50 protein-coding genes and 1 CRISPR repeat array (1 of these 51 cut by a window edge) are annotated in these 56,326 nt (G+C 70.2%); of the genes, 32 read left to right on the forward strand and 18 right to left on the reverse strand.

The window, feature by feature from the left end:
- The 3 genes from EJ913_RS14910 to EJ913_RS14920 all read left to right on the forward strand — a co-directional run.
- The coding region (locus tag EJ913_RS14910) for an electron transfer flavoprotein subunit beta/FixA family protein (protein ID WP_425321114.1) at window positions 1-374 on the forward strand (374 nt) is incomplete at its 5' end.
- A 2-nt stretch (window positions 375-376) separates the two neighbouring features.
- Window positions 377-1,324 (forward strand): electron transfer flavoprotein subunit alpha/FixB family protein, encoded by a 948-nt coding sequence (locus tag EJ913_RS14915; protein ID WP_126999206.1) that lies wholly within the window; start codon window positions 377-379, stop codon window positions 1,322-1,324.
- A gap of 51 nt (window positions 1,325-1,375) precedes the next feature.
- Window positions 1,376-2,254 (forward strand): 3-hydroxybutyryl-CoA dehydrogenase, encoded by an 879-nt coding sequence (locus EJ913_RS14920; protein ID WP_126999207.1) that lies wholly within the window; start codon window positions 1,376-1,378, stop codon window positions 2,252-2,254.
- Between the two features lie 94 nt (window positions 2,255-2,348).
- On the opposite strand, the gene EJ913_RS14925 is transcribed toward EJ913_RS14920, so the two are convergent.
- From EJ913_RS14925 to EJ913_RS14940, 4 genes are all read right to left on the reverse strand, one after another.
- Window positions 2,349-2,606 (reverse strand): hypothetical protein, encoded by a 258-nt coding sequence (locus tag EJ913_RS14925; protein WP_126999208.1) that lies wholly within the window; start codon window positions 2,604-2,606, stop codon window positions 2,349-2,351.
- Window positions 2,607-2,631: 25 nt separating this feature from the next.
- Window positions 2,632-2,967: a hypothetical protein gene (locus tag EJ913_RS14930; RefSeq protein WP_126999209.1), complete on the reverse strand. Its 336-nt coding sequence runs from the start codon at window positions 2,965-2,967 to the stop codon at window positions 2,632-2,634.
- A gap of 28 nt (window positions 2,968-2,995) precedes the next feature.
- Window positions 2,996-3,529: a hypothetical protein gene (locus EJ913_RS32510; protein WP_238522365.1), complete on the reverse strand. Its 534-nt coding sequence runs from the start codon at window positions 3,527-3,529 to the stop codon at window positions 2,996-2,998.
- 342 nt (window positions 3,530-3,871) lie between these two features.
- Window positions 3,872-4,681, reverse strand: a complete 810-nt coding sequence (locus EJ913_RS14940) for a transglutaminase-like domain-containing protein (protein WP_126999211.1) — start codon at window positions 4,679-4,681, stop codon at window positions 3,872-3,874.
- A gap of 343 nt (window positions 4,682-5,024) precedes the next feature.
- Here EJ913_RS14940 and EJ913_RS14945 point away from each other — a divergent pair, with 343 nt between their 5' ends.
- The 4 genes from EJ913_RS14945 (at window position 5,025) to EJ913_RS14960 (ending at window position 9,653) form a co-directional block, all read left to right on the forward strand.
- Window positions 5,025-6,251 (forward strand): nickel-dependent hydrogenase large subunit, encoded by a 1,227-nt coding sequence (locus EJ913_RS14945; RefSeq protein WP_126999213.1) that lies wholly within the window; start codon window positions 5,025-5,027, stop codon window positions 6,249-6,251.
- Window positions 6,251-7,072, forward strand: coding sequence for a hydrogenase nickel incorporation protein HypB (gene hypB, locus EJ913_RS14950; RefSeq protein WP_126999215.1), 822 nt, complete (start codon window positions 6,251-6,253; stop codon window positions 7,070-7,072). The genes EJ913_RS14945 and hypB overlap by 1 nt, the downstream gene beginning before the upstream one ends.
- 166 nt (window positions 7,073-7,238) lie before the next feature.
- Entirely contained in the window at window positions 7,239-7,961 is a 723-nt protein-coding gene (locus tag EJ913_RS14955; protein ID WP_126999217.1) for a sugar transferase, read from the forward strand.
- Between the two features lie 261 nt (window positions 7,962-8,222).
- Complete coding sequence (locus EJ913_RS14960; protein ID WP_126999219.1) at window positions 8,223-9,653, forward strand: S41 family peptidase; 1,431 nt, start codon at window positions 8,223-8,225, stop codon at window positions 9,651-9,653.
- Between the two features lie 36 nt (window positions 9,654-9,689).
- Here the strand turns inward: EJ913_RS14960 and EJ913_RS14965 are convergent, their stop codons facing one another.
- The 5 genes from EJ913_RS14965 to EJ913_RS14985 all read right to left on the reverse strand — a co-directional run bounded on the left by EJ913_RS14965 (window position 9,690) and on the right by EJ913_RS14985 (window position 13,541).
- Window positions 9,690-10,883 carry an acyltransferase family protein gene (locus tag EJ913_RS14965; protein ID WP_126999221.1) on the reverse strand — a complete coding sequence of 398 codons (1,194 nt, stop codon included), beginning with the start codon at window positions 10,881-10,883 and terminating at the stop codon, window positions 9,690-9,692.
- Between the two features lie 112 nt (window positions 10,884-10,995).
- A complete protein-coding gene (locus EJ913_RS14970) occupies window positions 10,996-11,787 on the reverse strand; it encodes a PhzF family phenazine biosynthesis protein (RefSeq protein ID WP_126999223.1) in 792 nt (263 codons plus the stop codon).
- A 72-nt stretch (window positions 11,788-11,859) separates the two neighbouring features.
- The gene (locus EJ913_RS14975) at window positions 11,860-12,828 is read right to left on the reverse strand and encodes a threo-3-hydroxy-L-aspartate ammonia-lyase (RefSeq protein ID WP_126999225.1); all 969 of its coding nucleotides are present in this window, start codon (window positions 12,826-12,828) and stop codon (window positions 11,860-11,862) included.
- A 37-nt stretch (window positions 12,829-12,865) separates the two neighbouring features.
- Complete coding sequence (locus EJ913_RS14980) at window positions 12,866-13,291, reverse strand: GNAT family N-acetyltransferase (protein WP_126999227.1); 426 nt, start codon at window positions 13,289-13,291, stop codon at window positions 12,866-12,868.
- Between the two features lie 4 nt (window positions 13,292-13,295).
- Window positions 13,296-13,541, reverse strand: a complete 246-nt coding sequence (locus tag EJ913_RS14985; protein ID WP_244939363.1) for a DUF1127 domain-containing protein — start codon at window positions 13,539-13,541, stop codon at window positions 13,296-13,298.
- A 410-nt stretch (window positions 13,542-13,951) separates the two neighbouring features.
- Between EJ913_RS14985 and corA the strand changes: the two genes are divergently transcribed.
- On the forward strand, window positions 13,952-14,944 hold the full coding sequence (gene corA, locus EJ913_RS14990; protein ID WP_126999229.1) for a magnesium/cobalt transporter CorA: 993 nt from the start codon (window positions 13,952-13,954) through the stop codon (window positions 14,942-14,944).
- A gap of 14 nt (window positions 14,945-14,958) precedes the next feature.
- Window positions 14,959-15,357: a hypothetical protein gene (locus tag EJ913_RS14995; protein WP_126999231.1), complete on the forward strand. Its 399-nt coding sequence runs from the start codon at window positions 14,959-14,961 to the stop codon at window positions 15,355-15,357.
- A gap of 129 nt (window positions 15,358-15,486) precedes the next feature.
- Here the strand turns inward: EJ913_RS14995 and EJ913_RS15000 are convergent, their stop codons facing one another.
- Both EJ913_RS15000 and EJ913_RS15005 read right to left on the reverse strand, forming a co-directional pair.
- Window positions 15,487-17,163 carry a methyl-accepting chemotaxis protein gene (locus EJ913_RS15000; RefSeq protein WP_126999233.1) on the reverse strand — a complete coding sequence of 559 codons (1,677 nt, stop codon included), beginning with the start codon at window positions 17,161-17,163 and terminating at the stop codon, window positions 15,487-15,489.
- Window positions 17,164-17,302: 139 nt separating this feature from the next.
- On the reverse strand, window positions 17,303-20,392 hold the full coding sequence (locus EJ913_RS15005; RefSeq protein WP_126999235.1) for a hybrid sensor histidine kinase/response regulator: 3,090 nt from the start codon (window positions 20,390-20,392) through the stop codon (window positions 17,303-17,305).
- A gap of 293 nt (window positions 20,393-20,685) precedes the next feature.
- Between EJ913_RS15005 and hypF the strand changes: the two genes are divergently transcribed.
- The 17 genes from hypF to EJ913_RS15095 all read left to right on the forward strand — a co-directional run bounded on the left by hypF (window position 20,686) and on the right by EJ913_RS15095 (window position 42,098).
- Window positions 20,686-22,944, forward strand: a complete 2,259-nt coding sequence (gene hypF, locus EJ913_RS15010; protein WP_244939364.1) for a carbamoyltransferase HypF — start codon at window positions 20,686-20,688, stop codon at window positions 22,942-22,944.
- A 108-nt stretch (window positions 22,945-23,052) separates the two neighbouring features.
- Window positions 23,053-23,508 carry a DoxX family protein gene (locus EJ913_RS15015; RefSeq protein WP_126999237.1) on the forward strand — a complete coding sequence of 152 codons (456 nt, stop codon included), beginning with the start codon at window positions 23,053-23,055 and terminating at the stop codon, window positions 23,506-23,508.
- A gap of 89 nt (window positions 23,509-23,597) precedes the next feature.
- Window positions 23,598-24,866 carry a hypothetical protein gene (locus EJ913_RS15020; RefSeq protein ID WP_126999239.1) on the forward strand — a complete coding sequence of 423 codons (1,269 nt, stop codon included), beginning with the start codon at window positions 23,598-23,600 and terminating at the stop codon, window positions 24,864-24,866.
- Window positions 24,867-25,022: 156 nt separating this feature from the next.
- Window positions 25,023-25,730, forward strand: a complete 708-nt coding sequence (locus EJ913_RS15025; RefSeq protein WP_126999241.1) for a GntR family transcriptional regulator — start codon at window positions 25,023-25,025, stop codon at window positions 25,728-25,730.
- A gap of 297 nt (window positions 25,731-26,027) precedes the next feature.
- Complete coding sequence (gene manD / locus EJ913_RS15030; RefSeq protein ID WP_126999243.1) at window positions 26,028-27,233, forward strand: D-mannonate dehydratase ManD; 1,206 nt, start codon at window positions 26,028-26,030, stop codon at window positions 27,231-27,233.
- 7 nt (window positions 27,234-27,240) lie between these two features.
- Window positions 27,241-28,707, forward strand: a complete 1,467-nt coding sequence (locus EJ913_RS15035; RefSeq protein WP_126999245.1) for a mannitol dehydrogenase family protein — start codon at window positions 27,241-27,243, stop codon at window positions 28,705-28,707.
- Window positions 28,708-28,744: 37 nt separating this feature from the next.
- Window positions 28,745-29,764 carry a Zn-dependent oxidoreductase gene (locus tag EJ913_RS15040; protein ID WP_126999247.1) on the forward strand — a complete coding sequence of 340 codons (1,020 nt, stop codon included), beginning with the start codon at window positions 28,745-28,747 and terminating at the stop codon, window positions 29,762-29,764.
- A gap of 44 nt (window positions 29,765-29,808) precedes the next feature.
- Window positions 29,809-30,831, forward strand: coding sequence for a TRAP transporter substrate-binding protein (locus EJ913_RS15045; RefSeq protein WP_126999249.1), 1,023 nt, complete (start codon window positions 29,809-29,811; stop codon window positions 30,829-30,831).
- A gap of 207 nt (window positions 30,832-31,038) precedes the next feature.
- Entirely contained in the window at window positions 31,039-32,907 is a 1,869-nt protein-coding gene (locus EJ913_RS15055) for a TRAP transporter large permease (protein WP_211098959.1), read from the forward strand.
- 150 nt (window positions 32,908-33,057) lie between these two features.
- Entirely contained in the window at window positions 33,058-33,801 is a 744-nt protein-coding gene (locus tag EJ913_RS15060; RefSeq protein WP_126999251.1) for a thioesterase II family protein, read from the forward strand.
- Between the two features lie 340 nt (window positions 33,802-34,141).
- The gene (locus tag EJ913_RS15065; protein WP_185909790.1) at window positions 34,142-35,215 is read left to right on the forward strand and encodes a hydrogenase small subunit; all 1,074 of its coding nucleotides are present in this window, start codon (window positions 34,142-34,144) and stop codon (window positions 35,213-35,215) included.
- Window positions 35,216-35,217: 2 nt separating this feature from the next.
- The gene (locus EJ913_RS15070) at window positions 35,218-37,029 is read left to right on the forward strand and encodes a nickel-dependent hydrogenase large subunit (protein WP_126999253.1); all 1,812 of its coding nucleotides are present in this window, start codon (window positions 35,218-35,220) and stop codon (window positions 37,027-37,029) included.
- Between the two features lie 22 nt (window positions 37,030-37,051).
- The gene (gene cybH, locus EJ913_RS15075) at window positions 37,052-37,882 is read left to right on the forward strand and encodes a Ni/Fe-hydrogenase, b-type cytochrome subunit (protein WP_126999255.1); all 831 of its coding nucleotides are present in this window, start codon (window positions 37,052-37,054) and stop codon (window positions 37,880-37,882) included.
- A gap of 424 nt (window positions 37,883-38,306) precedes the next feature.
- The gene (locus tag EJ913_RS15080; RefSeq protein WP_126999257.1) at window positions 38,307-39,269 is read left to right on the forward strand and encodes a sulfonate ABC transporter substrate-binding protein; all 963 of its coding nucleotides are present in this window, start codon (window positions 38,307-38,309) and stop codon (window positions 39,267-39,269) included.
- Window positions 39,270-39,298: 29 nt separating this feature from the next.
- A complete protein-coding gene (gene ssuD, locus EJ913_RS15085; protein WP_126999259.1) occupies window positions 39,299-40,480 on the forward strand; it encodes an FMNH2-dependent alkanesulfonate monooxygenase in 1,182 nt (393 codons plus the stop codon).
- A 26-nt stretch (window positions 40,481-40,506) separates the two neighbouring features.
- Window positions 40,507-41,292: an aliphatic sulfonate ABC transporter permease SsuC gene (ssuC, locus tag EJ913_RS15090; protein ID WP_211098960.1), complete on the forward strand. Its 786-nt coding sequence runs from the start codon at window positions 40,507-40,509 to the stop codon at window positions 41,290-41,292.
- The gene (locus EJ913_RS15095) at window positions 41,289-42,098 is read left to right on the forward strand and encodes an ATP-binding cassette domain-containing protein (protein ID WP_126999263.1); all 810 of its coding nucleotides are present in this window, start codon (window positions 41,289-41,291) and stop codon (window positions 42,096-42,098) included. Before ssuC ends, EJ913_RS15095 begins: the two co-directional genes overlap by 4 nt.
- A gap of 217 nt (window positions 42,099-42,315) precedes the next feature.
- A CRISPR array of direct repeats spans window positions 42,316-42,681; the repeat unit is 32 nt; unit sequence GTCGCTCCCCATGCGGGGGCGTGGATTGAAAC.
- 435 nt (window positions 42,682-43,116) lie between these two features.
- Here EJ913_RS15095 and EJ913_RS15100 read toward each other — a convergent pair.
- The 3 genes from EJ913_RS15100 to EJ913_RS15110 are packed head-to-tail and all read right to left on the reverse strand — an operon-like array spanning window position 43,117 to window position 46,520.
- The gene (locus tag EJ913_RS15100) at window positions 43,117-44,193 is read right to left on the reverse strand and encodes an amino acid ABC transporter permease (RefSeq protein WP_126999265.1); all 1,077 of its coding nucleotides are present in this window, start codon (window positions 44,191-44,193) and stop codon (window positions 43,117-43,119) included.
- A complete protein-coding gene (locus EJ913_RS15105) occupies window positions 44,190-45,410 on the reverse strand; it encodes an amino acid ABC transporter permease (RefSeq protein ID WP_126999267.1) in 1,221 nt (406 codons plus the stop codon). The genes EJ913_RS15100 and EJ913_RS15105 overlap by 4 nt, the downstream gene beginning before the upstream one ends.
- Before the next feature lie 21 nt (window positions 45,411-45,431).
- A complete protein-coding gene (locus EJ913_RS15110; protein WP_244939365.1) occupies window positions 45,432-46,520 on the reverse strand; it encodes an amino acid ABC transporter substrate-binding protein in 1,089 nt (362 codons plus the stop codon).
- A 373-nt stretch (window positions 46,521-46,893) separates the two neighbouring features.
- Here EJ913_RS15110 and EJ913_RS15115 point away from each other — a divergent pair, with 373 nt between their 5' ends.
- The 5 genes from EJ913_RS15115 (at window position 46,894) to EJ913_RS15135 (ending at window position 51,438) form a co-directional block, all read left to right on the forward strand.
- Entirely contained in the window at window positions 46,894-47,091 is a 198-nt protein-coding gene (locus EJ913_RS15115) for a hypothetical protein (RefSeq protein WP_126999269.1), read from the forward strand.
- Window positions 47,092-47,196: 105 nt separating this feature from the next.
- On the forward strand, window positions 47,197-48,249 hold the full coding sequence (locus EJ913_RS15120) for an isopenicillin N synthase family dioxygenase (RefSeq protein WP_126999271.1): 1,053 nt from the start codon (window positions 47,197-47,199) through the stop codon (window positions 48,247-48,249).
- A gap of 37 nt (window positions 48,250-48,286) precedes the next feature.
- Entirely contained in the window at window positions 48,287-49,582 is a 1,296-nt protein-coding gene (locus EJ913_RS15125; protein WP_126999273.1) for an O-acetylhomoserine aminocarboxypropyltransferase/cysteine synthase family protein, read from the forward strand.
- A gap of 83 nt (window positions 49,583-49,665) precedes the next feature.
- On the forward strand, window positions 49,666-50,514 hold the full coding sequence (gene tauD / locus EJ913_RS15130; protein WP_126999275.1) for a taurine dioxygenase: 849 nt from the start codon (window positions 49,666-49,668) through the stop codon (window positions 50,512-50,514).
- 171 nt (window positions 50,515-50,685) lie between these two features.
- Complete coding sequence (locus EJ913_RS15135) at window positions 50,686-51,438, forward strand: SDR family oxidoreductase (protein WP_126999277.1); 753 nt, start codon at window positions 50,686-50,688, stop codon at window positions 51,436-51,438.
- 7 nt (window positions 51,439-51,445) lie between these two features.
- On the opposite strand, the gene EJ913_RS15140 is transcribed toward EJ913_RS15135, so the two are convergent.
- The 3 genes from EJ913_RS15140 to EJ913_RS15150 all read right to left on the reverse strand — a co-directional run bounded on the left by EJ913_RS15140 (window position 51,446) and on the right by EJ913_RS15150 (window position 53,188).
- Window positions 51,446-51,694 carry a hypothetical protein gene (locus EJ913_RS15140; protein WP_126999279.1) on the reverse strand — a complete coding sequence of 83 codons (249 nt, stop codon included), beginning with the start codon at window positions 51,692-51,694 and terminating at the stop codon, window positions 51,446-51,448.
- Window positions 51,695-51,786: 92 nt separating this feature from the next.
- On the reverse strand, window positions 51,787-52,446 hold the full coding sequence (locus tag EJ913_RS15145; RefSeq protein ID WP_126999281.1) for a LuxR C-terminal-related transcriptional regulator: 660 nt from the start codon (window positions 52,444-52,446) through the stop codon (window positions 51,787-51,789).
- Between the two features lie 364 nt (window positions 52,447-52,810).
- On the reverse strand, window positions 52,811-53,188 hold the full coding sequence (locus EJ913_RS15150) for a response regulator (protein ID WP_126999283.1): 378 nt from the start codon (window positions 53,186-53,188) through the stop codon (window positions 52,811-52,813).
- 214 nt (window positions 53,189-53,402) lie between these two features.
- On the opposite strand from EJ913_RS15150, the gene EJ913_RS15155 reads away from it, so the two are divergent.
- Window positions 53,403-55,157, forward strand: a complete 1,755-nt coding sequence (locus EJ913_RS15155; protein WP_244939366.1) for a sensor histidine kinase — start codon at window positions 53,403-53,405, stop codon at window positions 55,155-55,157.
- A gap of 170 nt (window positions 55,158-55,327) precedes the next feature.
- On the opposite strand, the gene EJ913_RS15160 is transcribed toward EJ913_RS15155, so the two are convergent.
- Window positions 55,328-56,326, reverse strand: the 3' portion of a protein-coding gene (locus tag EJ913_RS15160) for an FAD-binding oxidoreductase (RefSeq protein WP_211098961.1). Its footprint extends 423 nt past the window's final position; 999 of the gene's 1,422 nt are visible here — the last part of the coding sequence; the start codon falls outside the window, past its right edge; its stop codon occupies window positions 55,328-55,330.

The following is a 56,326-nucleotide window of genomic DNA, read 5'->3' on the forward strand; positions in this document are numbered from 1 at the left end:
AGACCGGCCAGATGCTGGCCGCCCTGCTGGGCTGGGGCCAGGGCACCTTCGCCTCCAAGATCGTTGCCGGTGAGGGCAGCGTTGCCGTGACCCGCGAGATCGACGGCGGGCTGGAGACGGTGGACCTCAAGCTGCCGGCCATCGTCACGGCCGATCTGCGACTGAACGAGCCGCGCTACGCGTCGCTGCCGAACATCATGAAGGCGAAGAAGAAGCCGCTGGAGACCGTCACCCCGGACAGCCTGGGCGTGGACGTGGCGCCGCGTCTGACGACGCTGAAGGTGGTCGAGCCGGCCAAGCGCAAGGCGGGCGTGAAGGTGGCCGATGTGGCCGCCTTGGTGGACAAGCTGAAGACCGAAGCGCGGGTGATCTGATCATGGCCAACATTCTCGTCATCGCCGACCACGACAACGCGGCGCTTCGTCCCGCCACGCTGAACGCGATCACCGCCGCCGCCCAGATTGGTGGCGATGTCCACGTGCTGGTCGCCGGCAAGGGCGCGCAGGCCGTGGCCGACGCCGCCGCCAAGGTGGCGGGCGTCGCGAAGGTCCTGCTGGCCGACGACGCGGCCTACGAGCACCAGCTTCCCGAGGACGTCGCCCCGCTGGTCGTCGCCACCGCCAAGGGTGGTTACGGCCATGTGCTGGCCGGCGCGACCTCGGTCGGCAAGAATCTGCTGCCGCGCGTGGCGGCCCTGCTCGACGTGGCGGCGATCTCCGACATCACGGGCGTCGTGTCGGCCGACACCTTCGAGCGGCCGATCTACGCCGGCAACGCCATCGCCACCGTGCAGTCCAAGGATCCGGTCAAGGTCCTGACCGTCCGCACCACCGCCTTCGACACCGCCGCCGCCGAAGGCGGCTCGGCCAGCGTCGAGTCGGTCGCGGCGGCCGGCGCGGCCGGCCTGTCGAGCTTCGTCTCGGCCGAGCTGACCAAGTCGGAGCGTCCCGAGCTCACATCCGCCCGCGTGGTGGTGTCGGGCGGGCGCGGCATGCAGTCGGGCGAGAACTTCCCGCTGCTGGAGGCGCTGGCCGACAAGCTGGGCGCCGCCGTCGGCGCCAGCCGCGCCGCCGTGGACGCGGGGTTCGTTCCCAACGATTACCAAGTCGGGCAAACCGGCAAGATCGTGGCGCCCGAGCTGTACATCGCCGTCGGCATTTCCGGTGCCATCCAGCACCTCGCCGGCATGAAGGACAGCAAGGTCATCGTCGCGATCAACAAGGATGAGGAAGCGCCCATTTTCCAGGTCGCCGATTACGGTCTGGTCGCCGACCTGTTCAAGGCGGTGCCGGAACTGACGGCCGCGCTGGACAAGGCCCGCTAAGACGGCTGGCCCGTCCGGTCCCCGTTCCCCCCATCCCCGCGGAAAAGCCCAATGTCCACGATCAAGAAGATTGGTATCATCGGTGCCGGCCAGATGGGCAGCGGCATCGCCCAGGTCTGCGCGCAGGCGGGCTATGACGTCGTCGTCTCCGACATCAGCGAGGAGGTCATCGCCAAGTCGCTCGCGGGGATCGGCCGGAACTTCGACCGCCAGATCCAGAAGGGCAAGCTGACCGAGGCCGACAAGGCGACGGCGCTGGCCCGCATCGTCACCGGCACCGACCTGACGGTCTTCACCGACTCCGATCTTGTGATCGAGGCCGCGACGGAGAACGAGGCGCTCAAGCGCGACATTCTGAAGAAGCTGGTCCCGAACCTGAAGCCCGAGGCGCTGATCGCGACGAACACCTCGTCGATCTCGATCACCCGTCTGGCGGCGGCGACCGACCGTCCGGCCAAGTTCATCGGCATGCACTTCATGAACCCGGTGCCGGTGATGCAGCTGGTCGAGCTGATCCGTGGCATCGCGACCGACGAGCCGACCTTCACCGCCGTTCAGGAGCTGACCCAGGCCATCGGCAAGACGGCGGCGGTGGCCGAGGATTTCCCGGCCTTCATCGTCAACCGCATCCTGCTGCCGATGATCAACGAGGCGGTCTACACCCTGTACGAGGGCGTCGGCGGCGTCGAGGCCATCGACACGGCGCTGAAGCTGGGCGCCAACCACCCGATGGGACCGCTGGAGCTGGCGGATTTCATCGGTCTGGACACCTGTCTGGCGGTCATGCAGGTCCTCTACGAGGGCTTGGCCGACAGCAAGTACCGTCCTTGCCCGCTGCTGGTGAAGTATGTCGAGGCTGGCTGGATCGGCAAGAAGTTCGGCCGCGGCTTCTATGACTACTCGCAGACGCCGCCGATCCCGACCCGGTGACGGCCGGTTTCCGATCGGCAGACATTCAAACGCCCGCTCCGGTCCTCCGAAGCGGGCGTTTTCTTTTGCAGGCTCGGGAGCCGTGCGATCGGCTTTACAAGGCGTCGCGCCGCTCGGCCGCGTCCAGCTCGTCGGGATCGACCTCCACCGCCTGCATCACGACCGGGCCGCCGGGCGCGCCCGGCATCAGGATCACTGTGGAGGTCCGGCGGTAGGCGGGAAAGGAGAGGCTCTCGATCAGTTCCTCCTCCATCTCCACCACGTAGCGGCCCGGCGGCTGCGCGCCGTCGAGACCGTTCAGGGTGAAGGGGCGGGTGAAGGTGACCGTCCTTCGAGTGTTGCGCGTGAGCATCGGGACCCTCCTGGACGGCGCTCCGTCACGGAGCGCTCTCGATTGCGGCGAGCTGGAGAAGGGCGGCCTTCAGCCAGGGCGCCCGGACGATGCGGTTGCGCGTCGACCACGGCACCTTGGTGGCGTTCTCGGCCTCGTAGAGGCTCTGGGCCAGCGCCTCGACCGCCATGCGGCCGCCGAGCTGGCTCTCGCGGGCGACCCGCTCGCGCCCGGTTTCCGTTCCCTTGACGCGGTACTGGTTCTCGCCGCTGTCCGGTGGCAGGAAGCGTTCCACCCGGTGGTCGCCGCGCGGCGCGCCGTGTTTCACCTCCGGTTCGCAGAAATGGACGATCTGGCCGATGTGGAATTTCTGGCTGTTCATGGTTGGCCTCCGGCCATCCGGTATGCGTTCATGCCGATTCCGATGCGGCTTCAGCCGCCGCCACGACCGCCGCCTTGCGGCGCCCGCGCCCGGCCGCCTTGGTCGCCGCCGTCGCGGCGGCCTTGCGGGCTTGGCGCACGGCCAATTCCTCCTGGATCGCGGGCAGCGCCGCCTGGGCGGCGGTCTTCTGCTTGGCGTTGCCGTTCAGGGCGAGGCGTTCGGCGTTGGCGCCCAAAGTGCCGAGATCGGCGTCGGCCATGTCGGGCAGTCGTTTCAGCAAATCCATCGTCAGCTCGCTTTCAAGTCGGAGGGGCCGGATATCGCCGGCAGGGGGGACGGCCATCGGGGAGGGCGCCGGCACCGGAGCGGGGCGGTTCGCGGCCTGGGCCTGCGACTGCCAGCCGTCCTGCCAGCCCTTGGCGGACTCGCTGCCCGCCGGATGCGGGTTGGTCGAGGGCACCGCCCCGGACCGCGCGGCCAGCTTGCCGGTCAGGAACGCGACCTGCGTCCAGCGGTCGCCTCCCCGTTTCGTGGCGGGCGGCAGTGTCTTCGCATGAGTCATCGCCGCTTGAACCGCCATTTCAGAAAATATCGATATTAATATGGTCTTCCGATGGTGAATTTCAAAACACTATCGCGCCTGTACCCCTTAAATAAATCCAGGAACACGTTCGATATCGGGAAAAATCCCTCGATCCTCCGTCCTCTCGAAAATTACGATGGCAGGCGAAAACTGCGGGCCGTGCTTTGGCGGCGACAAGACAGGGCCGTCGATTTTTTACGGTGCCCTCTCGGCGACCTTTTGAAATTCGTGCTGCGTTTTAGCCAAGGCGCGGGCGCGCTCCCCGTCCCCGGAACGCGAGCGGGCGTTCCGGGGCTGGCCGGCGGGCCGGCAAACAGGGCATCAGGCGGGGATTTCGTCCGTCCAGACCCGGAAGCTGGTCAGCGTGTTCGGCCCGAAGGTGTGGGTCAGCGGCACGTCGGCGGCGTCGCGGCCCTGCGCGATCAGCACGCGGCCGATCCGCCGGACGTTGTTGCGCGGGTCGAAGACATGCCAGCGCCCGCCGAGGTAGACCTCCATCCAGGCCGCGAAATCGCCGGGATCGTAGGGCGGCGGCAGGCCGATGTCGCTGATGTAGCCGGTGCAGTAGCGCGCCGGGATGTTCATGCAGCGGCAGAAGGCGACGGCGAGGTGGGCGTAGTCGCGGCAGACCCCGCGCTTCTCGGCGTAGGCCTCGGCGGCGGTGCGGGTCGGGCGGGAATGCTCGTAGCCGAAGGTGATGTGCTTGTGGACGAAGTCGCAGATCGCCTGCACGCGCGCCCAGCCCGTGGGGGTGTCGGCGAACAGCCGCCACGCCTCGGCCGACAGCACGTCGGTCTCGCAATAGCGGCTGCCGAGCAGGAATTGCAGCGTGTCCGCCGGCAGATCCTGGACCGCGTGCTGCACGGCGGTCAGGTCGACCGGGTCGGGCTGGCCATCGTCCCAGATGACGCTGTCGGTGGTGAGCTTCAGGCTGCCCGCCGGGGCGACCAGACGGTTGCACCAGTTGCCGAAGCTGTCGCGGTAGCCCTGGACCGGCACCGGCGGGGTGGTGATCATGTGGTCGGGGCGTTCGAGATGGGCGACGCGCGTGTAATGCGTGTTCAGCATCACGATCATCGGGGTGGGGCCGGTGAAATTGTAGGTCAGCTCGTATCCGAGGCGGATGCGCATGCGGAGGTCTCCGGCAAGGGGATGCCCGGCGGGCGGAAGGGGCGGCGGAACGGCCGCGGCGCCATCGGACCCCGTCCGGCCTCCAGGGGCCGGGATCCGTGCGACAGGGGCGACGGTCGCGCCCGGAAGCCCGAGCATGACACGTTTCCTACGGAAACCGACACACTCTAAATCGAATTTCCAAGCCGGAGCGGGGCTTTAGCGCCCGGCCTCGCGGGTTCGGTCCCAATGGCCCGGCCCCAATGGCTTGGTCTTGTCCGGCCTTGGCGTTGACCGTCCCGGCGATGCGCGGCACTGTGCCGGCGGTCTCCACCGCGAACCCGTGCCAGCCCCTCATGCTTCCATGACTCCAGCCACAGCCTCCGCCATCGAGGGCGTCGTGTCGGTCCGCCTGCTGGTTGCCGACGGCGCCGTCCGGCGGGCCGAGGTCGCGGTCCGCCGCCCCGCCGCCGCCGTGGCCCGCGCGCTGGCCGGTCGCACGCCGGAGGAGGCGGTCCGGCTGGTCCCCCTGCTGTTCAGCCTGTGCGGCACCGCCCAGGGGCTGGCCGCCGCGATGGCCTGCGAGGCGGCGCTGGGTCTCGACGCGTCGGCCCACGCGCCGGCCCGCGCGCTGATGCTCGACGCCGAGGCGGCCGACAGCCACGGGTGGCAGGCCGCCATGGCATGGCCGGCGCTGCTCGGCGAGCGGCCCGCCCCGCAAGGCCTGCGCGCGCTGCGCGCCGCCGTGACGGCCCTGAACGAGGCGCTGTATCCGGGACGGGACGGGCTGCGGCCGGGCGGCGGGGCGTTGCGGCCCGACCCGGCCGGCCTTGCCGATCCGGTGGCGCGCATCGCCGCTTGGATCGAGGCCGAAATCTTCGCCGGCCCATGCCCGGCCGACCACGACGCGCTCGCCGCCTGGGCCGCGCTGGGCGCCACCGCCGCCGCCCGGCTGACCGCGCGGCTGCTGGATCCCCGCCTTGCTGGACAGGGCGCCGTCGGTGTCGAGGCCCTGGCCGAGCGGCGCCCATCCTGGTTTGCCGAGCGGCTCGCCGCCGATCCCGGATTTTCCGCCCGCCCGCATCATGACGGCGCCCCCGCACACACCGGATCGCTGGCCCGCCGCGCCGATCACCCGCTGGTCGTCTCGGTCGCGGAGCGGCACGGCTTCGGGCTGGCGGCGCTGCTCGCCGCCCGGCTGGCCGACATGGCGGCGCTGCCCCGGCACATGGCCGAAGCGACCGGACGGGTCCGCCCCGCCGTGCCCGCCGTGGCCTTCCTGGTCTCCGCCGCCCCCGGCGTCGGCTGCGGGGTGGTGGAGACGGCGCGCGGGCGGCTGGCCCATTGGCTGCGGCTCGGTCCCGACGGGCGGATCGCCGACTTCCGCGCCGTGGCGCCGACCGAATGGAACTGCGCCGCCGACGGGCCGCTGGCGCGCGGGCTGGCCGCGCTGCCGGCCGGGCCGGATCTGGCGGAGCGGGCGCGGCTGCTGGTCGCCCTGCGCGACCCCTGCGTCGCCTGCACCGTCACGCTGGAGGAAGCCGGCGGCGCCGGCCCGATTCCGATTCGAGAGAAGGAGAGCCCCGCCTGATGCCCGCGGACCACGATCAGCACCCCGATCACGAGCACATCGGCCCCGACGGCAAGGTCTACCGCCGCCCCGTCGCCGTGCCCGTCCACCGGCACGCGTCGCACCCTGACGACGAGGGTGAGCACGACCATGTCGGCCCCGACGGGCGCGTCTTCCGCCACAGCCACCATGGCAACGGCCCGCGCGTCGATGCGGCGGCCTCGGCCAATCGGCGGCGCTTCGCGGAGGCTGGCGTGTTCGTGATGACGCTGTTGTCCAACCCCGGCGCCGGCAAGACCACCTTGCTGGCTCGCACCCTGACCGAGTTGAAGAACCGCGTCCCGATGGCGGCGGTCGTGGACGATCCCCGGACCGGCCTCGACGCCGCCCGCCTCCGCGCCACCGGTGCGGCGGTCGTCCAGGCCGAAGCCGCCACCCAGTCCTCCACGGGGCGCCTCGACGCGATGGCCGTGGGGGCGGCGGCCGACCGGCTGGGTCTCGCGGAGGACAGCGTGCTGTTCATCGAGGCCGCTCCCATCCCCGCCCACGCCGCCGGGGCCGATCTGGGGGAAACCCACCGGATCCTGCTGCTGCCGGTGACGGAGGGGGAGGACCGGCCCCTGAAACACCCGGATCTGATCGCCGCCGCCGACCTGCTGGTCGTCACCAAGACCGACCTGCTGCCGCATCTGTCGATGGATGTGGAGAGGCTGATCGATCACGCGCAACGGTTGAAACCCTCTCTGGCGGTCATCGCGTTGTCCGCCACCTCCGGTCAAGGGCTGCGGGCGTGGTACGACTGGATCGAGGACGGTTTGGCCGAGGCGCGCGCCGGTCGGTGATTGGGGGCGAAGGACCATTGGCCGGATGGGCGGCCGTTTCGCCCGAGCTACCCCATCGTTGCCGCGCCGCCGGTCCCGTCGGAAGGACCCCTTCCGCGCGCTGGCTGTTGCCTCTCTCGGATGATCCTATGCCCAGACCTAGGACGATCTGCGAAGAGAGGTTCCGATGGCGATGCTGACCACCGTCCGTTTGGGCGCCCCCCGTTTGGATCCCGGCGCGCTTGCCGGGACCGCATCGGCCGCGCAGGCGATGGCGCGCTTGCCCAACAGACAGCCTCTGTACGCCCACCGCGTGAAGCGCGGCTTCGACGTTGTCGGCGCGGCCGGCCTGATCCTGCTGTTCGGACCGCTGATGCTGGTCGTCGCCTGGCTGGTCGCCAAGGATGGCGGGCCGGCGGTCTTCGGCCACCGCCGCGTCGGCGCCGACGGGCGGTCCTTCACCTGTCTGAAGTTCCGCTCGATGGTGATCGACGCCAACGACGCGCTGGATCGGCTGTTGGCCGAGGACGAGGAGGCGCGGGCCGAATGGGCGGCCACGCGCAAGCTGCGCAACGATCCCCGCATCACCGGGGTCGGGCGCTTCCTGCGCCGGTCGAGCCTGGACGAGCTGCCCCAGCTGTTCAACGTGCTGCGCGGCGAGATGAGTCTGGTCGGCCCGCGTCCCATCGTGGACGACGAGGTCGCCTTCTACCACGCCTGTTTCCCCTTCTACGCGCAGTGCCGGCCGGGGCTGACGGGGTTGTGGCAGGTCAGCGGGCGCAGCGACGTGGATTACGTGCGCCGGGTCCAGCTGGACACCGCCTACGTCGTCGGCTGGAACTTCTGGAGCGACATCACGATCATGCTGCGCACCGTGCGGGTCATGGTGAAGGGCAGCGGCGCCTATTGAAGCCTGGAGTCGGAGGGCGGAAAGCCCTCCTCGACGAAGGAGAGCATCCGTTCACGCCGTTCCGCCCCCCTTCGGGCGCGGGACAAGCCGCTTGGCGCCCCCCATTTCCGGTTCCGGCCTTCCCCTCAATGCCGGAACCGGGGTGGACTTTGAGACGACAACGACGGCATGCTAGGGTCGTTCCACTTGCGAAACCCCCTGGTAACGTATGCGATGCGCGTGATTACGCCGGCCGGTCCGGCCAGTCGAGAGGGGCCTAGGATGGCGAAACTGCTGGCGGCCTTGCTGCTGATGATGGTGGCGATCGGACCGGCCTGCGCGGTCGCTCCGACCAGCCGGGCCGACACCGTGGCGGCGCTCGACCGCTACCGCGCCGAATTCGCCAAGACGCGCGGCTACGGCAGCCTGTCCAGCGCCGACCGCAACTACGTGCTGTTCTCCGACGCGATGCGCCGGGTGCTGACCGAGCATGTCAAGCCCTACGACCCGCAGGTGCTGGTCGACAAGGCGGTGACGGGCCTCCAGAAGAAGAAGGCCGAGACCCCGCGCGCCAGCGACCGCGCCCTGACCGAGGCGGCGCTGGACGGCATGCTGGGCGGTCTCGACCCCTATTCCAGCTTCCTCGATTCCGAGCGCTACCGCTACCTGCGCGAACAGACCTCGGGCGAGTTCGGCGGCCTGGGAATCGAGGTCACCATGGACGAGGAGAGCGGGCTGATCCGCGTCGTCTCGCCCATCGACGGCTCCCCCGCCGCGCGCGCGGGCCTGCGCACCGGCGACCTGATCGCGCGCATCGACGACGTGGCGGTGAAGGGGCTGAACCTCCAGGACGCGGTGGCGCGCATGCGCGGGCCGGTCGGCACCTCGGTCGCGCTCAGCGTGCGCCGCCCGCCGGCCACCGAGCCCGGCAGCAAGGTGTCGCTGACCCGCGCCATCGTGAAGATCCACCCGGTGCGCTACCGGCTGGAGGGCGACGTCGCCTACATCCGCATCGCCACCTTCAACCAGCAGACCACCTCGGCGCTCGACGCGGCGGTGGAGGACATGCGGCGCCAGTCCAACGGCCGGCTGTCCGGCGCGGTGGTCGATCTGCGCAACAACCCCGGCGGGCTGCTGGAGCAGGCGGTCAGCGTCGCCGACCGCTTCCTGGAGGCGGTGGACATCGTCACCGTGCGCGGCCGCGACCCGGACGAGACGCGGGCCTACCACGGCACCTCGGGCGACCTGCTGGCCGGGCTGCCGGTGGTGGTGCTGATCAACAGCGGCTCGGCCTCGGCGTCGGAGATCGTGGCGGGGGCCCTGCAGGACCACGGGCGGGCGCTGCTGTTCGGCACGCGCTCCTACGGCAAGGGGTCGGTGCAGACCATCTCGTCGCTCAGCGCCGACACCGGCATCCGCCTGACCACGGCGCGCTACTTCCGCCCGTCCGGGGGCTTGGTCGACTGCTTCGGCGTGTCGCCCAACCTGGAGGTCAAGCCGGCCAACGGCAACACCGACGAGACCCACCCCGACCCGGCCACCTGCGACGCCAACGCCTCGCCCCCGCCGCCGCCGCGCGCGTGGAAGATGGAGGAGATGTGCCCGGACGTGTCGAACAGCGTGCCGAAGCCGGACGCCGACCGTCCGCTGGACTGCGCCGTCGCGGCGATCCGCACCCGGCTGACCGGCGCGCTGGCGGGCGCCCGCGACTGACGAGGCCCTCCTGACGGCGCCGCCGGCCTGTCTTGCTCAGGCGCCGGCGCTGTCCAGGGCCGGACGCGGCGGGGCGGTTTTCAAACGCGCCGCGTGCCGGCGGCCGAGCGCCATGGCCGGACGCTCCACCGTGAGGTGGACGGCGCTGGCGAGCAGCACGACCAGGGCGCCGACTCCGGCCAACGCGGCGGCGAAGAGCGTCCCGTCCTCCCGCACGGCGCCCGGCAGCGCGGCGTTGCCGGTGAGGGCGAGCCAGATCACCAGCCCGTGCAGCAGGTAGACGCCGTAGCTGATCTCCCCCAGCCACAGCACCGGCCGCCACGCCAGAACCCCGCCGAAGCTCTGGCCGGAGGCGATGGCGAGGAAGACCACGCTCAGCCCCAGCAGCGGGAGAGGCGCGTAGGCCGTGTCGAAGCCGGCGACGGTCCCGGCCAGCGCCGCCAGCGCGACGGCGCCACCTGCGGCGGACCGCCCGAAGGCCGCGAGTTCCGGCCGGCGGACCCAATGGGCCGCCGCGAAGCCGCCGAGGAAGCAGGCGAGGATGACCGGGCTGAACCCCCGGAAATAGGCGTAGACGGCGACCGTCGCCCCCAGCGAGCCGAGGGCGGCCGCCCGCCGCCCCGAACGGCGCAGCAGGAAGGCCAAACCGGGCAGGGCGGCGTAGAACAGCAGCTCGTATTTCAGCGACCACGTCGCGTAGGCGACGATCTGCCCGGCGTTCTCCATCCCGTTGACGGCCGGCGTTTTGAACGTCGCCCAGCCGATCAGCGAGCGGACCATCGACAAGGCATCCACCTTGGGGGCGAAGCCGGTCGAGGCCAAGGCGATCAGGACGGCGCCGGTCCAGGCCAGCAGATAGACCGGGTAGAGGCGGTAGGCGCGGGAGAGGGCGAAGGCGGCCCAGTCCATCCTTGATCGGCTGTCGAGGACGCGGGTCCAGAACAGGAAGGCCGTGACCATGAAGAACAGGGCGACGCTCGACTGCCCGAGATGGACGGCCAGCCGCGACTCCGGCGCCACCCATTGGCCGGTGTAGAGCCAGCCCCAGGTGATGACGCCGTGGTGGATGAACACGCCGTAGGCCAGCGGGCCGCGCAGCCCGTCGATGGCGCGGAAGCGCCCCGCTCCGGACTCCGGCAGGGCGCCCGCCGGGAGAAGGCGCAGCAGAAGCGTGGCGACGCCGAGGGCGACGCCGTAAAGCGCCAGGGCAAGAAGCGGGGTGTTGCTCATGGAGGGCCGATCCGGGCGGTGTCCGCCGAGGATTAGCAGACAATCCCGCCCGGCGCGGCGGCAAAATCCGTGACGCCGCTTCCCTGACGGACACGGCGCCACGGACGCTGCGTCAGACGACGATGCTGCCTTCCAGATACAGCACCGCCTTGCCGCCGATCTTCACCCGGTCGCCGGCCAGCGCGCAGGCCAGTTCCCCGCCGCGCGCGGAGACCTGCCGGGCAGTCAGCGTGGTCTTGCCCAGCCGCTCCGCCCAATAGGGGATCAGCGTGCAGTGCGCGGAGCCGGTGACCGGGTCCTCCGGGATGCCCTGGGCCGGGGCGAAGAAGCGCGAGACGAAATCCACCCCGCCTTTGCCCGGCGCCGTCGCGCACACCGCGAAACGATCGAGCTTGGCCAGCGCGCCCATGTCGGGGGAGAGGGCGCGGACCTGCTCCTCGTTGTCGTAGACGACCAGATAGTCCCGGCCGGCGAGGATCGCCGACGGGGCCGGGCCGCCCAGCGCCGCGGCGAGGCGCGGGTCGGGGGAGGCGACGGGCTCGGCCGGGCGGCTGGGGAAGTCGAGGGTGAAGAGGTCGCCCTCGCGCGTCACGGTCAGCGTGCCGGCCTGCCGGGTGACGAAGTCCAGGCGGTCGCGGCCGGGCTCCAGCAGGGTGGAGAGGACGAAGGCGGTCGCCAGGGTGGCGTGGCCGCAGAGATCGACCTCGACCGCCGGGGTGAACCAGCGCAGCTCGAAGGCGTCCTCGCCGCGCAGGACATAGGCGGTTTCCGCCAGATTGTTCTCCGCCGCGATGGCCTGGAGCTGCGCGTCGGGCAGCCAGGACTCCAGCGGCACGACCGCCGCCGGGTTGCCGGCGAACACGCGGTCGGTGAAGGCGTCGACCTGATAGATGGGCAGGCGCATGGAAGGCTCCCTGGGATGGGGCGGGTGGTGGAAAGGAGTGGTTGGTTTTGGAGAGCCGTCCGGGTGGACGCTTCAGGCGGCCCGCACCAGCGTGGCGAAGCGGTCGAGATCCACGTTGCCGCCGGTGACGACGATGCCGACGCGCTTGTCCCGCACGTCGATCCGGCCGGACAGAACGGCGGCCAGGGCCAGCCCGCCGGTCGGCTCCACCACCAGCTTCAGCCGGGTGGCGAGGAAGCGCATGGCCTCGACCAGATCGGCGTCGCTCACCGTCTCGATCCCGTCGACCAGACGGCGCAGGACCGGGAAGGTCAGCTGGCCGACGCTGCGGCTCTGGGCGCCGTCGGCGATGGTCTTGGGCGGCTCAATCTTCACGATGGAGCCGCTGCGCAGGCTCTGCTGGGCGTCGTTGCCGGCCTCGGGCTCGATGCCGACGACGCGGCAGCCGGGGCTGAGCGTCCTGGCCGCGACGGCGCAGCCCGACAGCAGCCCGCCGCCGCCGGTCGGGACCAGCAGCAGGTCGAGGGTGCCGGCCTCCTCGATCAGTTCCTTGGCGACGGTGCCCTGGCCGGCCATCACGTGGGGATGGTCGAAGGGCGGGATGAAGGTGCCGCCGCGTTCGGCCATCAGCCGGGCGACGGCGGCGTCGGGCGGTTCGGCGTAGCGGTCGTAGAGCACCACCTCGCCGCCATAGCCGCGCGTGGCCTCCAGCTTGGCGGCGGGGGCGTCCATCGGCATGACGATGGTGGATTTGACGCCCAGCAGCCGGGCCGCCAGCGCGATGGCCTGGGCGTGGTTGCCCGACGAATAGGTGACCACCCCGGCGGCGCGCTGCACGTCGTCAAACTGCGAGATGGCGTTGTAGGCGCCGCGGATCTTGAAGGCGCCGGTGCGCTGGAAGTTCTCGCACTTGAAGAACAGGCGGCCGCCGGTCAGGGCGTCGGCGGTGGCCGAGGTCAGGACCGGGGTGCGGTGGGCGACGCCGGCGATCCGCTCCGCCGCCCCCGCCACGTCCGCGAAGGAGATCGCAAGGTCCGTCATGGCGTGAAATCTCCTATGGGCTCGGGCTTTCGCCCGGTCAGGGCAGGTCGGTGAACAGGAAGGCCTGCTCGTGCCGCTTCATGCCGGCCTGCTCGTAGAAGGTGACGGCCTTGGGCGCGGAGAGGAGCAGGCACATGGTGCCCTCCCCCACCGCGTCGCGGGTCCGCCGCATCAGCTCCTTGCCGATGCCGCGCCCCTGGAGGGCGCGGTCCACCGCCAGATCGGACAGGTAGCAGCAATAGACGAAGTCGGTGACCGAGCGGGCGACGCCGACCAGGGCGCCGTCCAGCCGGGCGGTGACGATCAGCCCGGCGTTGCGCAGCATCGCCTCGACGCGGGGGACGTCCGCCACGGGCCGGCGCTCGGCCAGCCCGGAGCGGTGCAGGACGTCGATGAAGGCGTCGGCGCTCAGATCCGGTTCGACGGCGTACTGGACCGGCTGGGAAAGGGGTTGCACGGCCATCGTCTCATCCCCGCCAGAACGGCTTGGCGACTTCCTGCTCGACCTCGCTGCGGCTGACGCCGATGTCCTTCAGCAGATGGTCGTCGAGGCCCATCAGGGCGCGCCGCTGTTTGCGCCGCTCCAGCGCCGCGAACAGCACCTCCACGATGGTCCAGAGGAAACCGGCGCCGGCGACGCGGGTGACGGCACGGGCCTCGCCGTTGGCGGCGGTGTACGGGCCGGGGCTGCGGGTGGCGTCGGTGTGGCGCATCGGATCCTCCATCATCTGGCGCATAAGGCCTCGAACAATCGAGACAATCAGGATTATGGAGATCGTGGCGACGGGGTCAAATCGAATATTGTCACCACTACATTTCCGATGTCGGATGTAACTTTTCGGTCACAGCACGAGGAGCCGCTCTGGAATTGACGTGATAGGCTGAAATTTATCAAAGTGTTAGTAAGGTTCTTCTCCATCTCTGACTGGACGGTGCGCAACATCGTGACAAGGAAAAAGAGACAATGCGGATAAAACAGAGACAATCGAGACGATGCATGGCCGCCATGCGCACGCGAGACCTGCGGCGGCGTCCCCTGCCCATCGTCCAGGGCCCCATCGACGCTGGCGGGGATCCCCGTTAGAGTGCCCGTCCCAACCCCGGCGTCGCGTGTTTTTCCTCCATGAGTGTTGCTCTCCCGTCCTCCTCCTGCGTGGTCGCCAGCGCGGTCTACCGCGACGGCTGCCGCATCGCCGACGTGCCGGTGTCCGAAGCCGGCGCCTGGACCGCGCGTCCGGGGCATTTCGTCTGGATCGGCCTGCACGAGCCGGACGAGGCCCTGCTGATGGAGGTCAAGCGCCAGTTCAGCCTGCACGAGCTGGCGGTGGAGGACGCGCTGCACGCCCACCAGCGCCCCAAGGTCGAGGTCTACGGCGAGAGCCTGTTCATGGTGCTGCGCACGGCGCGGCTGGAACAGGACGAGCTGGTGCTGGGCGAGACCCACATCTTCGCCGGTACCGGCTACGTCGTCACGGTGCGGCACGGCGCCTCGACCACCTATTCGCCGGTGCGGGCACGCTGCGAGAGCGCCCCGCAGCTGCTCAAGCACGGCGAGGATTTCGTGGTCTACGCGGTGATGGACTACGTGGTCGACTGCTATTTCCCGGTGCTCGACCAGATGGGCGGGGTGGTGGAGGAGCTGGAGACGTCGATGATGGCCCGCCCGCCCGGCACGGCGGAGATCGAGCGCATCCACCAGCTGCGCCGTGACCTGGAGCGCCTGCGCCGCGTCGCCGCCCCGCTGCTGGAGGTCTGCTCGCGGCTGGAGCGCTTCGACCTGCCGATGATCGACGCCGACATCCGGCCTTATTACCGCGACGTGCAGGACCACGTGATCCGCGTCAACGAGCAGATCGGCTCCTTGCGCGAACTGCTGTCCTTCGCCTTTGAAACCAGTATGATCCTGGCCGCCGCGCGGCAGAACGACGTGACGCGCAAGCTGGCCGCCTGGGCCGCCATCCTCGCCGTGCCGACGGCCATCGCCGGCCTCTACGGCATGAACTTCGAGCACATGCCCGAGCTTCACTGGCGCTACGGCTACCCGGCGGTGCTGGCGGTCATCACGGTGGTCTGCGTCGGGCTGTACGTCCGTTTCAAGCGGACGGGCTGGCTTTAAGGGGGATTGGTGAGATGAGCGACCCGAAGGACGCGCTGCGCGCGCTGCTGGACAGCTACCTGCGCTGCCCGGCGGAGCCCGCGCGGGCCGAGCTGGAGCAGGCCTTGCGCGGCTACCAGACCGACTGGATCCGCGCCCACGCCGGGGCCGACGCGCCGCCCCTGCCGGTGCCCGCCGCCGCGTCCGCCCGTCCGCCGGCCCGTCCGAAATTCCCCATCGCCTCGGCCGATCTGGAGGTGCTCAAGCGTCTGGCCGAGGGCTGGGCCGGCAGCACGGCCGAGGTGTCGCGCTGGGCGTGGTTCGAGAACCGGGAACTGGTCACGCTGGAGCCGAACCCGGCCGGCAGCGGGCCGGAACTGCTGCGGCTGACGCCGTCGGGCTGGCTGGCGGCGGGGCGCACGCCGCCGGGGTGAGGGGCTGCGGCGGCTTGCCCCCTCCCTAACCCTCCCCCGCCTTTGGCGGGAGAGGGAACTCCGCCGAACGCCGGCAAGCGTCCTGCCCCCTCTCCCGCGAAGCGGGGGAGGGATGGGGAGGGGCAAGTCTCAGCCCTTGCGCACCACCGACAGGAAGCTCGACACCTCGCTGGACAAGGTGCGCGATTCGCCGAGCAGGTTGCCGGCGGCGGCCAGCAGCTCCTCGGCGCTGGTCCCGGTGTCGCGGGCCTGACGCGACACGTCCTCGATGCTGGAGGTCACGGCGTGGGTGCCGGTGGAGGCCTCCTGCACGTTGCGGGCGATCTCGCGGGTGGCGGCGCCCTGCTGGCCGACCGCTTCCGACACCGTGGCGGTGATGTCGCTGATGCGGCGGATCGTCTCGACGATGGCGGAGATCGCGCCCACCGCCGCCTGGGTCTCGCCCTGGATGCCGGCGACCTGGGTCTGGATGTCCTCCGTCGCCTTGGCGGTCTGGTTGGCGAGGTTCTTCACCTCGCTCGCCACCACGGCGAAGCCCTTGCCGGCCTCCCCGGCGCGCGCCGCCTCGATGGTCGCGTTCAGCGCCAGCAGGTTGGTCTGCGCCGCGATGGAGTTGATCAGCTCCACCACCTCGCCGATGCGGTTGGCGGCGTTGGCCAAGCCCCGGACGGTGTCGTTGGTCGATTGCGCCTCGGTCACCGCGCGGGTGGCGACGTGGGTCGCCTCGCCGACGTGGCGGCCGATCTCGCCGATGGAGGCCGACAATTCCTCGGCGGCGGCGGCGACGGTCTCGACGTTGCTCGATGCCTGCACGGCGGCGCTCGACACGCTGCTGGCGGCCTCCTGGGTGCTTTCGGCGCTGTTGGTCAGCCGTTCGGCGTTGCCGCGCATGCGCTGGGCCGAGTCGTTGACCGCGCGGACCACCACGTCGATCTTGCCGGCGAAGCTGCGGGTCGCCGCGTCGATCTCCGCGTGGCGGCGGGCCTGCTGCTCCTCGACCTCGCGCTGGTGGCGGGCGAGCTGGTCGGCGTTGGCCAGACCGTCGCGGAAACCGGCGACGGCGCGCGCCATCTCGCCGATCTCGTCGGCGCGGTCGGTCTCCTCGACCGTGGTCGCGTAGTCCTTGTGGCCCAGCGCGTCGATGGCGGTGACGAGGTGCTGGAGCGCGCCCATCTGGCGCTTCACATAGACGAAGATGCCCAGGCACAGCAGCACGCCGACCAGCAGCGACGCGCCGCCGATCCGCCAGCCCAGCTCGCCGACCAGCGCGTAGAACTCGCCCGAGGGCATGCCGACCGCGAAGGCACCGATCGTCTTGCCCGACGGATCCTTCAGGGGCACGTAGCTGACGAGGTAGTTGACGCCCAGCACCGGGTATTCGCCGAGCAGGCTTTCGCCGCGCCCGATCACCCGCTGATGGATGTCCTCGGGCATCTTGGAGCCGGTGGCGCGGCTGCCGTCCTTGTTCACCAGGGTCGTGGCGATGCGGTTGTTGTCGCGGAACATGGTGACGGTGATGCCCAGCGCCGTCTTGATGCGGTCCACATGTTCGAAGGTGCCTTCGAGCGGCGTGTCGCCGACCATCAGCTTGCCGTCGCTCAGATGGTAGGGCTGGTTCCGGGGGTTCAGGATTTCCCGCGCCACCCGGATGTTCATGTCCTGCCGGTCGATCTCCTGACGCTTCAGGTCGGTGGCGATGAAGTAGAGCGCGACGAACAGCGTGGCGGCGCAACTGGCGATGGTGCCGGCCAGGGTCAGCGAGACGAGTTTCTGGGCGAAGGACAGACGGCTGAGAATGCGGCCCATATGGAGGCTCCCGCCCCGGTGCGGGGCCGGGGCTTACAGTGCGATGCGGTGCATAAGCGTTAACCCACAAAGACTAACAGGCCATTACTGCGCACGGCAATCGCACAATCGCCGGTGGATGCGCCGTATTTAAGATGTTTTAAAGATGCTCGGGCGATTTGGCTTCCACCCGGTTCCGTGGTGGCGCGGTCAGGGCCATGCCGCGCGTCGTGGCGAAGTCGCGCAGGCGGTCCAGCGCCTCGGGGTAGCGCAGGTCGTCCAGAAGCGTGTCGACATCGGCGGCGAAGTCCCGGTGCGCCGGGTCGAGCCGCTCGCGCAGGTCGCTCCACACCTCCTCGGCCCGCAGGTCGGCCATGCCGAGCAGCCCGGCCAGCCGGCGGATCGACGGCTCCAGAGCGGTGTCGTCGGTCAGCGCCGCCGTCCGGATCGCTGCCGTCCGGGCCGCCGCCGTTCCGTTCGCCACCGGGCACAGGCCGGAGAGTTGTTCCAGCAGCCGGGCCAGATCGCCGGCGAGGTCGGTCGCCAGACCGGCGCCGAGGCTGGACTGGTCGGTCCGCACCGCCTCGTCCACCCGGCCGGCGAGCCGCGACAGCTCCATCGCGCCGATGTAGGCGCAGGAGGAACGCAGCGCGTGGGCCAGGAAGCGGATCCGCTCCTGGTCCCCGGCGGCGACCGCCGCGACCAGCGCGGCGGGGTAGTCCGCGCAATCCCGGCGGAAGCTGCGCATCAGCCGGTGCAGGGTGGTGGGGTCGTTGTCGACGCGCCGCAGCGCCGCGTCCCAATCCAGCCCGGCCCGCCGGGCGTCCTGGACGATGTCCCCGCAGGCGATGTCCTCCAGGCGCGGGCCGCCGCCGTCGCGGCCGGCGGGGCCGTCGTCGGCGGGGGGCGGCGGCTGGCGCCCGGTCAGCCGGGCCGGGTCGATCAGGCGCAGCATCGTGTCGAACAGCCGGTCCGGCTCGATGGGCTTGGCCAGATGCTCGTCCAGCCCGGCCTCGCGGCTGGCCTGCCGGTGGGCGGACATGGCCTGGGCCGTCATGGCGACGATGGGCAGGTCGCGGAACCGGTCCTGTTCCAGGCGGCGGATGCGGCGGGTCGCCTCCAGCCCGTCCATCACCGGCATCTGAATGTCCATCAGCACGAGGTCGTAGTCGCCGCGCCCGACGCGCTCGAAGGCCTGGAGCCCGTTCTCGGCGACCTCCACCGTCACCCGGGCCTCCGCCAGCAGGTGCAGCGCCACCTCGCGGTTGAGCGCGTTGTCGTCGACCAGCAGCACGCGGGCGCCGCGCAGAGCCGACAGGTCACGCCGCTCCGCCGCCGGCTTCGCCGTCCGGTCGCCCTGGCCGCCCAGCAGCCCGGCCAGCCGGTCGCGCAGCCGTCCGGGCGTGACCGGCTTGAACAGCACGCCGGCCACGCCGGTGCCGGATTCGGGGGTTTGGAGCGGGACCTCCGCCTTGGCCGGGACCAGCGCCAGCGCCGGGATGACCGCCGCCCGGCCGTCCCAGCCCGGCGCCGGCCAATCGACCAGCGCCGCCGCCACCGGCCGCCCCTGTGCCGCCGCCTGTTCGGCCGCCAGCAGCGCGGCCACCGCCGATTCCGCCTCCACCGCCTCGCAACCCAGCGCCGTGACCATCTCCGCCAGCGCGGCGCGGGCGGCCGGGTGGTCGTCCACCACCAAGACCCGCCCGGCGAGCCGGGCCGGGGCGTCCGCACCCTTCGGGGCCAGTTGGAGATCCACGGTGAAGCCGAAGCGGCTGCCCCGGCCCGGCGCGCTGGACAGGGTGATGGCGCCGCCCATCAGATCGACCAGTTGCTTGCAGATCGTCAGGCCGAGGCCGGTGCCGCCGTAGCGCCGCGTCGTCATGTCGTCGGCCTGGACGAAGGGCTGGAACAGTTGCCCCTGCTGGGCGGCGTCGATGCCGATCCCGCTGTCGGCGACCTGGAAGCCCAGCGTCACGGAACCGCCCGCGCGCGCGACCTCCTCCACCGTCACCAGGATTTCGCCGCGCTCGGTGAATTTCAGGGCGTTGGCGGTCAGGTTGGCCAGCACCTGCCCGAGCCGCAGCGGGTCGCCGACCAGCCGGTCCGGCGTGCCGGGGGCGACGCGGATCGCCACCTCGATGTCGCCGGGCTTGGCGCCGCCGCCCGCCTTGGCGCTGCCCATCACAAGATCGCCGAGCGGTTCCAGCACCTCGTCCAGGGAGAAGGGCTGCGCGACGATCTCGACCTTGCCGGCCTCGATCTTCGAGAAGTCCAGCAGGTCGTTCATGATGCCCAGCAGCCGCCCGGCCGAGGCGTTGATCGTCTCCAGATAGCCGCGCAAGCCCGGTTCGGCGGTGGCTTTCAGCGCGATCCGCCCGATGCCGATGATGGCGTTCATCGGGGTGCGGATTTCGTGGCTGATCATCGCCAGGAAACGCGATTTCGCCGCGCTCGCCCGGTCCGCCTCCTCCTTGGCGCGGTTCAGGGCGGTCTGGAGGCGCTTCATCTCGGTGATGTCGACGTGGGTGCTGTAGGCGATGCCGTCGACGCCGCGCTGCTCGGCCACGCGCAGCCAGCGGTCGCCCGGAAGCTCGACCTCGAAGGGCGCGCCGTTGAAGCGCTGGCGTTCCGTCAGCGAGGCCGGCGGGCGTTGGCCGCGCCACACCGCGTTCAGCAGCTCGTCGTAGCGCAGCCCGATCAGGTCTGCCTTGCGCGGCACGTCGTAGAGGAACAGCACCTGCTCGTTCGCCTTGGCGATCCGGCCGTCGTCGTCCAGCAGCATGACGCCGTCGGCGAACTGCTCCAGAAAGGCTTCCTCGGGGTTGGCGTTCGGGCCGGGCTGGGCGGCGCTCGGGCGGTTCCACTGCCCGGCCCCGGTCGGCGAGGCCAGCGGCGTCCACACCCGGACTCGCCCGCCATCGGCCGTGGACGTCGCCGCGACGCGCACCCATTGGCCGCGGTGCTGGAAGACGAAGGGCTGGGTCTGGCCGCGATGGCGGGCGACGCCTTCCTCGATGTAGCGGTCGATCAGCGGCAGCTCGTCCGGGTCCAGCCGGGACAGGTAGAATCGGCGCAGGTTGAGCGCATAATGCTCGCCCGCGTGGATGTGGCCGTCATGCTCGGGGAACAGGGTCAGGAAGCTGCGATTCCACAGCAGGGCGTGATCGCCGGAGTCGAACAGGCAGACGCCGACGTTGACGCTGTCGAGAAGTTCGGCCATCAGGGCGTAGGGGCCTGAGTCCACCGGCATTGAGAGCACCCTTTCCGCCAGCCACGACGACCGATCCGCCCGTCCATCCGCCCGCGTCGCGCCTGTGGTCCAACGGATCGTGGAAAGATTACAGCGGTGACATCCGACCGGTAAAACGGTTCTTTGTGATGTATTGCGTCAGCAATGTTTTCGTTCTGAAAGAAAGAAGCCTGTGACGGTTTCATGATATTTTTTTGCCAGGCTTTGCGAGGGCTTGGACCTGGATCGATTCCGCAATCTTTCCGGGCCGCCGTGTCCGCCGCTATGATGCCGTTCTCGCGGAGCGGTGGAGAGTGATCGGGGGTTCCATGACGGCCGGCACGGTCGAGCGGTGGCGGGTCCGGGTGCGCGGGCGGGTGCAGGGCGTCGGCTTCCGCCCGCACGTCCACGCCCTGGCGGGACGCTTCGGCCTGACCGGCTGGGTGCTGAACGACGGCGAGGGCGTGCTGCTGGAAGGGCAGGGCGCCGCCACCGCCGCCTTCCGCGCCGCCCTGTCGGCCGACGCGCCGCCGCTGGCCCGCATCGACGCGGTGGAGGCCACCCGCTGTCCTGTCCAGCCGGACGAGAGGGGTTTCGCCATCCGCCACAGCCGGTCGGACGGTCCGGTCGCCACCGGCGTCGCCCCCGACGCCGCCGTCTGCCCGGCCTGCCTGTCGGAGCTGTTCGACCCCGCCGACCGGCGCTACCGCTACCCGTTCCTGAACTGCACCCATTGCGGGCCGCGCTACACCATCACGCGGCGGCTGCCCTACGACCGGCCGCAGACGGCGATGGCGGGCTTTCCGCTCTGCCGGGCCTGCGCCGCCGAATACGCCGATCCGGCCGACCGCCGCTTCCACGCCCAGCCGACCGCCTGCCCCGACTGCGGCCCGCGCCTGTCCCACCCGCCCGAGGCGATCCTGGCCGATCTGAAGGCCGGGAGGATCGTCGCCGTCAAGGGGCTGGGCGGCTTCCACCTCGCCTGCGACGCCGCCGACACGCAAGCGGTGGAGCGCCTGCGCCGGGTCAAGCAGCGCAACGGCAAGCCCTTCGCCCTGATGGTCGCCAACGCGGCCTCGGCCGAGCGCTTCGTCCACCTCGGTGACGGCGAGCGGGCGCTGCTGGAGGGAACGGCCCGCCCCATCGTGCTGCTGCGCCGCCGCGACGACGCTCCCTTTCTTGCCCCCGGCGTCGCGCCCGGTCTGGCGTGGCTGGGGGTGCTGCTGCCCTACACGCCGATCCACCACCTGATCTTCCACGAGGCCGCCGGCCGCCCCGCCGGGACCGCCTGGATGGAGGAGCCGCAGCCGCTGGCCCTGGTGATGACCTCGGCCAACCCCGGCGGGGAACCGCTCGCCATCGGCAACGCGGAGGCGCGGGAGCGGCTGGCCGGCATCGCCGACACCATCGTCGACCACGACCGTCCCATCGTCGTCCGCGCCGACGACAGCGTCGTCCGCTGGCTGGCCGGCGCCCCGGCCTTCCTGCGGCGCGGGCGCGGCCATGTGCCGGAGCCGATCAAACTGTCCCGCCCCGTGCCGCCGGTCCTGGCGGTCGGCGGGCATTTGAAGGCCACAATCTGCGTCACGCGCGGCGACGAGGCGTTCCTGTCCCAGCACATCGGCGACCTCGACAACCTCGCGACGCTGGATTTCCTGGAGGAGACCGTCGCCCATCTGCTTCACGTCCTGGGGGTGGAGCCGGTGGCGGTCGCCCATGACCGGCATCCCGATTTCCAGTCCACCCGCTTCGCCGAGCGCATGGGCCTGCCGACCGTGGCGGTCCAACACCACCACGCCCACGTCGCCGCCGTGCTGGCGGAGCATGGGGTGGGGGAATCGGCGCTGGGGCTGGCGTTGGACGGGTTCGGGCTGGGCATGGACGGGGAGTCCTGGGGCGGGGAGATGCTGCTGGTGGAGGGGGGCCGCGCCGAGCGCCTCGGCCATCTGGCGCGGCTGGCCCAACCCGGCGGCGACCTCGCCGCGCGCCAGCCCTGGCGGATGGCGGCGGCGGCGTTGGTCCGGATGGGGCGGGGCGACGAGATCGTTTCCCGTCTCGCCAGCCATGGCCCGGCCGAGGGTGTGCGGCGGATGATCGAGGGCGGCGTCAACGCGCCGCCGACGAGTTCCTGCGGGCGCTGGTTCGACGCCGCCTGCGGCATCCTCGGCGTGCGACCGGTCGCCGGCTTCGAGGGCGAGGCGCCGATTCTGCTGGAGTCCCTGGTCCGCCGCCCCCGGCTCGCCCCTGGCGCGTGGCGCGTCGCGGACGGCGTGCTGGACCTCACGCCCCTGCTGGAACGGCTGCTGACCGTGGCCGACGCGGTGGAGGGGGCGGAGCTGTTCCACGGCACGCTGACCGCCGCCCTGATCGACTGGGCCTTGCCGGTGCTGCGCGGGCGGGGCCTGCGGCTGATCGCGCTGTCGGGCGGCTGCCTGATGAACGGCGTGCTGGCGCAAGGGCTGGCCGAGGGTTTCGCCGCCGCCGGGATCGCGGCGCTGCTGCCCCGCAAGGCCCCGGCCAACGACGGCGGGCTCAGCTTGGGCCAAGCCTGGGTCGCGTCCTTGGGCCTGTGACGGCCGAAAAGGGATGTCCGGATGGAATAGCGGACCGGGCGGCGGCGTCCACCGTTCTGGAAAAGCGCGCCGGCATCGGGCCGGACGGGCTTTCGGGGAGTGGGTGCGATGATCGACAACGATGTGAACGCCGGCTGGATGGACCGGACGGCGGTGGGCGGACGGGACCTGCTGTTGCTGGCCGCCCGCATCCTGCTGGGCGCCATCTTCGTGCAGAGCGGCTTCGGCAAGCTGATGGGGCTCGGCGGCTTCATCGCCGGGCTGGAGAGCCAGGGCGTGCCGATGGCCGCCGTGCTGGGCACCGTCGGCGCGGTGGTCGAGTGCTTCGGCGGGCTGGCGGTGGTGCTGGGCGCCTGGACCCGGCTGGCGGCGATCCTGGTCGCCGGCTTCACCGTGGCGGCCACGCTGATCGCCCACCGCTATTGGGACGCGGCGCCCGACGCCATGAAGATGCAGCAGATCCAGTTCATGAAGAATCTCGCCATCATCGGCGGCTACCTGTCGCTGGTCGCCTCGGGCGCCGGGCGCTACAGCGTCGACGGCATGCGCGGCCCCCGCGCCTGATCGCCCCACCCGCGTCTTGTCCGGTTGCGGGCGGCGTCCGGGCGGGCCATATCTGCCGCTGTCGTGAATTGCGCGGTGGTCGGGTCGTCATGGGTTGGGTGAGCAGGGGACGCCGCGCGGCGTTGGGGTCGCTGGCGGGATCGCTGATGGGGCTGCTGGTCGGCTTGGGAGGCGCCTCGGCGCAGACGCCGCCCCCCGGCCCGGCGGCAGAGCTGGCGGCCAAAACCTGCGCCACGCTGGCGGCGCGGGTGGACGAGATCCCCGGCTCCGGCCCGGTCTTCCTGCGCAGCTACGACAACGCCTTCGCCGCCGGGCCGACGACGGAGCCGGCGCTGGCCAACGCCGCCTTCACCTACGACAACGCGCTGGCGATCATCGCGCTGACCGCCTGCGGGAAGGGGCCGCAGGCCCTGCGCATCGGCGAGGCGCTGCTCGACGCGACCAACCTCGACCGCGCCGGGCGCAAGGGCCGGCTGCGCAACACCTACCGGGCCGGCGCCCAGAAGCAGCGCCCCATCCCGCCGATGGGCTGGTGGGACGTGGTCGAGAACCGCTGGCTGGAGGACCCCTATCAGCTCGGCACCGCCACCGGGAACGTCGCCTGGGCCGGGCTGGCGCTGGTGGCGCTCGGCGACGCGACGGGGGAGGGGCGGTTCCGCGAGGGCGCCGCGACGCTGGCCCGCTGGGTGGTGGACAAGACCCGCGACCCGAAGGGGCCGGGCGGCTTCAACGGCGGTCTCCAGGGCTTCGACAACGCGCCGCAGCCGCTGACCTGGAAATCCACCGAGCACAACACCGATCTGGTCGCCCTGTTCGACCGGCTGGGCGGTGAGTGGGCGGCGGCGTCGAAGGCGGCGCGCGGCTTTCTCGACGCGGCCTGGGCGGCGGGCAACGGGCATTTCCCCATCGGCACCGCGCCGGACGGGGTGACGATCAGCCACGCCACCTCCGGGCTCGACGCGCAGCTCTGGCCGCTGCTGCTGCGCGACCCGCCGGAGGCGTGGGCGGCGGCGCTCGCCTACGCCGAGCGCGCCCATGGGGTGGAGGGCGGTTTCGACTTCAACGACGACCGCGACGGGATGTGGGTGGAGGGCACCGCGCAGGGCGCGCTGACCTACCGCGCGCTCGGCCGCCGGGCCGACGCCGACCGCCTGTTCGCGGAACTGCTGACGGAGATCAGCCCCGGCGGCTTCCTGTGGGCGACCCGTCCGGCGGTGCTGACCACCGGGCTGGCCATCGGGCCGGACAGCAAGACCGACGACTTCCATTATTACCGCCGCCCGCATCTGGGCGCGACCGCCTGGGCGGCGCTGGCGGCGCTGGGAACCAACCCCTTCACCGGCGCGACACTGCCCTGACCGGGCGGGGAAGACCCCGCCGGCTCCCACCCGAAAACACCCCGACGCTACCCCGAAGGGCGAGGCCGCAAGCCTCGCCCTATTTTCACGTTGCGGCGGCGGCGCGGTGCTTGTACGCTAGTATGCAAGTTGGTTGCCCGAACGGTGTTTCCTCCCATGCCCCTTCCCATCGCCGCCTCGCTCGCCCGTGGACCCCGCCTGCACGACGTCTACGACGTGCTGCGCAGCGCCATCCTCAACGGCCAGCTCCGGCCGGGCGAGGCCATGTCGGAGACCAAGACCGCCGCCCAGTTCGGCGTCAGCCGCACCCCCATCCGGGACGCCTTCCGGCGGCTGTCCGACGACGGCTTCCTGCGCATCGTCCCGCAGGTCGGCACCTATGTGGCGCCGATCCAGCTGGAGGCGGTGGCCGACAGCCAGTTCGTCCGCGAGACGCTGGAATGCCGCACGATCCGGCTGGCGGCCGAGCGCATGGACCTCGCCCAGGCGCTGGTCCTCGACCGCCATCTGGCCGAGCAGGAGCGCGCCGTCGCCGCCAACGACACCGATTCCTTCTTCGCCTCGGACGAGGCCATGCACGCCGACCTGATCCGCATCGCCGGCCGCCCGGCGGTGTGGAATCTGATCCAGGACGTCAAGGCCCAACTCGACCGCGTGCGCTGCCTGTCGCTGCAAAGCACCGACTGGCTGGCGATGATCTTCGAGCAGCACCGCACCCTGATCGACCGCACCCGCGCCCGCGACGCGGACGGGGCGGAGGAGGCGATGCGCGCCCATCTGCGCACCGTCTTCGACGCCATCGAACGCATCGCGGCCACCAACAGCGAGTATTTCGAGGACGACCGCGCCCAGCCCGCGCGCTGAGCACCAAGGCAACCGGGTGAAGCCCCTCTCCCCTTGCGGGAGAGGGGTTGGGGTGAGGGGGCGCAAATCTTTCCGCCTTCGGCGGAATACCCCTCATCCCAACCCTTCTCCCTCAAGGGGAGAAGGGCTTACCCGGTTGCCCTGCGCTGAGCCCCCAGACGGAACGACCTACAGAACCGGCAAGACCGCGCCGTCCCCCGACCTCCGCTTTGCCGCCCGTCCCTGCCACCCGCGCGGGACGGCGGCGTGCGCCCGATTTCACCAGCGCCTGCCCACGCCCCATTCTGGAACCCGTCGATGAAGATCACCAACGCCCGCATCATCGTCACCTGTCCCGGCCGCAACTTCGTCACCCTGAAGATCGAGACCGACGAGGGCGTGACGGGGCTGGGCGACGCGACGCTGAACGGCCGCGAGCTGTCGGTCGCCTCCTATCTGGCCGACCATGTGGTGCCCTGCCTGATCGGCCGCGACCCGCAGCGGATCGAGGACATCTGGCAGTATCTCTACAAGGGCGCCTATTGGCGGCGCGGCCCGGTGACCATGGCGGCCATCGCCGCCGTCGATACCGCGCTGTGGGACATCAAGGCCAAGATCGCCGGGCTGCCGCTGTACCAGCTTCTGGGCGGCCAGAGCCGCGACGGTGTGATGGTCTACGCCCACGCCAACGGCCGCGACGTGGCCGAGACGGTGGACCGCGTCGGCGAATACATCGAGAAGGGCTACAAGGCGATCCGCGCCCAGTCGGGCGTCCCCGGCCTGTCGGGCGTCTACGGCGTCGCCAAGGACAAGTTCTACGAGCCGGCGACCAAGGGGCTGCCGCAGGAATCGGTGTGGTCCACCGAGGCCTATCTCGACTTCGTGCCCTCGCTGTTCGAGGCGCTGCGCGTCAAGCACGGCATGGGGCCGCATCTGCTGCACGACGTCCACCACCGCCTGACCCCCATCGAGGCGGCGCGGCTCGGCAAGAGCCTGGAGCCCTACCGCCTGTTCTGGATGGAGGATCCGACCCCGGCCGAGAACCAGGACGCCTTCCGCCTGATCCGCCAGCACACCGTCACCCCCATCGCGGTCGGCGAGGTGTTCAACTCGATCTGGGACTGCAAGGACCTGATCCAGAACCAGCTGATCGACTACATCCGCGCCACGGTGGTGCACGCCGGCGGCGTCTCGCATCTGCGCCGCATCGCCGATTTCGCCGCGCTCTATCAGGTGCGCACCGGTTGCCACGGCGCCACCGACCTGTCGCCGGTCTGCATGGGGGCGTCGCTGCACCTCGGCCTCGCCATCCCGAACCTCGGCGTGCAGGAGCACATGGAGCACAACGCGGAAACCGACGCCGTCTTCCCGCACAGCTACACGCTGAAGGACGGCTACATGCACCCCGGCGAGACCCCCGGCCACGGCGTCGAGATCGACGAGGAGCTGGCCGCCAAATACCCCTACTCCCCCGCCTATCTGCCGGTCGCGCGGCTGGCCGACGGCACCCTCTGGAACTGGTGAGCGGATCATGCGCCTGAACGCCCAAACCCTGCCGACCGTCGCCGCCACCGTCCAGCGCCCGGCCTACGACCGGAGCGCGCTGGAGCCGGGGATCGTCCATCTCGGCATCGGCGCCTTCCACCGCGCCCATCAGGCCGTCTACACCGAGGACGCGCTGAACCGCGCCTTCGGACCCTGGGGGATCGTCGGCGTCAGCCTGCGCAGCCCCGACACCCGCGACGCGCTGGCGCCGCAGGACGGTCTCTACACCGTCGCGGTGCGCGACGCCGCCGGTGAATCCCTGCGCGTCGTCGGCAGCATCCTGGAGTGCCTCGTGGCGCCCGAGGATCCGGCGGCGGTGCTGGAGCGGATGACCCGCCCGTCGGTGCGCATCGTCACCGTGACCGTCACCGAGAAGGGCTATTGCCACGACCCGGCGACCGGCGCGCTGAACGAATCCCACCCCGACATCGTCCACGATCTGGCCGAGCCGGAGCGCCCGCGCACCGCCGTCGGCTTCCTCGCCGAGGCGCTGGCCCGCCGCCACGCGCTGGGCCTCGCCCCCTTCACCGTGTTGAGCTGCGACAACCTGCCGAGCAACGGCGACACCGTCGCCGGCATCCTGCGCCGCTTCGCCACCCTGCGCAGCCCGGAGTTCGGCGCCTGGGTGACCGAGGCCGTCGCCTGCCCGAACAGCATGGTCGACCGCATCGTCCCGGCGACCACCGAGGCCGACCGCGCCCATGTCGCCGCCGCGCTGGGAGCCGAGGATTCCTGGCCGGTGATGACCGAGCGCTTCACCCAATGGGTGGTCGAGGACCGCTTCCCCGCCGGGCGTCCCGCCTGGGAACTGGAAGGGGTGGAGATGGTCGCCGACGTCCATCCCTACGAGACCATGAAGCTGCGGCTGCTCAACGGCAGCCACTCGACGCTGGCATATCTCGGCTATCTGGCCGGCTACGAGACGGTGTCGGACGCCATCTCCGATCCGGGCATGGCCCGGCTGATCCGCGGCCTGATGGACGAGGAATCCGGCCCGACGCTGCACCTGCCGCCCGGCGCCGATTTGGAGCGCTACAAGGACGCGTTGATCGAGCGCTTCCGCAACCCGGCCCTGCGGCACCGGACCTGGCAGATCGCCATGGACGGCACGCAGAAGCTGCCGCAACGCCTGCTCGGCACCGCGCGGGAGCGGCTGGCGGCCGGCGCCTCCATCGACCGGCTGGCGCTGGGGGTGGCGGCCTGGATGCGCTACGCCGCCGGGGTGGACGAGCAGGGCAAGCCCATCGACGTGCGCGATCCGCTGGCCGCGCGTCTGGCGGAGATCGCCGCCGACGCCAAGGGCGATCCCGACCGCTTGGCCGGCTGGCTGTTCGGCCTGACCGCCGTGTTCGGCAGCGACCTGCCGGCCGACCCGCGCTTCACCGGGCCGGTCTCCGCAGCGCTGCGACGCCTGTACGCCGAGGGCGCCCGCGCCGTGCTCGCCGCCGCCTGACTTCGCCTTTTTTGAATTCTGACTGAGGGATGTTCCCATGGTTGCCTTGACCGTCGAAAAGCCCCACGTCCTGGCGCTCGCCGCCGAACGCGATCCCGCCGTCGCCCCCGGCGAGGTGCTGGTCCGCGTCCAGCGCGCCGGCATCTGCGGCTCCGACATGCACATCTACCACGGCTCCAACCCGTTCGCCGTGTACCCGCGCGTCATCGGTCACGAGTTCAGCGGCATCGTCGAGGCGGTCGGCGCCGGGGTGACCACGGTGGCGGAGGGCGACCACGTCGTCGTCGATCCGGTGGTGTCCTGCGGCCATTGCTACGCCTGCCGCGCCGGGCGCACCAACGTCTGCGCCAATCTGGAGGTGTTCGGCGTCCACCGTGACGGCGGCTTCCGCAACCGCGTCGCCGTTCCCGCCGCCAACGCGATCAAGGTCCGCGACGACCTTCCCTTTTCCATCGCGGCGCTGGCCGAGCCGCTGTCCATCGCCGCCAACGTGCTGTCGCGCACCGGCATCGGGGCGGAGGACACGGTGCTGATCTACGGCGCCGGCACGGTCGGGCTGACCGTGGTGCAGGTCGCCAAGCTGCACGGCGCCCGCTGCATCGTCGCCGACCTCGACGACAACCGGCTGGCCCGCGCCAAGGCGTTCGGCGCCGACGTGATCCTGAACTCGTCCCGCGAGTCCGTGCCCGACGCGGTGCGCGGCGAGAACGAGGGTCTGGGGCCGACCGTGGTGATCGACGGCGCCGGTGTGCCGTCGCTGCTGGAGGAGGCCTGCCGCCTCGCCAGCCCGGCCGGGCGCATCGGGCTGCTCGGCTTCTCGCCGGCGCCCTGCAACATCAGCCAGCAGGAAATCGTCAAGAAGGAGCTGACGCTGGTCGGCTCGCGGCTGAACCGCCGCCTGCTGCCGCAGGTGATCGAGTGGATCGAGTCCGGCCGCCTGAAGCCGGAAGCTCTGATCACCCAGGTCTTCCCGGCCGCCGACGCCGCCGACGCCTTCGCCCTGATCGAGCGCGATCCGGGCAGCACCATCAAGGTCCAGCTCGACTTCAGCCTGTGACCGGATACCCAACCGAAAAGTCCAAATCCCTGGGAGGATTTTCCATGAGCATCGCACGCCGCCGCTTCGCGGTCACCTTCGCCACCGCCGCCGCCGCCGTGGCGCTGTTCTCCGCCCTGCCGATCGACGGCGCCTTCGCGCAGAGCGCCAAGTACCGCCTGCGCTACGGCACCGCCTTCCCGGCCGACCACCCGGCCGTGCTGCGCATCACCGAGGCGGCCGAGGCGATCAAGGCCGAGACCAACGGGCAGGTGGACATCCAGGTGTTCCCCAACAGCCAGATGGGCAGCGAGCCGGAGATGTTCAGCCAGGTGCGTTCCGGCGCGCTGGACTTCATGTCGACCTCGGGCGTCAACCAGACGGTGGTTCCGGTCGCCAGCATCAACGCCGTGGCCTTCGCGTTCGCCGACTACACCCAGGTCTGGGCGGCGATGGACGGCGATCTCGGCGCCCATGTCCGCGCCGCCTTCGACAAGGCCGGGCTGCACGCCTTCGAGAAGATGCTCGACAACGGCTACCGCAACATCACCACCAGCGGCAAGCCGGTGAACAGCCCGGACGACCTGAAGGGCCTGAAGATCCGCGTGCCGGGCAACCCGCTGTGGGTGTCGGTGTTCAAGGATCTGGGCGCCGCCCCGACCCCGATCCAGTTCGGCGAGCTGTACGCCTCGTTGCAGACCCGCGTGGTCGACGGCCAGGAGAACCCGATGGCCCTGATCCAGAGCGCCAAGCTCTACGAGGTCCAGAAATACATCGCGCTGACCGGCCACATCTGGGACGGCCACTACATCTTCATGGGCAACAAGAAGTGGACGACGCTGCCGGCCGACGTGCAGGCCAGCATCTCCAAGAACTTCGCCGCCGCCGCCGAGAAGGAGCGCGCGGACGTCGCCAAGCTGAACGAGGCGGCCATCGGCGCGATGAAGACCGCCGGGCTGACCATCACCACGCCCGACAAGAAACCCTTCCGCGACGCCCTGAAGAGCGCCGGCTTCTACGAGGAGGTCAAGGCCAAGTACGGGGACGCCGTCTGGACCATCCTGGAGAAGTATTCCGGCCCTCTGTGAAGCGCGAACGACGGGGCATCGCATGAAGCCCCTCTCCCCTTGCGGGAGAGGGGTTGGGGTGAGGGGTAAAGCAAATCTCCTTCCGCCTTCGGCGGAATACCCCTCATCCCAACCCTTCTCCCGCAAGGGGAGAAGGGCTTTCGACCGCTTCAGGCGATGGCCCTGGAGCATCAGGACAAGGCTTGGCGGGACAAGGTTGAATCGGACATGAAAAGCGCGATGACGATGACTCCGGAGCCGGCGGCGCGCCGCCTGCCGGGGCTGAAGGGGTTCGACGACGCCCTGACCCGGATCACCGAGGGGGTGGCCGCCCTGCTGGTCGCCGCCGAGGTGGTGGTGCTGGGCAGCAGCACGGTGGCGCGCTACGTCCTCCACACGCCCATCGTGTGGTCGGACGAGCTGGCGTCGCTGCTGTTCCTGTGGCTGGCGATGATGGGGTCCGTCGTGGCGCTGCGGCGGGGCGAGCACATGCGCCTCACCGCCTTCGTCCGCAATCTGGCGCCGGGCACGCGGTCCTGGCTGGACACGCTCGGCATGGGGCTGGTGATCGCCCTGCTGCTGACCCTGCTGCCGGCGGCGCTGGAGCATTTCGAGGATCTGTCGATCAGCACGACGCCGGTCCTTGAGATCAGCGAGGGCTTCCGCGTCGCCGCCGTGCTGATCGGCTTCGCGCTGATGCTGCTGACCGCCGTGGACACCGTGCTGCGGCAGGCGAGCCTGTTCCAGATCGCCGTGGTCGCCGCCGGCATCGCGGCGGCCGCCGCGATCTTCTGGTGGTTCACCCCCGTCTTCGAGGAGATGGGCAACGCCAACCTGCTGATCTTCTTCCTGGGCATCGTCACCTTCTGCATGGTGATCGGCGCGCCCATCGCCTTCGCCTTCTGCCTGGGCACCGTCAGCTATCTGGCCTTCTCCACGCAGATCCCGCTGACCATCGTGCCGAGCCGCATGGACGAGGGCATGTCGCACCTGATCCTGCTGGCCGTGCCGATGTTCATCCTGCTGGGCGCGCTGATCGAGGTCGCCGGGCTGGCCCGCGCGATGATCTCCTTCCTGGTGGCGCTGCTGGGCCATCTGCGCGGGGGCCTGCAATACGTGCTGCTGGGGGCGATGTACCTCGTCTCCGGCATCTCCGGTGCCAAGGCCGCCGACATGGCGGCGGTCGCGCCCACCCTGTTCCCGGAGATGAAGAAGCGCGGCAACGACGAGGGCGACCTGACCTCGCTGCTCTCGGCCTCGGCGGTGATGTCGGAGACGATCCCGCCCAGCATCGTGCTGATCACGGTGGGCTCGGTCACCGGGGTGTCCATCGCCTCGCTGTTCACCGGCGGGCTGCTGCCGGCCTTCGTCGGCATGGCGGTGCTCTGCGTCGTCGTGTTCTTCCAGACCCGGACCGAGGACATGTCGCAGGCCCAGCGCTTTTCCGGACGCGACAAGCTGCGGCTGTTCGTGATCGCCATCCCCAGCCTGGGCCTGCCGCTGGTCATCCGCACCGCCGTGGTCGAGGGCGTGGCGACCGCGACCGAGGTCTCGACCATCGGCATCATCTACAGCGTCGCGGTCGGTCTGCTGGTCTACCGCCAGTTCGACTGGAAGCGGGTCTACCCGATCCTGGTCGAGACCGCCTCGCTGTCGGGCGCCATCCTGCTGGTGGTCGGCGCGGCGACCGCCATGGCCTGGGCGCTGACCCAGTCCGGCTTCTCCCGCCAGTTGGTCGAGGTGATGACCATGGTGCCGGGCGGCAAGCTGGGCTTCCTGCTGACCTCCGCCGTGGCCTTCATCATCCTGGGCAGCGTGCTGGAAGGCGTGCCGGCCATCGTGCTGTTCGGCCCGCTGCTGTTCCCCATCGCCCGCCTGATGGGGGTGGACGAGGTGCACTACGCCATCGTCGCGGTGTTCGCCATGGGCTTCGGCCTGTTCATGCCGCCCTTCGGCGTCGGCTTCTACCTGGCCTGCGCCATCGGCCGGGTGTCGCCGGACGTGGCGATCCGCCGGGTCGGGCCGCACATGGGGGCGCTGCTGGTGGCGCTGCTGCTGATCGTGCTGATCCCCTGGATCTCGACCGGCTTCCTGTAAGGGTTGCGGAACCGGCCGCCCGCGCCCGATCCGGGGCGCGGGCGGCTTTTTTGCTTCAAGTCCGGCGGGTATCCGGCCTATTGAGGACGGCGAGGCCGCCGGATGTCCCGGCCGCCGCGAGGGGCCGCGTCACGCGGCGGAGATGCCCGTATGACCGCGAGCCGCTGGCTGCACTGCTTCCGTCCCGTCGCCCGGCCGCGCCGCACGCTGCTGTGCTTTCCCTACGCCGGGGCCGGGGCGGCGCTGTTCCGCGACTGGCACCTCGCCGCCGGGCCGGAGGACGAGATCCTCGCCGTGCGCCTTCCCGGCCGGGAGAACCGCATCGCCGAACCCGCCCTGACCGAGGTCGCGGCGGCGGTGCCCTTCGTCCTCGACGCGCTGGAGCAGCGGTTGGGAGAGGACGGCCGGCCGCTGATCCTGTTCGGCCATTCGCTGGGGGCGGCGCTGGCCTACGCCACCGCCCGCGCGCTGATCGGGCAGGGGCGTCCGCCCCGCCTGCTGGCGGTGTCGGGCCGCCGGGCGCCCCATCTGCCGCTGCGCCGTCCGCCGACTTCCGGGATGGACGAGGGGGAGTTCCGCCGCCAGCTCCACGCGCTGGGCGGCACCCCGCCAGAGGTGCTGGACTGCGCCGAGCTGATGGAGCTGATGCTGCCGCTGCTGCGCGCCGACTTCACCATGTCCGACCGCTTTTCCGAGCCGGAGCCTGCTCCGCTGCCGATCCCGCTGGTCGCCTTCGCCGGGGTGGAGGATTCGGAGGTGATGGTTTCCGAGGTCGCCGGGTGGGAGCGTCTGGCGGGGGCCGGCTTCGCGCTGCACCGTCTGGCGGGGAACCATTTCTTCGTAAACGAGCATCGGCGCGCGATCGTGGAGACGCTGTTGGGGCCGATTCCCTAGGCGTTCGGCCCCGGTTGCCCCCTCCCTAACCCTCCCCCGCTTCGCGGGAGAGGGGACTGCCGCCGAACGCTGACAAGCGTCCCGCCCCCTCTCCCGCCATAGGCGGGGGAGGGATGGGGAGGGGGCAACCGGCGGCGCACCACAAATCCACCGGCAACCCTCCTTCCACCCGCCCAACCGTTTCGTACGGCTCCTTGCCAGCCACGCGCCACCCACACTCCCCCCGACTCGCCGATCCGCCGATTGTTCGTATACCGGCATGAATATTGCCTCTGCCCCCTTCGACTAAAGCGCCGGTCCGTCAAGCCGCTGCGCCCGAGACTTGGGAGAGGACATGCCGATGGCGAGGTTGGAAACCTTCTACGAGGTGATGCGGCGGCAGGGGATCACCCGCCGCTCGTTCCTGAAATACTGTTCCCTCACCGCCGCCGCCCTGGGACTGGGTCCGGAGCTGGTGCCGCAGATCGTCCACGCCATGGAGAACAAGCCGCGCACCCCGGTGCTGTGGCTGCACGGGCTGGAATGCACCTGCTGCTCGGAGTCCTTCATCCGCTCGGCGCACCCGCTGGTGAAGGACGTGGTGCTGTCGATGATCTCGCTGGACTACGACGACACGCTGATGGCGTCCGCCGGCCACCAAGCCGAGGCGATCCTCGACGAGGTGATGGAGAAGTACAAGGGCAACTACATCCTGGCGGTCGAGGGCAACCCGCCGCTGAACCAGGACGGCATGTCCTGCATCATCGGCGGCAAGCCCTTCCTCGACCAGCTCCGCAAGGTCGCCAAGGACGCCAAGGCGGTGATCTCCTGGGGCTCCTGCGCCAGCTTCGGCTGTGTCCAGGCCGCCCGCCCCAACCCGACCCGCGCCACCCCGGTGCACGAGGTCATCACCGACAAGCCGATCATCAAGGTGCCCGGCTGCCCGCCGATCGCCGAGGTGATGACCGGCGTCATCACCTACATGCTGGCCTTCGACCGCATCCCGGAGCTGGACCGCCAGGGCCGCCCGAAGATGTTCTACAGCCAGCGCATCCACGACAAATGCTACCGCCGGCCGCATTTCGACGCCGGCCAGTTCGTCGAGGCCTTCGACGACGAGGGCGCGCGCAAGGGGCATTGCCTGTACAAGGTCGGCTGCAAGGGGCCGACCACCTACAACGCCTGCTCCACCGTGCGGTGGAACGAGGGCACCAGCTTCCCCATCCAGTCCGGCCACGGCTGCATCGGCTGCTCGGAGGACGGCTTCTGGGACAAGGGGTCGTGGTACGCCCGCCTGTCCGATTTCCACCAGTTCGGGATCGAGGCCAACGCCGATCAGGTCGGCGCCACCGCCGCCATCGGGGTCGGCGGGGTCATCGCCGCGCACGCGGCGGTCAGCGCCCTGAAACGCGCGCAGCACAAGGGAGACGTCTGACCATGGCCGTTCTGCAAACCCCCAACGGCTTCCAGCTCGACAACGGCGGCCGGCGCATCGTCGTCGATCCGGTGACCCGCATCGAGGGTCACATGCGCTGCGAGGTGAACGTCGATTCCGACAACATCATCCGCAACGCCGTCTCCACCGGCACCATGTGGCGCGGGTTGGAGGTCATCCTGAAGGGCCGCGATCCGCGCGACGCCTGGGCCTTCGTCGAGCGCATCTGCGGCGTCTGCACCGGCTGCCACGCGCTGACCTCGGTCCGCGCGGTGGAGGACGCGCTGGGGATCCGCATCCCGAAGAACGCCCATCTGATCCGCGAGATCATGGCGAAGACGCTGCAGGTCCACGACCACATCGTACATTTCTACCACCTGCACGCGCTGGACTGGGTCAACCCGGTCAACGCGCTGAAGGCCGACCCGCAGGCGACCTCGGCGCTCCAGCAATCGCTGTCGTCGCATCCGAAATCCAGCCCCGGCTATTTCCGCGACGTGCAGAACCGGCTGAAGAAGTTCGTGGAATCGGGCCAGCTCGGCATCTTCAAGAACGGCTATTGGGACAACCCGGCCTACAAGCTGCCGCCGGAAGCCGATCTGATGGCGGTGACCCATTACCTGGAGGCGCTCGATCTCCAGAAGGACATCGTCAAGATCCACGCCATCCTGGGCGGCAAGAACCCGCACCCCAACTACATGGTCGGCGGCGTTCCCTGCGCCATCAACATGGACGGCATCGGCTCGGCCGGCGCGCCGCTGAACATGGAGCGGCTGAACTTCATCCACGCCCGCATCCAGGAGGCCGCCGCCTTCATCGACAACGTCTACATCCCCGACGTGCTGGCCATCGCCAGCTTCTACAAGGGTTGGCTCTACGGCGGCGGCCTGTCGGCCACCAACGTGATGGATTACGGCGACTACGAGAAGGTGCCCTACGACCACTCGACCTGCCAGCTTCCCGGCGGCGTGATCCTGAACGGCAACTGGAACGAGGTCCACCCCATCGACCCGCGCGACCCGGAGCAGGTGCAGGAGTTCGTCGGCCATTCCTGGTACACCTACGGCGACGACAGCAAGGGCCTGCACCCCTGGGACGGCATCACGGAAGCCAAATACGAACTCGGCCCCAACACCAAGGGCACCCGCACCGACATCAAGGAGCTGGACGAGGCGGCGAAATACTCGTGGATCAAGGCGCCGCGCTGGCGCGGCCACGCGGTGGAGGTCGGGCCGCTGCCCCGCTACATCCTGGCCTACGCGCAGAACGTCGGCTACGTCCACGACCAGCTCGGCGACGCGCTCGGCCGCTTCAACACGCTGGCGGGGACGAATTTGACGGCGCAGCAGGCGCTGCCGACCACCATCGGCCGCACGCTGGCCCGCGCGCTGGAATCGCAGTACTGCGCGACGATGCTGAAGGACGACTGGAACAGCCTGATCGCCAACATCAAGGCCGGCGACACCGCCACCGCCAACGTCGAGAAATGGGATCCCAAGACCTGGCCGAAGGAGGCCAAGGGCGTCGGCACCGTCGCCGCCCCGCGCGGCGGTCTGGGGCACTGGATCAAGATCAAGGACGGCAAGATCGAGAACTACCAGTGCGTCGTGCCGTCCACCTGGAACGGCAGCCCGCGTGACCCCAAGGGCAACATCGGCGCCTTCGAGGCGTCGCTGCTGAACACCCCGATGGAGCGCCCGGACGAGCCGGTGGAGATCCTGCGCACCCTGCACAGCTTCGACCCCTGCCTCGCCTGCTCGACCCATGTGATGGCGCCCGACGGCGCCGAGCTGGCCCGCGTCACCGTGCGCTGACCGCATCCCGGAGGGTTCCGCCATGACCACGAGCGATCCATCCCAGGACACGCCGTCGCCCTCGACCGGACGTTTCCTGAAGGCGATCTACGTCTACGAAGTGCCGGTGCGGCTGTGGCACTGGGTCAACGCGCTGGCCATCACGGTGCTGGCCGTCACCGGCTACCTGATCGGCAGCCCGCTGCCGAGCACGCCCGGCGAGGCCAGCGCCAACTTCCTGATGGGCTACATCCGCTTCGCCCATTTCGCGGCGGGCTACGTCTTCGCCATCGGGTTCCTCGGCCGGCTCTACTGGGCCTTCGCCGGCAACCACCACGCCAAGCAGCTGTTCCGCTTCCCCTTCTGGGACGGGCACTGGTGGGCGGAGCTGTTCGTCGAGGCCCGCTGGTACCTGTTCCTGGAACGCGAGCCGAAGCTCTATGTCGGGCACAACCCGCTGGCCCAGTTCGCGATGTTCTGGGTCATCGGGATCGGCAGCGTCTTCATGATCGTCACCGGCTTCGCGCTGTACGGCGAGGGGGCCGGGGTGGACAGCTGGCAGGACCGGGTGTTCGGCTGGGTCATCCCGCTGTTCGGCCAGAGCCAGGACGTCCACACCTGGCATCATCTGGGCATGTGGGCGATCCTGCTGTTCGTGATGGTCCACATCTACGCGGCGGTGCGCGAGGACATCATGTCCCGCCAGTCGATCGTCTCGACGATGGTCAGCGGCGTGCGCACCTTCAAGGACGCCGGCCAGCCGGCCGACGAGGACGCCCCGGCCGAACCGGCGCATTCCCGCCGTTTCCACGCCGGCCGGAAGGGCGGAGCGGCGAAGACGGCGACGCCCCACGCGCCCGAACCGGTGGACTGAGGTCGGGAGATTTGATCCCCTCTCCCGCCCCGGGAGAGGGAAGGGGCCCACGGCGGATGCCGTGGGAAGGGTGAGGGGCTATGGGAGCATGGATTGCGTACCACGCCCGATAGCCCCTCACCCTCCCCGCTTCGCGGGTCCCCTCCCTCTCCCGGGACGGGAGAGGGCAAGAGTTCGGCTTTTACGACCGCCTCTTCCAACCTTCCGCCCATCACCCATCGGCCCTATGGAGTCGTTGCTTGCGATTGCGGGTTCCGCTCGTTCAATTTTAACAAATTAAATTAGCTAATAATTTCCGTATTGACTGATTTCACGAAAATCAATCACATTAAAACCCTATTAAAGAACTATGAATAACAACCGCGAGCCGATCCCACCCCGTCGCGTCACGGGAGGCCCGGCCCCGGCCATCGAGGGGGATGCCATGAAACGGTTGTTCGGAATGCTGGTCGGCGCCGCCGCCCTGCTGGGTCTCGCGGTTCCGTTCGGCGGCGCGTCGGCGGCGGACAAGACGGTCCGCATCGGCTACCAGAAATACGGCACGCTGATCATCCTGAAGGAACAGGGGCTGCTGGAGAAGAAGCTGGCGCCGCTCGGCTACAGCGTGGCCTGGACCGAGTTTCCCGGCGGGCCGCAGCTGCTGGAGGCGCTGAACGTCGGCGCGCTCGATTTCGGCACGACGGGGGAGGCGCCGCCGATCTTCGCGCAGGCCGCCGGCGCCCCGCTGCTCTACGTCGGCTACGAGCCGTCCTCGCCCAAGGGCGAGGCGATCCTGGTGCCCAAGGACAGCCCGATCCGGACGGTCGCCCAACTCAAGGGCAAGAAGGTCGCGTTGAACAAGGGCTCCAACGTCCATTACCTGCTGGTCAAGGCGCTGGAGAAGGACGGCCTGAGCGTCACCGACATCGAGCCGGTCTACCTGCCCCCCGCCGACGCCCGCGCGGCCTTCGAGCGCGGCGCGGTGGACGCCTGGGCCATCTGGGATCCCTTCTACGCCGCCGCGTCGGCGGCCACCGGCGCGCGCACGCTGGTCGACGGCACGGGAAGCGACGGCGCCGGTCTGGTGAAGAACCATCAGTTCTTCCTGGCCGCCAAGCCCTTCGCCGCCGCCAACCAGCCGGCGATCGACGCCGTGCTGGCGGGCTTGGGCGAGATCGACGCCTGGGCCAACCAGAACCTCAAGACGGTGGCCGAGCAGCTCAGCCCCAAGGTCGGCCTGCCGGTTCCGGTGCTGGAGGTCGCGGCCGCCCGCCAGGGCTATGGCCTGCGCCCGATCGACGCCGAGGTGATCGCCGAACAGCAGCGCATCGCCGACAGCTTCTTCGCGCTGAAGCTGATCCCCAGGAAGATCGACGTTTCGGCCGCCGCCCCCGGCAGCAAGTCGTAATCAGGCAGCAAGTCGCAAGGACGCGCATCATGACCACGCACGCCGCCTCCGAGGCCAACATCCTCTGGTTCATCCCGACCCACGGCGACGGGCGCCATCTGGGCACCGCCGTCGGCGCGCGGGAAACCGACCTAGGCTATCTGCGCCAGATCGCGCAGGCCGCCGACACGCTCGGCTATTACGGCGTGCTGCTGCCGACCGGGCGCTCCTGCGAGGACAGCTGGGTCGTCGCCTCCGCCCTGGTGCCGGCGACGGAGCGGCTCCGCTTCCTGGTCGCCGTGCGGCCGGGGCTGCAATCGCCGACGCTGGCCGCGCGCATGGCCTCGACGCTCGACCGCCTGTCGAACGGGCGGCTGCTGGTCAACGTGGTGACCGGCGGCGATCCGGTGGAGAACGCGGGCGACGGCATCTTCCTGTCGCACGGCGAACGCTACGACGTGACGCGCGAGTTCCTGGACGTCTGGCGCGGGTTGTTCTCTGGCGCTCCGGTGAATTACGAGGGCGCGCATCTGCGCATCGAGGACGGGCGGCTGTTCTACCCGCCGGTCCAGCCCGGCGGCCCGCCGCTCTATTTCGGCGGCTCGTCGGACGCCGCCAACGCGGTCGCCGCGACCTATGTCGACAAGTACCTGACCTGGGGCGAACCCCCGGCGCAGGTTGCCGCCAAGCTGGCCGGAGTCCGCCGTCTGGCGGAGGAGCAGGGCCGCGAGGTCAGCTTCGGCATCCGCCTGCACGTCATCGTGCGCGAGACCAGCGAGCGCGCCTGGGCGGCGGCCGGGGACCTGATCCGCCACGTCGACGACGCCACCATCGCCTCGGCGCAGACCATCTTCGCGCGGATGGATTCGGTCGGCCAGCGCCGCATGGCCGCGCTGCACGGCGGCCGGCGCGACAAGCTGGAGGTCAGCCCGAACCTGTGGGCCGGCGTCGGGCTGGTGCGCGGCGGGGCGGGGACGGCGCTGGTCGGCGACCCCGAGACGGTGGCCGCCCGCATCCGCGAATACATGGACATCGGCATCGACAGTTTCGTGCTGTCCGGCTACCCGCATCTGGAGGAGGCCTACCGCTTCGCCGAGCTGGTCTTCCCGCTGCTGCCGCTGGCCGCCACCACCGGGCGAAACCGGGGGAAGGGGCCGGCGGTCAACACCGGCCCCTTCGGCGAAAGCATCGCCAACGGCCTGCCGCCCGCCCTGCGTCAGGCGGCCATGTGATGGCCGGGGGCGGGAAAGGGGGCGGCGTGGTCCGGCGGGCGGGGGAGCAACTGCTCCCCTGGCTTCTGCCGCTGGGCCTGCTGGCCGTCTGGGAGCTGGCCGCCGCCACCGGCTGGCTCTCCGCGCGAGTGCTGCCGGCGCCGAGCGACATCGCGCTGGCCTTCTGGACCACCCTGCTCGACGGCAGCCTGCCGCGCCACGTCGCGGTCAGCGCCGAGCGCGCGGTCAAGGGGCTGCTGATCGGCGGCGGGCTCGGCTTTGCGCTGGGCTTCCTGACCGGGGCGCTGAAGCCGGCGGAGATCCTGCTCGACAGCTCGCTGCAGATGCTGCGCAACGTGCCGCATCTGGCGATCATTCCCATGGTGATCCTGTGGTTCGGCATCGGCGAGGAGGCCAAGATCTTCCTCGTCAGCATCGGCGTGCTGTTCCCCATCTACCTGAACACCTTCCACGGCATCCGCTCGGTGGATCGCGGGCTGGTGGAGATGGCGCGGGTCTACGGGCTGGGGACGGCGGCGCTCTACGCCCGCGTCATCCTGCCGGGCGCCCTGCCGTCGATCCTGCTGGGGGTGCGCTACGCGCTGGGGATCATGTGGCTGACGCTGATCGTGGCCGAGACGATCTCCGCCTCCTCGGGCATCGGCTACATGACGATGAACGCGCGGGAGTTCCTGCAAACCGATCTGGTGCTGCTGGGGATCATCGTCTACGCGCTGCTCGGCAAGCTGGCCGACACGCTGACCCGCTGGCTGGAGCGCCGCGCGCTCGCCTGGAATCCCTCCTTCCACACCGCCCTGGAGACCGCGTCATGACCGCCCTGCTCCAGGCCCTGCGCCGCTTGCCCCTGCCGCGCTCCGTCGCCGTCCCGTCGCCTTCGGTGACCGCCGCTCTGCCCCGCGCGTCGTTCGAACGGGCGCGTCCGCTGGAGTTGCGGCTCGACGGGGTGGTCAAGGAATTCGCCGGCCGCCGCGTGCTGGACGGCCTCGACCTGACCGTGCCGGCGGGGCAGTTCGTCGCCGTGGTCGGCCGGTCGGGCGGCGGCAAATCCACGCTGATGCGTCTGATCGTCGGGCTGGACCGCCCCAGCGGCGGCCGGGTCCTGGTGGACGGGCGCCCGGTGTCGGGCCTGCGCCCGGACGTGCGCCTGCTGTTCCAGGACCCGCGCCTGCTGCCCTGGCAGCGGGCGGTCGGCAACGTCGGCATCGCCCGAGGTCCCGGCTGGCGCGAGCGGGCGCTGGCGGCGCTCGACGACGTGGGGCTGGCCGACCGCGCGGAGGAATGGCCCTCGGTGCTCTCCGGCGGCCAGCGCCAGCGGGTGGCCCTGGCCCGCGCGCTGGTGTCGAACCCCGGCCTTCTGCTGCTCGATGAGCCCTTCGGCGCGCTCGACGCGCTGACCCGGCAGGAGATGCACCGCCTGTTGCGCCGCATCCGCGAGGAGCACGGCTTCGGCGCCGTCCTCATCACCCACGACGTGGCGGAGGCCGTCGCGCTGGCCGACCGTGTGCTGGTGCTGCGCGAGGGCAAGATCGCGCTCGACTTGGACATCGGCGGCCCGGACCAGCGCCCCGACGAGTCCGCCGTCGCCGCTCTTGAAGCCCGCATCCTGCGGGACGTATGATTCGGGTGGCCGCCGGGGCGGCAGGCGGCCGGATCGCGGGCGTGTGTCCGGTGCGAACCCCAAGCGGACGGGAAACCCCCGCTGGGTTCGCACGGTAGGGCAATCAAGGGCTTACGACCGGAGACAGACGACTGGCGCGCCTGTGGTTCGGCTGTCCGCAGGGGTTCGCGGAACTGCCGGGATTGTGGCGCCTTGGACAAGTGGATAGATGTTGGGGGTCGCTCCCCATGCGGGGGCGTGGATTGAAACAACGCCTGCTCGACGGCGTCCGTGGCGCTTTTCCGTCGCTCCCCATGCGGGGGCGTGGATTGAAACAACAGCGTCGTGCAGAGCATGACGGGCGCGTGGCAGGTCGCTCCCCATGCGGGGGCGTGGATTGAAACCTCGACGGCGTCGCCCACCTCCAGGCGGCCGAGCGTCGCTCCCCATGCGGGGGCGTGGATTGAAACGCCATGGGAATTACTCGCCCTTCTTATCGCCGAAGGTCGCTCCCCATGCGGGGGCGTGGATTGAAACGGGTCCGTGGGGCGTGTCTCTCTCCCCAGCCGCACGTCGCTCCCCATGCGGGGGCGTGGATTGAAACTACGGTGGCGACGCCTTCACCTCGGGCACGGCCGTCGCTACCCATGCGGGGGGCGTGGATTGAAGCTGATCGTCGGTGGGGAACGGCAGGTCGGACAGCCACCGATCCAAGCGGAAGCACGCGGTGGGGCGATTTTCGCAACTTTTGCAGCGTATGCGTCAAGGTGTCGCTCTTCATGCGGGAGTATGCATTGACACATGCGTTTGGAAGGGGCGCGCTTCACCATGGCGCGTCGCTTCCCATAAAGAAGCGTGGATTGAAACCCCCGCCGCGTCCGCTTCCGGGCGGCCGGCGGGGGCGCTTCCCATACGCAAACGTGGATGACACAACGCAGACCATGCCAATTGGATGGCGGGCGGTTCGCTTCTTCTGCGGAGGACGGACGGCGGCCTCCGATCAGCCGGGCTTCGTCCATTCCCGTCAGGACAGCTTGTCTCACCCCCGCCGCAGCCGGGCTTCCAGCCACAGGCTGTAGCGGGAGGCCGCGACGCAGAACACCACGTAGACCAGCGCCGCGAAGCCGAACGCCTCGTCGTAGAAGCCGAGCCAGGCGGGGTCCTGGGCCGCGCTGCGGGCGGTGTTCAGCAGGTCGAACAGGCCGATCACGACGATCAGCGTGGTGTCCTGGAACACCCCGATGGTCAGGTTGACGATGGACGGGATGACCGTCCGCAACGCCTGCGGCAGGATCACCAGCCGCATCGTGCTCCAATAGCCCAGGCCCAGGGCGCGCGCGCCCTCGTACTGGCCGGGTGGAACGGCTTGCAGGCCGGCGCGGACGATCTCCGCCAGATAAGCCGAGACGAACAGCACGATGGCGACCTGCGCCCGCAGCAGCTTGTCGATGGCCGAACCGGCCGGGAGCATCAGCGGCAGCAGCAGCGTGGCGACGTAGAGCACGGCGATCAGCGGCACGCCGCGCGTCACCTCGATGAAGACCACGGCCAGGGTGCGCACGCCGCCCATCGCGCTCTGCCGGGCCAGCGCCAGCAGGATCGCCAGCGGAAAGGCCGCGACCATCCCGACGGTGGCGAGCAGCAGGTTGACCGGCAACCCGCTCCAGCGCTCGGTCGGCACCGCCGGCCCGTCCGGGCCCCCCGTCAGCAGCAGGACGGCCGTCGCCAGCCCGACCGCCCACAGCGCCAGCGTCGCGCGCCGCCAGAACGGCGGCGTTCCGCTCAAACCCGCCAGCCCCAGCAGGATGAGGCTCGCCGCCGCCGGGCGCCACTGCCGGTCCTGGTCGTAGAAGCCGAACAGGATGTAGCGCAGCTTCTCCCCGATGAAGGCCCAGCAGGCGCCGGCGGCCTCGGCGCAGCGGTCGGCCGGGCCGCTCCACACCGCGTCCAGCACGGTCCAGCGCAGCAGCGGCGGCACCGCCCAGGCGAGCAACGCTACGCAAGCCAGCGTGAGGACGCCGTTGAGCGGGCTGCCGAACAGCCCGTGGGACCAGCGCCGCCAGCGCGGGGCCGCGACAACGCGGGGCGGGGCGGCGGAGAGGATCGTGTCGGTCATGGCATCCCCCGCAGGGCGATCCGCCGGTTGTACAGGTTCATCCCCGCCGACACGGCGAGGTTCACCGCCAGATAGGCGCCCATCATGATCGCCATGGTTTCCAGCACCTGACCGGTCTGGTTGGCGCTGGTGTTGATGACGCTGACCAGATCGGGAAAGCCGATCGCCACCGCGAGGCTGGAGTTCTTGGTCAGGTTCAGATAGCTCGACGTCATCAGCGGCACGATGACGCGCAGCGCCTGGGGCAGCACGACCAGCCGCATGATGCGCCCGCGCGTCAGGCCCAGCGCGCGGGCCGCCTCCCACTGGCCGCTGGGGACGGACTGGATGCCGCCGCGCACGATCTCGGCGATCATGGCGGCGGCGTTGACCACCAGCCCGACCAGCAGGGCCGAGAATTCCGGCGACACCGTGGCGCCCCCGGCGAAGTTGAAGCCCGCCAACTTGGGGACCTCCACGGCCAGCGGCACCCCCGCCGCCCACAGCAGCCCCGCCGGCGCCGCCACGGCCAGCGCCGCGACCGCCAGGCCGGCCATGCGTCCCCCGGCACCGGTTCCGGCCAGACCCAGCCGGCGCCGCAGCGCCGCGCCGCCCAACGCCAGCGCGACCGCCAGCAGCAGCGCGCCCAGCGCCCAGCCGGCGGCCCGGCCGTCCACGAAGGCCGGCAACTGGATGCCCCGGTTGCACAGGAAGACGCCCGGCAGCGGGTTGAACGCCTGCCGGGGCGCCGGGAGAGCCTGAAAGGTGGCGCTCCAGAAGAAGAGTTGCAGCAGCAGGGGCGTGCTGCGGATCAGCTCGACGTAGCCCTGGACCAGCGCCGACAGCAGCGGGTTGCCCGACAGCCGCGCCACCCCCAGCGCCACGCCCAGCGCGGTCGCGATGGCGCAGCCGAGGACGGCGACCTTGACGGTGTTCAGCAGCCCGACCAGCAGGGCGTGGGCGTAGCTGTCCTGCGGCCGGTGGTCGAGCAGCGATTCGCCGATCTCGAAATTGGCCGGGCGGGCCAGGAAGTCGAAGCCCGGCGTGATGCCGAACCGCGCCATGTTCCCGACCGTGTTGGTGCCGAGCAGGAGGACGGCCAGAGCCACGCCGGCCAGCAGCCCCAGTTGAAGGCCGGTGCGGCCGCCCCACCAGGAGGCGACCGCTCCGGCCGCACCGGACCGTCCGGGCGGAGCCGCTGGACGATCCGATCCGGTTTCATGCGCCGTTGTCCGCACCGGGACGGCCTTCCCGCCGGTTCAGCGGAACGGCGGGGCGTAGAGCAGGCCGCCCTGGGTCCAGGGCGCGTTGTAGCCCCGCTCCAGCCCGACCTTGGTCTTCGGCCCGACGTGGCGTTCGAAGATCTCGCCGTAATTCCCCACCGTCTTGATGATGGTGTAGGCGAATTTCGGGTCGAGCTTGGCCGCTTCGCCCAGGCTGGGATCGACGCCCAGGAAGCGGCGGATCGACGGGTCGGCGCTGGTCAGGAAGCCGTCGACGTTGGCCTGGGTGATGCCCAGCTCCTCGGCCTGGATGGTGGCGTGGACCGCCCAGTTGACGATCTCCAGCCATTGGTCGTCGCCGTAGCGGACGGCCGGGGCCAGCGGCTCCTTGGAGATGCGCTCGGGCAGCAGGACGTAGTCGTCGGGCTTGGGCAACTGGGTGCGGGTGATCGCCAGATCCGAGGCGTCCTGGGTCAGCACGTCGCAGCGGCCGCTGGCGAAGGCCTTCTGGTTCTCGGCGGTCTCCTCGATCACCACCGGCTTGAAGCTGATCTTGTTCTGCCGGAAGAAGTCGGTGATGTTCAGTTCGCCCGTGGTGCCGGTCTGCACGCAGACGGTGGCGCCGTTCAGGTCCTTGCCCTTGGCGACGCCCAGCGTCTTGGGCACCAGCAGCCCCTGGCCGTCGTAGAAGACGACCGGACCGAAGTGGAAGCCCAGCTTGGTGGCGCGGGTGAAGGTCTGGGTCACGCCCGACAGCAAGATGTCGAACTCGCCCGATTGCAGGGCGGGCAGGCGCTGCTGCGGCGAGGACGAGACGAACTGCACCTTTTCCGGGTCGTTGAAGACGGCGATGGCGAGCGCCCGGCCGAAATCGACGAAGAAGCCCTGCCAGCGGCCGTTGCTGTCCGGCGCGAAGAAGCCGGGTTGCGAGCCGACGCCCACCTTGATCGCGCCGCGCGCCTTGATGGCGTCCAGCGTCGGCCCGGCCTTGGCGGCGCCGGTCAGGGCGAGCCCGAGCGCAAGGCCGAGCGCGCCGGCCAGCAGGGCGCGGGTGGGAACGCCCTTGGCGGGCGGAGCCTTGGCGGGTGGACGGGGCGTGGGAAGGGATTGGGACAAGCTGCGCATGGTGGATTCCCGCATGGATGTTCGTTGTTTTTCCGGAAGCGCGGGGCGTTGCCCGCCATCCGTCCGCAGCGCCGTCCGGAGCCTGTCCGACGGCCATGAGCCGTGGTGTTTCCGAGGGTGCGATGGGCAGCCGGTTGCGACCGCCTCAATACCCTAATTAGTGAATAGACTTTTCTGGCTGTCAAACGGTTTGTGCAAAATATTTATACAACATTTTCTAACAGTTAATTATGAGATTTTCCGCATTTTATGTCGATAAAATAAGTAGACAAAAATGAGGCTCTGGAGCAATCATGACGTGGAATGAACGGCGGGCCCTCCGCTCGCCTCCTCGTCACCCAGCTTCAAGCTCTTGTTTTGGAAAGGGCATCCGATGGCCGCTCCCTCGTCCGTCCAGGACTCCGCTCCGGCTCCCACGCCCTCGGCTTCGGTCTGGATCCCGGTGCCGGAGGCCATGGCGTTCTGCGTCGAAATCACCGACCCGGTGCGCTCCTCCGTTCCGGTCGGGAAGCTGTGGGACCGGATGAGCGGGGCTTGGCTGACGCGGTGCCGCCATCGCAAGGCCGCCTGACGGTTCCTTCGGTCCGGGCGGTGCCGCCGCTCCGCGACGTTTCCACAAGCCATTCATGGTGTTTTTGAATTTTCCAAACCTGAATTTTTCGGGAAGGAGACCCTTTTGTCCGCGACACCCTCCCTCGCCGCCGCACCGGCGCTGCCGCTCCTCGACCTGTCGCGCTTCGACGGGGGCGGCGCCGACCGGGCCGTGTTCCTGTCGGAACTGCGCGCGGCGATCCGTCGCTTCGGCGCCTTCTACGTGACCGGCCACGGGGTCGATCCGGCGTTTCTCGACACCGTGTTCGGGCTGTCGCGCCGCTTCTTCGACCTGCCTGAGCGCGACAAGCTGGCCATCGAGATGGTCCACTCGCCGCATTTCCGGGGCTACACCCGCGCCGGCTGGGAACGCACCCGTGGTCGCGCCGACTGGCGCGAGCAGGTGGACATCGGCTCCGAACGGCCGGTCCTGCCGGCTCTGGCGGACGCCCCGCACTGGACGCGGCTGCAAGGGCCGAACCAGTGGCCGGACGCCCTGCCCGAGCTGCGGCCCGCCGCCCAGCGTCTGCAGGACGAGCTGACCGGCGTCACCCTGCGCCTGCTGGCCGCCGTGGCGGTGGCGATCGGGCTGCCGGAGGATTCCTTCGCCGCCATCGTCGCCGAGGAGCCGACGCAGCTCATCAAGCTGATCCGCTATCCGGGCCGCGAGGTGTTGCCCGAAGACGGGGATGCGGCGGCGGGGCAGGGCGTCGGCCCGCACAAGGACAGCGGCCTTCTGACCCTGGTCCTCCAGCACGAGCGCAGCGGCCTCCAGGCCGAGACCGCCGAGGGCTGGGTCGACGTGCCGCCGATCCCCGGCACCTTCGTGGTCAACGCCGGGGAACTGCTGGAACTGGCGACCGACGGCTATTTCCGCGCGGCGGTGCACCAGGTGGTGACCCCGGCCGCCGGGACCGACCGGCTGTCGGTGGCCTTCTTCCTGGGCGCCCGCCTGGACGCGCGGGTGCCGGTGTTGCCGCTGCCGCCGGAACTGGCGGCCGAGGCGCGCGGGCCGGAGCGCGACCCGGACAACCCCCTGTTCCACACCGTCGGCGAGAACACGCTGAAAAGCCGCCTGCGCTCGCACCCCGACGTGGCGCAGCGCCATTACGCCGACCTGCTGGCCGCCGCCGTCTGAGCGCCGCGCGCCCCCTCTTTCACGACGAGGATCCCTCATGACCGACCGTTCGCCCCATTTCGAGACGCTCGCCGTGCATGGCGGCGGCCATCGCGCCGATCCCGTCACCGGCTCCGTCGCCGTGCCGATCCACCAGACGACCTCCTTCCAGTTCCAGGACACCGCCCACGCCCAGCGCCTATTCGCGCTGGAGGAACTCGGCCCCATCTACACCCGCGTCACCAACCCGACGGTGGACGCGCTGGAACAACGGCTGGCCGCGCTGGAAGGCGGGGCGGCGGCGCTGGCGGTGGCCTCGGGTCAGGCGGCGTCCTTCTACTCGGTGCTGAACCTGGCGCAGGCCGGCGACAACATCGTCACCTCGACCGACCTCTACGGCGGCACCTGGAACCTGTTCGCCAACACGCTCAAGCAGATCGGGATCGAGGCGCGCTTCGTCGATCCGTCCGATCCGGAGAATTTCCGCCGCGCCACCGACGACCGCACCCGCGCCTACTACGCGGAAACCCTGCCCAACCCGAAGCTGAACGTCTTCCCGATCCGCGAGGTCGCCGAGATCGGCCGCTGGCTGGGCGTGCCGCTGATCGTCGACAACACGGCGGCCCCGCTGATCGTCCGGCCCTTCGAGCACGGCGCGGCGGTGACGATCTATTCGGCGACGAAGTACATCGGCGGCCACGGCACCACCATCGGCGGCGTCATCATCGACGGCGGCAATTTCCCGTGGGAGGACCACGCCGACCGCTTCCCGCTGCTGACCAAGCCCGATCCCAGCTACCACGGCGCGGTGTGGACGGAGGCGGCCAAGCCGCTCGGCCCCATCGCCTATGTGCTGCGCGCCCGCGTCACGCTGCTGCGCGACACCGGGGCGGCGTTGAGTCCGTCCTCCGCCTTCCAGCTGATCCAGGGGTTGGAGACGCTGCCGCTGCGCCTCCGCCAGCACAACGCGAACGCCATCAAGGTCGCCGACTATCTGAAGGCCCATCCGAAGGTGTCGGCGGTGATCTTCCCCGGTTTGCAGACCGGCGAGAACCGGCGCCGCGCCGACACCTATCTGAAAGGCGGCTACGGCGGGCTGGTCGGCTTCGAGCTGACGGGCGGGGCCGAGGCGGGGCGGCGCTTCATCGACGGGCTGAAGCTGCTCTACCACGTCGCCAACATCGGCGACGCCCGGTCGCTGGCCATCCACCCGGCCACCACGACCCATTCCCAGTTGTCGCCGGAAGACCAGCTCGCCAGCGGCGTGACCCCCGGCTACGTCCGCCTGTCCATCGGCATCGAGCATCCCGACGACATCATCGCCGATCTCGAACAGGCGCTCGCCGAAGCCTGACGACGCCTGACGATGCGGGCCGAGGCGCGCCGCCCGGCCCCGTCGCGGCCCTTTCCACCGACACGAAGACCCCGAGACCTCCCATGCCCGACGTTGCGCTTCCCGTCCTGACCGCCACCCCCCTCGGCCCGACCATCGGCGCCCGCGTGGGCGGGATCGACCTCGCCCGCCCGCTGACGGCGGAGACCGCCGCCGAACTGGCGGCGCTGCTGGTGCGCCATCAGGTGCTGTTCTTCGAGAACCAGCCGCTGACGCCCGCGCAGCAGCGCGCCTTCGCCGCCGGCTTCGGGCCGCTGCACGTCCACCCGGTCTATCCCAGCGTGCCGGATTTTCCGGAAATCATGGTGCTCGACACCGGGCCGCACAACCCGACCGACAACGACGTCTGGCACACCGACGTGACCTTCGTGGAGGCGCCGCCGGCCATCGTCGCGCTGTCGGCCAAGAAAGTCCCGCCCAGCGGGGGCGACACCGTGTGGAGCAGCGCCTTCGCCGCCTACGAGGCGCTGTCGGAGCCGCTGCGCCGCCTGCTGGAGCCGCTGCACGCGGTGCACGACTTCACCCGGTCCTTCCCGGAATGGCGCCACGACAAGCCGGGAATCCGCGAACGCTGGCTGGAGGCGCGGGCGAAGAACCCGGCGCGCACCCATCCCGTGGTCCGCACCCACCCGGTGAACGGCCGCAAGGCCCTGTTCGTGAACGAGAACTTCACGGCGGCGATCCTCGGCCTCAGCCCACGGGAAAGCGACGGCATCCTGCGCATCCTGTTCGACCACGTCGCCCGTCCGGAATTCACCGTGCGCTGGCAGTGGAAGCCGGACGATCTGGCGCTGTGGGACAACCGGTCGACCCAGCATTACGCCGTGAATGACTACCTGCCGCACAGCCGGCTGATGCACCGCGCCACCGTGCTGGGCGACCGCCCGGTGTAGGCGGCCCGCCGGCCGGCAATCCCCCGCCACCGGGTCGATGAACGAATTTGGATCGGGAGGCCGGATCGGCGGGGATTATCCGGCCGGTGGAAAGCTCTATCTCTGGATCGTCGGCGGCGGGCGGCCGGACTTGCGTCTCCGCCCCTCCCCATGAACCGAAGGAGATGGAGCATGAGCACGGACAACGGCGAGTTGGGCGGCAAGGTGGCGATCGTGACGGGCGCCTCGCGCGGCATCGGCGCCGCCGTCGCGGAGCGGCTGGCGGCGGACGGCTTCGCGGTGGTCGTCAACTATTCCGGCAGCGCCGGGGCGGCGGAGGCGGTGGCGGCGGGGATCGAGGGCCGGGGCGGCCGCGCCCTGACCGCCCAGGCCGACGTGAGCGACGCCGGGGCGGTCCGCCGCCTGTTCGACGCGGCCGAGGCGGCGTTCGGCGGGGTGGACGCGCTGATCAACAACGCCGGTATCATGGCGCTGTCCCCCATCGCCGAGCTGGACGACGCCGGATTCGACCGGCTGGTCGCGGTCAACCTCAAGGGCAGCTTCAACACCCTGCGCGAGGCCGCGCGCCGCCTGCGCGACGGCGGGCGGATCGTGAACTTCTCGTCCAGCGTCGTCGGGATGCTGCAACCGGGCTACGGCGCCTACGCCGCGACCAAGGCGGCGGTCGAGGCGATGACCTCCGTGCTGGCCAAGGAACTGCGTGGACGCTCGATCACCGTCAACGCCATCGCTCCCGGTCCGACCGCGACCGACCTGTTCCTGAACGGCAAGTCGCCGGAGCTTGTGGAGCGGCTGGCCAAGCTCGCCCCGCTGGAGCGTCTGGGCAAGCCGTTGGACATCGCCAGCGCCGTCGCCTTCCTGGCCGGGCCGGACGGCGCCTGGGTCAACGGCCAGACCCTGCGCGTCAACGGCGGCATCATCTGAAAACAGGTCAACCGGCCGGCATGCGGTCCTTGAGGATCCGGCGCATCAGGACGGTGCCGCGAAACAAGGGGCCGATGTCTTCGTTGGTGTGGGCCGCGTCGATGAGGTCGCGGTTCACGGCGATGGCGTGGCGCAGTTGGTCGTCCGACCAGTCCGACAGCAGCCGATGCAGGCGCGGCTTGTCCTTCGGATCGAGGGCGATGCCGTTCGCCGGAACCATCGACGGGAAGGACGAGGAAGGAGAGGGGAGCGTCATGCGCGCGGCGTCCTTGGGAAGCGGTGACGAACGATGGACTCTCCCCGCCTTCGGGCGGTCGGGCCCCCCGAGGGGGCCGCTCCCTTGAGCGTTCAGACCATGGCGGGGACCGACGCGGAGGCTTCGTCGCCGACGCCGTTGTTCATCGCCCAGATCGCCGCCTGGGTGCGGTTGCTGGCGTTGATCTTGCGCAGCAGGCTCTTCAGGTGGACCTTCACCGTCGCTTCGGTGATGCCCAGGTGGTTGGCGATCATCTTGTTGCTGTTGCCGTTCAGCAGGCAGCGCAGGATCTGGGTTTCGCGCTGGGACAGGCCCTTGCGCTGGGTCGGCTGGCTGGTGATCATGGTCTCGCCCTGGCCGGCGATCAGCAGGGCGGCGAGTTCGGTCGGGAACACCTTCTCGCCCATCATCACCAGGGTCAGCGACTGCATCAGGGATTCGCTGGCGATGTCCTTGCGCAGGTAGCCGTCGGCGCCGGCCCGCAGCGCGGCGGCCAGACGCTGGGCGTCCAACTCGCCGGTCAGCACGACCAGACGGGCCTTGGGGTGCGCCTCGCGCAGGGCGTGGAAGGTCTCGGCGGCGATCTCGGACAGGGCCGGGTCGATCAGCACCAGCTGGGCTTCCGAGGACGCGCTGTCACGGATCGCGGCGGCTTCGCCGATCACGTCGAAGCGCGAGCCGTCGAACAGGCGCTTCATCCCTTCGCGGAACAGACGGTTCGGATCGACGAGGAACGTGGTCACACTGGTCATGATCGGTTATCCGTGCTGAAGAGGTGAGCGGTCCTGCCGGAGGGGTCAGGCGCGGTGTTCGTTCGTGCAATCCAAAGATAATTCGTGGGCAGCCCGAATAAAACACGCTGATGGTGCAGGAAAGCTCGGCAAAGAACGCTAGTCCCTATGGCGGCTTCGGCCGTCCCGCTCAGACATATGGCCTTTTCTAAGACGGAAGGAGTAGGCCGAATTGCCTGGAATTTTGGGATTTCCCCGCATTCCCGCATCTTACGGGTGACGCATTGTTTGGAGCGCCACGAAAGAGCGCCGCCGGGGCGGCACCCGCCGCCCGTTTTGTTCCCGGCGGGCCGTTCCCGACGGGTTCCCGACCGGGCCGAAGCGCCTATTGGCCGGCCGGCAGCATCCGTTTCAGCGCGCCCACGACGTCCTCGACCCGGATCGGCTTCGCCAGCACGGCCAGCGGCTCCGGGATCGTCGCCCGCAACCGTTGCGTCACGTCGCCGGTCGCGTAGCCGCTGGCGATCACCACCGGCAGGCCCGGCTTTTCCCCGCGCACGCGGCGGGCCAGCTCGTCGCCCGTCATCACCGGCATCCGGATGTCCGTCACCAGCGCGTCGAAGCGGTCCTGCCCCCAGAGATCGAGCGCTTCCTTCCCGTCGAAGGCCGTGGTGACGCGGAAGCCTTCATCAATGAGCAACTGTTCCAGGGCCATGATGGCGAGGACTTCGTCGTCGACCAGAAGGATGTGTGGAGCGCCCATGCTTGCCTTTCCAGCCCGAACGTTGGAACGTGAGGCGACGGCCGGGGCGCCGCGTCCTTCGATTGAAAGTGTCATGTAGCCAGGCGGGTGGGTAGAGGCAAGTGTGTCGCAGTCATAGCGCCCGCCGGTTGAGTCCATGAAAGGAATGTGGGATCGCCGCTTCAATGATCGTGCCCGTGCCCTTCGTATCCCGTGTTCCGACAAGGATGGCGCCGTGAGCGTGAGTTTGAGGACGATGCTCGCCGCCTGCCTGGGCGGCGTGGGACTGGTCTTCACGGTCGGGACGGCGGTGCTGCTCAACGCCGAGGCCGGCGGGCGCATGCAGGGCGTCATCGGCGACCAGCTCCACCAATACGCCGATCAGGTGGCCGACAAGCTCGACCGCGGCATGTTCGAGCGCTACCGCGACCTGCTGGTCGCGACCAGCCTGGACAGCGTCCGCTCGCCGGACGCCTCGCGCGATTCCCGGCGGGCCGTGGTCCAGCGGTTGAAGGACACCTACACGGATTACGCCTGGATCGGCTTCATCGAGCCCAACGGCATCCTCCAGGTCGCCACCGACCGCGTGCTGGAAGGCATGGACGTGAACGCGCGGGGCTGGTGGAAACAGGGGCTGGAGCGGCCCTATGTGGGCGACGTCCACGACGCCATCGTGCTGGGCAAGCTGCTCTACGCCAACCGGGCGGAGCCGCCGCGCTTCGTGGATCTGGCCGCGCCGGTGCACGCGGAGGACGGCACGCTGCTCGGCGTGATCGCGGCCCATCTCAGTTGGGACTGGGCGATGGAGGTCGAGCGCTCGGTGCTGGGGCAGGTCGACAAGGCCCGGCATGTCGAGGCGATGATCCTGGCCGGCGACGACACCGTGATCCTCGGACCCAAGGAGCTGATCGGGCAGCGCATCGGCGCCGTGTCGGCGACGGTCGCGGACTCCGCCGCCATCCGGACCTGGCCCGACGGCGTCGGCTATCTGACCAGCACCGCCGCGACCCAGGGCTACCGGGGCTATCCGGGGCTGGCGTGGAAGGTGGTGCTGCGGGAGCCGGCGACGCTGGCGCTGGCGCCGGTGCGGGAGATGCGCAACCGGGTGATCGCCTGGGGCGCCGCCGCCAGCCTGCTGGCCGTGCTGGTCGGCTATCTGCTGGCGGGCTGGATCTCCGCCCCGTTGCGCGCCATGGCGCGGGCGGTGAGGGAGGCGGGCGCCACGGGCGGGCGCCCCGCCTTGCCGGCGACCGGGCATTACGCGGAAATCGACACGCTGTCCGACGCGATGCGGGCCTATCTCGACGAGATCCGCGAGGGTGAGCGGCGGCTGAAGGACTCGCTCGGCGAGAAGACCATCCTCCTCCACGAGATCCACCACCGGGTGAAGAACAACCTCCAGGTCATCTACGGCCTGATGATGGTCGAGGTCCGCCAGCTCCCCAAGGAGGAGCGGGGGCGCGCGCGGATGGAGGCGGTGGCGCGGCGCATCACCTCGATGGGACGGCTGCACGAGCAGCTCTACATGTCCGGCGATTTCGCCCGGATCGACCTGGGAGAGCATTTGCTCCATCTTTGCGAGGCGCTGTCGGATCTGCGCCCCAACGAGGCCGTCGCGCTGCGCGTCGAGGCCGCTCCGGCGACCTGCTCGCTGGAACTCGCCCTGCCGTTCGGCCTGATCGCCAACGAGCTGATGACGAACAGTCTGAAACACGCCTTTCCCGAGGGGCGCGGCGGGACCGTGACGATCACGCTGCACGACGGTCCCGACGCGCTGGTGATGGAGGTGAGCGACGACGGCATCGGCTGCGCCGGCGGCCTGCCGACCGGCGGCATCGGCACCACGCTGGTGAACGGGCTGGTGCGGCAGATCGGCGGAACGCTGACCTTCGATACTCGGCAAGGCTGCATCGCGCGGGTGTCGGTGCCGAAGGCGCGGCCGGCGGTCCCGGCGCTGCCGGAGGCGCCGGCGCAGACCATGGCGGCGTGAGGGGGGAGTCGTGTGTGGGGTGCGGCCACCGTTGCCCCCTCCCTAACCCTCCCCCGCCTTTGGCGGGAGAGGGAACTCCGCCGAACGCCGACAAGGGGCCGACCCCCTCTCCCGCGCAGCGGGGGAGGGATGGGGAGGGGGCAAACGGAGTTGCGTCCCCAGCCTCCTGTTCAAAGCACCTTCCCCGGATTCAGGATTCCCAGCGGGTCGAACAGCCGTTTGATCCCCTGCATCAGCCCCATCTCGACCGGCCCCTTGAAGGCGGCGAGCTGGCCGCGGATGCTCTGGCCGATGCCGTGCTCGGCGCTGATGGTGCCGCCGAGTTCGATGGAGATGTCGAGGACGGCGGCGTTGACCGCGCGGATGATGGGATCCAGGGGCTCGCCGGACGTCCGCAGCGCCTCGGGCAGGATCACCACGAGATGCACGTTGCCGTCGCCGATGTGGCCGACCGCGACGACGCGGGCGTCGGGCCGGATCGCCTCCACCGCCGCCGTGGCGCGGGCGACGAAGCCGGGGATTTGGGAAATGGGCACCGCCGTGTCGTGGCCGATGACGACGCCGCTCTTGCGGTTGGCCTCCGACACGCTGTGGCGCAGCTTCCACAGGGCGGCGGCCTGGGCGCCGCTGCGGGCGATGACGGCGTCGGCGGCGGTGCCGTCCTCCAGCGCGCCGGCCAGCGTCTCCTCCAGCATGTCGGCGAGGGCGTCGGTGGCCAGCGTGTCGGTCACCTCGACCAGCAGGTACCAGGGCGCGCGGGTCTCCAGCGGACGGACGGTGTCCGGCACATGGGCCAGCACGGCGGCGAGCTGGCTTTCCGACAGGATCTCCGCCGTCGTCACCCGGTCGCCGAGCGCGGACCGCAGGCGGGCGAAGACCTCCAGCGCGGCGTCGAGGTCGGGCAGGGCGAGAAGCGCGGTGCCGGCGCTCCGGGGCGCCGGGAACAGCTTCAGCGTGGCGCCGGTGATGATCCCCAGCGTGCCCTCCGCGCCGATGAACAGGTGTTTCAGGGCGTAGCCGGTGTTGTCCTTGCGCAGGGGGCGCAGCCCGCTCCACACCGTGCCGTCGGCCAGCACCACCTCCAGCCCGAGCACGAGGTCGCGCATCGGGCCGTAGCGCAGCACGGCGGTGCCCCCGGCGTTGGTGGCGATGTTGCCGCCGATCTGGCA

It is taken from the genome of Azospirillum doebereinerae, from assembly GCF_003989665.1.
In the GTDB taxonomy this organism is placed as follows: domain Bacteria; phylum Pseudomonadota; class Alphaproteobacteria; order Azospirillales; family Azospirillaceae; genus Azospirillum; species Azospirillum doebereinerae.

Excerpts from the sequence above, each read along its gene's own strand:
- EJ913_RS15025 (WP_126999241.1), top strand. The coding sequence starts at position 25,023 with ATGCCCCTTCCCATCGCCGCCTCGCTCGCCCGTGGACCCCGCCTGCAC.
- tauD (WP_126999275.1), top strand. The coding sequence starts at position 49,666 with ATGCCCGACGTTGCGCTTCCCGTCCTGACCGCCACCCCCCTCGGCCCG.
- EJ913_RS15140 (WP_126999279.1), bottom strand. The coding sequence starts at position 51,694 with ATGACGCTCCCCTCTCCTTCCTCGTCCTTCCCGTCGATGGTTCCGGCG.
- cybH (WP_126999255.1), top strand. The coding sequence starts at position 37,052 with ATGACCACGAGCGATCCATCCCAGGACACGCCGTCGCCCTCGACCGGA.
- EJ913_RS14980 (WP_126999227.1), bottom strand. The coding sequence starts at position 13,291 with ATGGCCGTGCAACCCCTTTCCCAGCCGGTCCAGTACGCCGTCGAACCG.
- EJ913_RS15070 (WP_126999253.1), top strand. The coding sequence starts at position 35,218 with ATGGCCGTTCTGCAAACCCCCAACGGCTTCCAGCTCGACAACGGCGGC.
- EJ913_RS14945 (WP_126999213.1), top strand. The coding sequence starts at position 5,025 with ATGACTCCAGCCACAGCCTCCGCCATCGAGGGCGTCGTGTCGGTCCGC.
- EJ913_RS15060 (WP_126999251.1), top strand. The coding sequence starts at position 33,058 with ATGACCGCGAGCCGCTGGCTGCACTGCTTCCGTCCCGTCGCCCGGCCG.
- EJ913_RS15065 (WP_185909790.1), top strand. The coding sequence starts at position 34,142 with ATGGCGAGGTTGGAAACCTTCTACGAGGTGATGCGGCGGCAGGGGATC.
- EJ913_RS14915 (WP_126999206.1), top strand. The coding sequence starts at position 377 with ATGGCCAACATTCTCGTCATCGCCGACCACGACAACGCGGCGCTTCGT.
- EJ913_RS15005 (WP_126999235.1), bottom strand. The coding sequence starts at position 20,392 with ATGCCGGTGGACTCAGGCCCCTACGCCCTGATGGCCGAACTTCTCGAC.
- EJ913_RS15145 (WP_126999281.1), bottom strand. The coding sequence starts at position 52,446 with ATGACCAGTGTGACCACGTTCCTCGTCGATCCGAACCGTCTGTTCCGC.
- EJ913_RS15045 (WP_126999249.1), top strand. The coding sequence starts at position 29,809 with ATGAGCATCGCACGCCGCCGCTTCGCGGTCACCTTCGCCACCGCCGCC.
- EJ913_RS14930 (WP_126999209.1), bottom strand. The coding sequence starts at position 2,967 with ATGAACAGCCAGAAATTCCACATCGGCCAGATCGTCCATTTCTGCGAA.
- EJ913_RS14985 (WP_244939363.1), bottom strand. The coding sequence starts at position 13,541 with ATGCGCCACACCGACGCCACCCGCAGCCCCGGCCCGTACACCGCCGCC.
- EJ913_RS32510 (WP_238522365.1), bottom strand. The coding sequence starts at position 3,529 with ATGACTCATGCGAAGACACTGCCGCCCGCCACGAAACGGGGAGGCGAC.
- EJ913_RS14940 (WP_126999211.1), bottom strand. The coding sequence starts at position 4,681 with ATGCGCATCCGCCTCGGATACGAGCTGACCTACAATTTCACCGGCCCC.
- EJ913_RS15040 (WP_126999247.1), top strand. The coding sequence starts at position 28,745 with ATGGTTGCCTTGACCGTCGAAAAGCCCCACGTCCTGGCGCTCGCCGCC.
- EJ913_RS15080 (WP_126999257.1), top strand. The coding sequence starts at position 38,307 with ATGAAACGGTTGTTCGGAATGCTGGTCGGCGCCGCCGCCCTGCTGGGT.
- corA (WP_126999229.1), top strand. The coding sequence starts at position 13,952 with ATGAGTGTTGCTCTCCCGTCCTCCTCCTGCGTGGTCGCCAGCGCGGTC.
- EJ913_RS15035 (WP_126999245.1), top strand. The coding sequence starts at position 27,241 with ATGCGCCTGAACGCCCAAACCCTGCCGACCGTCGCCGCCACCGTCCAG.
- EJ913_RS15125 (WP_126999273.1), top strand. The coding sequence starts at position 48,287 with ATGACCGACCGTTCGCCCCATTTCGAGACGCTCGCCGTGCATGGCGGC.
- hypB (WP_126999215.1), top strand. The coding sequence starts at position 6,251 with ATGCCCGCGGACCACGATCAGCACCCCGATCACGAGCACATCGGCCCC.
- manD (WP_126999243.1), top strand. The coding sequence starts at position 26,028 with ATGAAGATCACCAACGCCCGCATCATCGTCACCTGTCCCGGCCGCAAC.
- EJ913_RS15115 (WP_126999269.1), top strand. The coding sequence starts at position 46,894 with ATGGCCGCTCCCTCGTCCGTCCAGGACTCCGCTCCGGCTCCCACGCCC.
- EJ913_RS15100 (WP_126999265.1), bottom strand. The coding sequence starts at position 44,193 with ATGACCGACACGATCCTCTCCGCCGCCCCGCCCCGCGTTGTCGCGGCC.
- EJ913_RS14965 (WP_126999221.1), bottom strand. The coding sequence starts at position 10,883 with ATGAGCAACACCCCGCTTCTTGCCCTGGCGCTTTACGGCGTCGCCCTC.
- EJ913_RS15000 (WP_126999233.1), bottom strand. The coding sequence starts at position 17,163 with ATGGGCCGCATTCTCAGCCGTCTGTCCTTCGCCCAGAAACTCGTCTCG.
- EJ913_RS14925 (WP_126999208.1), bottom strand. The coding sequence starts at position 2,606 with ATGCTCACGCGCAACACTCGAAGGACGGTCACCTTCACCCGCCCCTTC.
- EJ913_RS14920 (WP_126999207.1), top strand. The coding sequence starts at position 1,376 with ATGTCCACGATCAAGAAGATTGGTATCATCGGTGCCGGCCAGATGGGC.
- EJ913_RS14955 (WP_126999217.1), top strand. The coding sequence starts at position 7,239 with ATGGCGATGCTGACCACCGTCCGTTTGGGCGCCCCCCGTTTGGATCCC.
- EJ913_RS14995 (WP_126999231.1), top strand. The coding sequence starts at position 14,959 with ATGAGCGACCCGAAGGACGCGCTGCGCGCGCTGCTGGACAGCTACCTG.
- EJ913_RS14960 (WP_126999219.1), top strand. The coding sequence starts at position 8,223 with ATGGCGAAACTGCTGGCGGCCTTGCTGCTGATGATGGTGGCGATCGGA.
- EJ913_RS15015 (WP_126999237.1), top strand. The coding sequence starts at position 23,053 with ATGATCGACAACGATGTGAACGCCGGCTGGATGGACCGGACGGCGGTG.
- EJ913_RS15095 (WP_126999263.1), top strand. The coding sequence starts at position 41,289 with ATGACCGCCCTGCTCCAGGCCCTGCGCCGCTTGCCCCTGCCGCGCTCC.
- EJ913_RS14970 (WP_126999223.1), bottom strand. The coding sequence starts at position 11,787 with ATGCGCCTGCCCATCTATCAGGTCGACGCCTTCACCGACCGCGTGTTC.
- EJ913_RS15135 (WP_126999277.1), top strand. The coding sequence starts at position 50,686 with ATGAGCACGGACAACGGCGAGTTGGGCGGCAAGGTGGCGATCGTGACG.
- EJ913_RS15150 (WP_126999283.1), bottom strand. The coding sequence starts at position 53,188 with ATGGGCGCTCCACACATCCTTCTGGTCGACGACGAAGTCCTCGCCATC.
- EJ913_RS15020 (WP_126999239.1), top strand. The coding sequence starts at position 23,598 with ATGGGTTGGGTGAGCAGGGGACGCCGCGCGGCGTTGGGGTCGCTGGCG.
- EJ913_RS15110 (WP_244939365.1), bottom strand. The coding sequence starts at position 46,520 with ATGCGCAGCTTGTCCCAATCCCTTCCCACGCCCCGTCCACCCGCCAAG.
- ssuD (WP_126999259.1), top strand. The coding sequence starts at position 39,299 with ATGACCACGCACGCCGCCTCCGAGGCCAACATCCTCTGGTTCATCCCG.
- EJ913_RS15055 (WP_211098959.1), top strand. The coding sequence starts at position 31,039 with ATGAAAAGCGCGATGACGATGACTCCGGAGCCGGCGGCGCGCCGCCTG.
- EJ913_RS14975 (WP_126999225.1), bottom strand. The coding sequence starts at position 12,828 with ATGACGGACCTTGCGATCTCCTTCGCGGACGTGGCGGGGGCGGCGGAG.